Origin of the sequence: Pseudomonas viridiflava, from assembly GCF_900602065.1 — a bacterium.
In the GTDB taxonomy this organism is placed as follows: domain Bacteria; phylum Pseudomonadota; class Gammaproteobacteria; order Pseudomonadales; family Pseudomonadaceae; genus Aquipseudomonas.
In genome coordinates this window covers 113,943-171,613 of sequence record NZ_UWFN01000181.1, presented here as the reverse complement: position 1 = coordinate 171,613, position 57,671 = coordinate 113,943, and the positions used below count along the sequence as shown (strand labels likewise).

Below are 57,671 nucleotides of genomic sequence, written 5' to 3'. Positions count from 1 at the left end.
GTTCCAGCCGTTGCGGCGCAGTTCGGCGATCAGGCTGATCGCCAGCAAATCGTTGGAGCAGACCAGCGCGCTGGGCCGATGGGGGCCGCGCAGCAAAGGCTCGATAGCGGCGAAATCGGCCTGGGTATGCGCAGGCATTTCAATCACCGGCAGGCTGTCCAGACCTTGCTCTGCCATGGCGTCGCAATAACCGGCGTAACGCAAACGGGCGCGGTCCGATTGCAAGGCAGGACCGGCCACCATGCCGATGCGGCGATGCCCGGAGTCGAGCAAGTAGCGCGTCGCCAGCGCCATACCCGCGCGGTTATCCACAGACACAGCGCTGTAATCAGGATTGCCCGGTTGGTGATAGGCCAGCACGAACGGCGTGTCTTCGCTGACCAGGCTTTGCAGGACCCGATTGCTCTCGGCGTCGGTTACGGTCAGCACCAGCCCATCGACGCGCTGACGCAGCAACTCTTCAACAACGGCGCTTTCCCGTTCGCTGCTGTAATCGGTCGTCGCCAACAGCAGGTTGTAGCCCTTCAAGCGCGCAGCACGTTCCATGGCCTGGAACTGTTCGGCGAAGACCGGGTTAAGCAGGTTGGGCACGATCACACCAATCAGATTGGTGGTTTGCAGACGCAGCTGACGCCCTAGGCGATTGGGCCGAAAACCCAACTCGCGGGCGGCAGCAAACACCTGATCGCGAGTAGTCGGGCGCACGACGTCAGGGGACGCAAAAGCCCGTGCGGCAGTTGCCCGCGAAACGCCTGCCAGTCGTGCAACTTCTTTCAAATCACTCACGTTCGCTCGCCTTGAGATCGATCTCATTGGCGGCGACATTAACGATTCAATATTTCGTTACAGCTAACAGGTGATGACAGTTTGGTTGCAGTGCGCAACTTTGCGGCGAAGCTAAAGCCCCATGCCCTGCCCGTCTGCGCTACCATCACGGGCCGACGCGGCAGCCTGCTGCGCGCAGGAGTTAGCATGGCCCACCCGTTCGCAACACTTACGCCAGACCTGGTCCTTGATGCCGTTGAAAGCATCGGGTTTCTCAGTGACGCCCGCATCCTTGCGCTCAACAGCTACGAGAACCGCGTTTACCAGGTCGGCATCGAAGACGGCCAGCCGTTGATCGCCAAGTTCTACCGACCGCAGCGCTGGACCAACGAAGCCATCCTTGAAGAACACAGCTTCACCTTCGAACTGGCGAACGTCGATATCCCGGTCGTCGCCCCCATGGTGCATAACGGGCAGACGCTGTTCGAACACGCAGGGTTTCGCTTCACCCTGTTCCCCCGTCGCGGCGGCCGTGCGCCAGAGCCGGGCAATCTTGATCAGTTGTATCGTCTTGGGCAGTTGCTCGGGCGTATCCATGCGGTGGGGGCGACCAAGCCTTTCGAGCATCGCGAAGCGCTGGCCGTGCAGAACTTCGGTCAGGCCTCGCTGGATTTCCTGCTGCAGAACGACTGCATACCGCGCAGCTTGCTGCCTGCTTACGAGTCAGTGGCGAAGGATCTGCTCAAGCGCGTTGAAGATGCTTACGCGGCCACGCCGCATCGGAACATCCGCATGCACGGTGACTGTCACCCCGGCAACATGATGGCGCGCGACGAGATGTTCCACATCGTCGACCTCGACGACTGCCGCATGGGCCCGGCTGTACAGGACATCTGGATGATGTTGGCCGGTGATCGCCAGGAATGCCTCGGGCAGTTGTCGGAGTTGATGGACGGCTATAACGAATTCCATGACTTCAACCCACGTGAACTGGCCCTGATAGAACCGCTGCGCGCCTTGCGCCTGATGCATTACAGCGCCTGGCTGGCCCGCCGCTGGGACGACCCGGCATTCCCGCACAGCTTTCCGTGGTTTGGCACCGAACGTTATTGGGGGGATCAGATCCTGGCCTTGCGTGAGCAGCTATCGGCGCTTAACGAGGAGCCGCTGAAGTTGTTTTGAATGAATGTTCGCTCTGCGCTGTCTCGCTGCAAACAACCGGCCTGTAGGAGCGAGCTTGCTCGCGATTGCGGCAGCACAGGCGATATCTTCATCGATTGACAGACCGAATCGCGAGCAAGCTCGCTCCTACAGGTCCTGTGTTTTCTGCGCGACAGCGCGGCGTCGAAGCTCCTACAAATGAAAGAAAACAAGAATCCACAACCTGCCAACAGGACCCACCATGCCAGCCGTCAACCCGCAACGCGGGTACATTCTCGGGCTCAGTGCCTACACCATCTGGGGTTTGTTTCCGCTTTACTTCAAAGCCATCGCCGACGTTCCATCGGTAGAAATCATCGTCCATCGTGTGCTGTGGTCGGCGTTGTTCGGCTCACTGTTATTGATGTTCTGGAAACACCCCGGCTGGTGGCGTGAACTGCGCGACAATCCCCAGCGCCTGGCGGTACTGGCTTTTAGCGGCTCGATGATCGCCATCAACTGGCTGGTGTATGTATGGGCGGTGAATAACGAACGCATGGTTGAGGCCAGCCTGGGCTACTACATCAACCCACTGGTCAACGTACTGCTGGGGATGCTGGTACTGGGCGAACGACTGCGGCGTTTGCAATGGATCGCTGTCGGTCTGGCTGCGACGGGTGTGGCGCAGCAACTCTGGCAAGTCGGCAGCCTGCCATGGGTGTCGCTGGTGATTGCCGGTACTTTTGCGGTGTACGGCATTGTCCGCAAGAAAGCCCCTGTCGCCGCCCTGCCCGGCCTGGTGGTGGAAACCTGGATACTGGTGCCTATCGCCGTGGGCTGGCTGCTACTCAATCCAGCCGCCTACACGTCACAAGCGGAATTCTGGACCACCAGCGAAGCACTCTGGCTCGCCGCCGCAGGCCCGGTGACGATCTTGCCACTGGTTGCCTTCAACGCCGCAGCCCGCCATCTGCCCTACACCACGCTGGGCTTCCTGCAATACATCGGCCCGACATTGGTGCTGGCGCTGGCAGTGCTGGTCTTCAAGGAACACCTTGCGCCAAGCACCATCGTGACCTTCGCATTCATCTGGGCGGGGCTTGCGATTTACAGCGTGGACGCGTGGATAACTTCACGGCGCAGGGCTTGATCATTTATTGATCAATAGTTTGCAGGCCTTGAGCCACATGGCCTGCAAACGGTTCTCCCAAGGTTATCCACAGGCAGGCTTATGGATAAAGTGGATAACCTTCCCCTGTAGGAGCTGCCGAAGGCTGCGATGCGGTTTCCATGACACACCGCGATCGCAGCCTTCGGCAGCTCCTACAAAAACGGTAGCGTCTAGAGATCCGTGCGCAACACCAGGTCCACCATCAGGTCATCCGCCAAGGTTTCCAATGCCTGTTGCAGGTCATCCAGTGCCAGCAACTCAGGTACACCCAGCACCGCTTCGGCTTGAAACAACAACTCGCTGCTCATCGGGGCAGGTTTGACTTCAGTGACCAGCCTTTCAACGTTGACGCTCTGTTCTGAAAGCAATCGAGTGATGTCGCGCACGATGCCAGGCCGGTCGTTGCCTACCAGCTCCATACCAATGTGTTTCCACGCGCCAGGAACTTCGATGGCGGTTTCGGCGAACAGCACGCGTATGCCTCGACTGGATAACTCAACCAATGCGCTTTTCAATTCTTCGTGAGAGTCCGCAGGCACGCTGAGCCGCAGGATACCGGCGAACTGACCTGCCAGATGGGACATGCGACTCTCCAGCCAGTTACCGCCGTGGTCAGCGATGCATTTGGCGATAGCTTCAACCTGGCCCGGCTTGTCGGGGGCAAATACCGTGATAACGAGATGATCCACTGCTGACTCCTTATGGTCTTGAATCCGCGCCAGCCCGAAGGGCCGCGACAACGAAACCAGTATAGGCAAGGCTGCCTGTCACGCACCGGCATGGCAGCGCTGCCATTTTGTGTACGATTTCCATTTTTATCTGGAACAATCGGCAATATCCTTGAGAACATCTTGATCCTGATGATGACTGGCCATGAAATTTCAGTCGCGAAGTGACATATTCAGTCTCGTTTCCACCCGGCGATACCATCATGTAGTATCCCGCCTCGCGCACTACATGATGTTGACCCTAACAACAGAGCGCCCCCTCCGGGCGTAAAAAGCTGAGCAGAGTGAGGCAAGTGCAATGACTGAACACGTTCAAGTCGGTGGCCTGCAGGTCGCCAAAGTCCTGTATGACTTCGTGAATAACGAGGCGCTTCCCGGGACCGGTCTTGATGTTGCTGGCTTCTGGATGGGCGCAGACCAGCTGATCAATGAGCTGGCCCCTAAAAACAAGGCACTGCTCGCTAAACGTGATGACTTGCAGGCGCAGATCGACGCTTGGCACCAGTCTCATGCCGGACAGGCCCACGACGCCTCGGCTTATAAAGCTTTCCTTGAGCAAATCGGTTATCTGCTGCCAGAAGTGGCGGACTTCCAGATCACGACGCAAAACGTCGATGAAGAAATCGCTCGCATGGCTGGCCCACAGTTGGTGGTGCCGGTGATGAATGCCCGCTTCGCCCTCAATGCCTCGAACGCCCGCTGGGGCTCGCTGTATGACGCGCTCTATGGCACCGATGCCATCAGCGAAGCCGACGGCGCAGAGAAAGGCAAAGGCTACAACAAGGTTCGCGGTGACAAGGTGATCGCCTTCGCCCGCGCCTTCCTAGACGAAGCCGCGCCACTGGCCGCTGGCTCCCATGTCGACTCCACCGGTTACAAGCTGATCGACGGCAAGCTGGTGATCAGTCTCAAAGGCGGCAGCAATACCGGCCTGCAGGACGACGCGCAGTTGATCGGTTATCAAGGTGACGCATCAGCACCGACCGCCGTGTTGCTCAAGCACAATGGCCTGCATTTCGAGATTCAGATCGACGCCTCCAGCCCGATTGGCCAGACCGATCAGGCCGGGGTTAAAGACGTGCTGATGGAAGCCGCCCTGACCACCATCATGGACTGCGAAGATTCCATCGCCGCCGTTGATGCCGACGACAAGGTCGTGGTGTACCGCAACTGGCTGGGCCTGATGAAAGGCGATCTCGCCGAACAGGTCTCCAAAGGCGGCGAAACCTTCACCCGCACCATGAACGGTGATCGTCACTACACCGCGCCCAACGGCGGCGACGTGAAGCTGCACGGTCGCTCGCTGCTGTTCATCCGCAACGTGGGTCACTTGATGACCATCGACGCGATCCTCGACAAGAACGGCCAGGAAGTACCGGAAGGTATTCTGGATGGTCTGCTGACCAGCCTTGCGGCGATCCACAGCCTCAATGGCAACACTACACGCAGCAACAGCCGCACGCGCTCGGTCTACATCGTCAAACCTAAGATGCATGGCCCGGAAGAAGCGGCGTTCACCAACGAATTGTTTGGTCGTGTCGAAGACGTTCTGCGTCTGCCACGCAACACCCTCAAAGTCGGGATCATGGACGAGGAACGCCGTACCACGGTCAACCTCAAGGCCTGCATCCAAGCGGCCAGCGAGCGCGTGGTGTTCATCAACACGGGCTTCCTCGACCGCACCGGCGATGAAATCCACACCTCCATGGAAGCGGGTCCGGTGGTGCGCAAAGCGCAGATGAAAGCCGAGAAGTGGATCAGTGCCTACGAGAACTGGAACGTAGACATTGGCCTGAGCTGCGGTCTAAAAGGGCGCGCGCAAATCGGTAAGGGCATGTGGGCCATGCCGGACCTGATGGCGGCGATGCTCGAACAGAAAATCGCGCATCCACTGGCCGGTGCCAATACGGCCTGGGTTCCATCGCCGACGGCCGCTGCGCTGCATGCGCTGCACTATCACAAGGTCGATGTGTTCGCCCGTCAAGCTGAACTGGCCAAGCGCACTCGCGCTTCGGTGGATGACATTCTGACCATCCCGTTGGCGCCCAACACCAACTGGACTGCTGAAGAAATCCAGAACGAACTGGATAACAATTCGCAGGGCATCCTCGGTTACGTGGTGCGCTGGATTGATCAGGGCGTGGGCTGCTCGAAAGTGCCGGACATCAACGACATTGGCCTGATGGAAGACCGCGCCACGCTGCGTATCTCCAGCCAGCACATCGCCAACTGGCTGCGCCACGGCGTGGTCAACGAGACGCAGGTAATGGACAGTCTCAAGCGCATGGCACCAGTCGTTGACCGGCAGAATGCGGGGGATTCGCTGTACCGTCCGCTGGCACCGGATTTCGACAGCAACATCGCGTTCCAGGCGGCGGTTGAACTGGTGATCGAAGGGACCAAACAACCTAACGGTTACACCGAGCCGGTCTTGCACCGTCGGCGTCGTGAGTTCAAGGCGAAGAACGGGTTGTAGGTAACAGATTGGCTGCGGGATTTTTTTCCGCGGCCAGATTGACTCTGTGCTCCTGACACTGCGCTATCGCCTGGCAAACAAGTGACTTGTAGGAGCTGCCGAAGGCTGCGATGGCGGTGCGTCAGGATAAACGCTTCGCAGCCTTCGGCAGCTCCTACAGAGAGGCTTGGCAACCCTCACTCCACCCCCAACTCCTTCTTCACCAGTTTCACCAGATGCTTGGTGTTGATGGGCTTGAGCAGGAAGTCCAGAACGCTCAGGTGCATGGCGTCGATGGCGTCGCGCACATTGGCGTCGCCGGAAACAATGATGATCGGCAGCGAAGCACGCTCGGAATCGCGGACCTGACGAATCAGATCCAGACCGTTGCAGGGCGCCATGCGCAAGTCGGTTATCAACAGGGCGATGCTGTCCCGGGTGCGTATCAACTCCATGGCGCTGTTACCGCCCGCGGCCGTCAAGCAACTGATGTCATTGAGGCTGAGGATCTCGGCCAGCAGTTCACGTGCGTCCCGATCATCGTCCACGATCAGCACCCGTTGCTCCGAGCTGGACGGCGGCGCGAGCATCACTTCATTCAGAGCTTCGCGCTCTTCATCGCTCAAAATATCGTAATCCAGCATACCCGCCTCATTCCCTTGCACTGACTGACAAAAACACCGGGCTTTACCCGGAGATATCTCTGTGCTTTTGCAGGCGTCCTTGCACTTACCCGAACGCCGTCCAAGGCATCGTACAACTATGTACAGGTGCTTTTTACACCATGACGGGAATAGTCAGAAATCTTTTTATTGCCGTAAGACTTACGTCCAATGGGCACTACCCCTCAAGCGGTCGACCATAGCTGTCAATAAAAACAAAGCGGTGCAGGTCATGAGTAGAGCCGATGCATTCACCCAGGCCGGGAAAACAGCGGTGTTGCAGAACATTCACGGCACCATGCAGTTCCTGCAGAAATTCCCGCCATTCGACCATATGGAGAACGCACATCTGGCGTACCTGGTCGAACAATGCCAACTGCGTTTTTACGCCGCCGATGAAAGCATCATCAAGCCTGGCGATGGGCCAGTAGAGCATTTCTACATCGTCAAACAAGGACGAGTGGTCGGCGAGCGTCCGCACACAGCAAAAGGTGGAACGGAAACCACTTTTGAAATCACTACCGGTGAATGCTTCCCGCTGGCTGCGCTACTCGGTGAACGGGCGACACGCACCGAGCATTTGGCAGCCGAAGATACCTTCTGCCTGCAACTGAACAAGCAGGCGTTCATCAAGCTGTTCGCGTTATCCACAACCTTCCGCGACTTCGCCCTGCGGGGTGTCAGCAGCCTGCTCGATCAGGTCAATCAGCAAGTCCAGCAACGAGCGGTGGAAACCCTTGGCACTCAGTACTCACTGAACACCCGGTTGGGTGAATTGGCCATGCGCCATCCGGTGATGTGTACGCCGGATACGCCGATGCGTGAGGCGGTGAAGATGATGCACGAGCAGCAAGTCGGCAGCATCGTGATCATCGATCAGCATCAGGCGCCACTGGGCATCTTCACCTTGCGCGACCTGCGCGAGGCCGTCGCCGATATCAGCGTGGATTTCAGCCAGCCGATTCAGAGCCGCATGATTCAAGCGCCCTTCCACCTCAGCCCCGACGCCAGCGCTTTTGATGCAGCGATCGCCATGACCGGCCGACACATCGCGCACGTCTGCCTGGTCCGGGACGGTCGCTTGTGCGGCGTAGTGTCCGAGCGGGATCTGTTCTCTCTGCAACGGGTCGATCTGGTTCATCTGGCGCGCACCATTCGCACAGCGCCACGCATCGACAGCCTGTGCAATTTGCGCGGCGATATCGTGCAACTGGTCGACCGCATGCTGGCTCATGGCGCGTCGTCGACCCAGATCACTCAGATCATCACCTTGCTCAACGACCACACCGTATGCCGTGTGATCGAGCTGACGCTGCAAGAGCGTGGCGACCCTGGCATACCCTTCAGTTGGCTATGTTTCGGCAGCGAGGGGCGTCGCGAGCAGACGCTGCATACCGATCAGGACAACGGCATCCTGTTCGATGCCAAGGACGCCGCTGAAGCTGAGCGTATTCGCGGTCTACTGCTGCCGATTGCCGAGCGCATCAACCAGAACCTGGCCCTGTGCGGATTCACGTTGTGCAAAGGCAACATCATGGCCAGCAACCCGCAGCTGTGCCTGTCCAGAGCTGAATGGTCCCGACGCTTTGCAGCGTTCATCCGCGACGCAACACCGGAAAACCTGCTCAACTCCAGCATCTATTTTGACCTGCGTGTAGTGTGGGGCGAAGAAAGCGGCGGCGAGCAATTGCGCCAACAGATCCTCGACCAGGTTGCCGACAACCGTCTGTTCCAGCGCATGCTGGCAGAGAATGCGTTAAGGCAGCGCCCGCCCGTGGGACGCTTCAAGGACTTCGTATTAGCCCGCAAAGGCAGCGACAAGGACACCCTGGACCTCAAGACTCAAGGCCTGACACCCTTCGTCGATGGCGCGCGCGTGCTGGCGTTGGCCAATGGCATTGGCGTCAACAACACCCTGGAGCGCCTGCGCCAGTTGGTTGCTCGCGAAGTCATCGACGCTCAGGACGGCGCCGCCTATGAAGAGGCCTACCACTTCATTCAACAAACGCGCATGCAGCAGCACCAACTGCAAAGCAGGCAGAACCTGCCTTGGTCCAATCGTATCGACCCAGACACCCTCAACCATCTGGACCGGCGGATTCTGCGTGAATCATTGCGCCAGGCCCAGCGCCTGCAAACCAGTCTGACGCTGCGTTATCAACTATGAGTCTGTTATCCGGCTTGAACCTGTTCCAATGGCTACGTCCCCGGCCACCAAAACCGACGCTGGAAAAGCGCGATCAACAGCGTCTGGCGAACCTTGCGCCAGCAGCATCACTGAGTGAGGATCCGTTGCGCCAGCAACGCTGGGTCGTGGTCGATCTGGAAACCAGCGGCCTGAACATGAACCGCGATCAGGTGCTATCCATTGGTGCCGTCGTCATCGAGGACGGGGCCATTGACCTGAGTCAGCAGTTCGAACGAACGCTGCTGTGCCCCAACCATAAAGTCAGCCCCGCCGTGTTGATTCACGGCCTTGCACCCAGCGCGATTGCGGCGGGCAGCGAACCCGTACAGGCCCTGTTGGATTTCATAGAGTTTGTCGGCGAAAGCCCGCTGCTGGCGTTCCATGCGCCGTTTGACCAACACATGCTGAGTCGGGCACTGAAAGACAACCTGGACTACCGGCTTGAGCATCACTTTCTCGATGTAGCTGAAATCGCGCCGATGCTTTTTCCACAGGCTGGTTTCCGTAAAGCCGGGCTCGATGACTGGACACAGTTCTTCGGGCTGCATGCAGAAGAACGCCACCACGCCAGCGCCGATGCATTGGTGACAGCAGAGCTGGCGCTGATCCTGTTCAGCCACGCCCGTCGCCAGGAGATCGACAGCCCCGCCCGCCTCGACCAGAGCCTGAGCCAATGGCGTCGACGGCAACAGAGTCATTCGTTTTAATACCCGCTCCGAAGGGCTTAGGTGATCCGTTGGAGCGTGGCTTGCCCGCGAATGCAGGCGCCCCGGTTTATCAGGTCTACCGTGTCATCGTTCTTCGCGGGCAAGCCTCGCTCCAACAGGGTATCGCGTGGTACCAAATATAAAACTTGTGCACATAGGCTGTTAGCGGCTCTGTGGATAACATGTTCGCTTATCCCTGAGCCCTATACAAACCGGGGCCTCCAACCAGCCGATCAAAAAACAACCAGCATAAGCTACGGTTTTTATTGGTTTTTCATTGTGGATAAAGCATCCACTAAGCAACTCGCTCATCCACAACTACCCACAAAGTCTGTTGGCGCTTCTGTGGACAAGTTGTTTGCTTACCTCTGCAGGCCATGTATATAGAGGCCTGCAAGCAAACGATCAAAAAACGATCAATTACTACAAAAAAGCTGGAATCCCCTTCTGTCAACCTTGAAAGACGAGGCTTTCAGGAGTTTTCCACAGACCACAGGCGATCTCTCCAGAGTTGCCCCCAAAGTCTGTTGGCGCATCTGTGGATAAGGTGTTTGTGTTCGGCTACAGGCCTTATATTACGTGGCCCACAAGGAAATGATCAATTATTGATCAATAGCCACAAAAAACTGCCATTCTGAATAAGTCACGGTTTTTATTGGTTTTTTACCGGGTGAACAATCGACTTCCCCACAATTGCTGTGGGTGGCCTTGTGGATAAGATGTTTGCTGAAGCTGAAGATGTACAGCTGGCTTGCTCAGGAGGGGATTTGATCAAATTTCGAGCTAAAGTTACCCGTGGGAGCGAATTCATTCGCGAAGAGGGCGGTACATCCGACGAATCAACTGCGCCTGGCAGATCTTCGCGAATGAATTCGCTCCCACAGGCATTTCACCGCTACTAATTAAGCAGCGGGCATCACTCGTGATTAACCGCCACGCCCTTCAGGTAAGGCGCGGGCTCGGCGCCCATGTTTTCGAGCATGCGGGCGCTGTACCAGTCGATGAAGTTGACCACACCGAACTCATAGGTCTTGGAGTATGGACCTGGCTGGTAGGCGTCAGAGTTGATCCCGCGCTGGTTCTCTTCAGCCAGCCGGCGATCCTGATCGTTGGTCGCGTCCCAGACTTCGCGCAAGCGAGCAACGTCGTAGTCCACGCCCTCAACGGCATCCTTGTGTACCAGCCATTTGGTGGTAACCATGGTTTCCTGGGCGCTGATCGGCCACACGGTAAACACGATGATGTGGTCGCCCATGCAGTGGTTCCAGGAGTGCGGCAGGTGCAGGATGCGCATCGAGCCCAGATCCGGGTTGGTAATCCGGCCCATGAGTTTCTTGCTGCCCTGCTTGCCGTCCATGGTCATGGACACGGTGCCTTTGAGCAGCGGCATGCGCACAATACGGTTACGCAAGCCGAAGCTGGCGTGGGCATAAGGAATCTTTTCAGCGTCCCAGGCCGCAGCAGATTCGGCGACATGATCCTTGAACGACTGCGTGGCACGTGGATCGGTGACGTCATCCCATTCCAGCAAGGTGTTGAGCAGTTCCGGATGTGAGCCGCTGCAGTGGTAGCACTCGCGGTTGTTTTCCAGCACCAGTTTCCAGTTGGCCTTTTCCATCAAGGTGGTTTGCACCGCCACCTTGGTGTTTTCCATGTCGTACGGTTCCATGTAGTGCTTGAGGGTCTGCAGGAACTCGTCGATGGCGGGCGGGTTTTCCGCGAGGCTGATGAAGATATAGCCGCCCGCGGTTTTCACGTTGATGGGCTTGAGGCTGAAGTTCTTCATGTCGAAGTCATCGCCCATTTCGCTGCCCGCATATAACAAGCGACCATCAAGCTCGTAGGTCCACTGGTGGTAAGGGCAAACCAGTTTGGCGACTTTGCCCTTCTCCTTGGTGCACAGACGCGATCCCCGATGGCGGCAGACGTTGAAGAAGGCATTGACCGCGCCATCCGGACCGCGCACCACAACCACCGGGTTCTTGCCGATCTGCAGCGTCAGGTAGTTACCCTTGGCCGGAATCTCGGCGGTCATACCTGCGATCAGCCACTCTTTGTGGAAGATCTCCTGCATGTCGATTTCAAACAACCGCTCATCACTGTAGAAAGGCTGCGGCAGCGAATAGGTGCGCTCGCGGTTCTGCAGCATTTCGGCAGTGGCCTTACGTGCCGGTTCCAGCGGATCGCCCAAGCTCAAGGTTGCGGTGACGTCCATCTTTTGAAGTCCTCATGACCATACGGTTTATGGTCGGCGAATGTGGCTAATACGGTTCTTTGTGGCGGTTGGCACGCAAGACGACGGTTGTTTTGCCGTTCATGCTTTTTGATCAACATTTAGTGACGAGTGTGGAGTTCGGAGCAGACATGACCTTATCCATGGGCGACATGGCCGAATCCGTTTCCGACGCGCTAATGCAGGTAGTCAGGGGCTGGTCGCGATAAGTACGCCGATGTCGCTGGCAGGTAAGTGGGTGTCCTGCGCCTTACGCAGAATTCGCATCATGAGGCCGGACGTCGGCCGTTGGAGATTCAGCATGTCCCAAAGCTTCCTGAGCCCGGTAAATACCCAGACATGGGCCAATGGCCGACACCTGGTGCGCGTCGTCAAGGTGATCCAGGAAACCTGGGATGTGCGCACCTTCTGCTTCATGGCCGACCAGCCGATCATGTTCTTCTTCAAACCCGGCCAGTTCGTGACTCTGGAGCTTGAAATCGAAGGCGTGCCGGTGATGCGCTCGTACACTATTTCCAGTTCGCCTTCGGTGCCTTACAGCTTCTCGGTGACCATCAAGCGCGTACCCGGCGGCAAGGTCTCCAACTACCTGCATGACACGCTGCATGAAGGTCAGGAGCTGGCGGTGCATGGACCCGTCGGGCTGTTCAATGCCATTGACTACCCGAACCCGAAAATTCTCTACCTGAGTGGCGGGGTCGGGATTACGCCGGTGATGTCCATGGCGCGCTGGTTCTACGACACCAACGCCAACGTCGACATGGTGTTCGTACACAGCGCCCGCTCACCCAAAGACATCATTTATCACCGCGAGCTGGAACACATGGCGTCGCGGATCGACAACTTCAGCCTGCACCTGATCTGCGAGAAGCACGGTCTGGGCGAACCCTGGGCCGGTTATCGCGGCTATCTGAATCAGAAGATGCTTGAGCTGATGGTGCCGGACTTCATGGAGCGCGAGGTGTTCTGCTGCGGGCCGACACCGTACATGACGGCCGTCAAACGCCTGCTGGAAGCCAACGGTTTCAACATGGCGCAATACCATGAAGAATCGTTCGGTGCGACGCCTCCCGAAGCGCGTGCCGATGCCGTGGAACAAGCCGAAATCGCCGCCGAAGCGCCTGAAGTGGACGCCTCGGATCTGCATCAGGTGGAATTCACCGACACCGGCAAGAGCATCCGCGTGGCACCGGGCGAAACCGTCCACGCCGCCGCCGCCAAGCTCGGCCTGATGATCCCCAAAGCCTGCGGCATGGGCATCTGCGGGACCTGCAAGGTGATGAAACTCAGCGGCGAAGTGGAAATGGAGCACAACGGCGGGATCACCGAAGAAGACGAAGCCGAAGGCTACATCCTGTCGTGCTGCAGCATTCCGAAGGGGGATGTGCGGATCGAGTATTAATCGCCTGAGCGGCTAATACTGAGCGCATCCGCCGCTACCCTGCATCCCCTTGTAGGAGTGAACTTGTTCGCGAATCGTCGGTGCGGGCAGCCGATGAGTCGGCTATTGAATCGCCTCGCCAACAAGTTGGCTCCTACAAAGAGCGAGTATCGCGCTTACAAAATAAAGCGCGAAACCATGCTACTGAAGACATCAGACCCACTGCCGGAGGTCCAGCTATCTCACCCTATACACTCGTATACGTGAAACATTGACTCGCTCACCACTAGTATCGCTGACCGCATAATAGTGGACCGTAGATCTGCCCCCATCCGCAATGAACTCCTCAAAATAGGACATGGGAACGTTAAACGTCACGGGAACCGCGCCAATAAAAACTTTGGTCTCAGAGTAGTGACTATATTTACCATCGTAACGCGTTGTAATTCTGTCACCCGTCTTGATACCGGGATAGTCAACAAGAAGGGATGCGCCCTCAGCAGGAAGATCCGCGACCACGATATATTCAGAATCAGGTTCCCCGACAGCCTCCCGAATAGTTGGCATTGTCAGCGGTTCTGGAACTGAATCAGTCACGGCATAATCCACAGCCTTGGAAAGGCCGATAATAGTGTCGTCATCCCCATAAAGAAAGTATTGAAAAGACACATACCGCTTTCTACTGAAATACGCCCTAGGAACACTGAAGACCAATGAAATCGCTCTATCTGGAACTATTTTGACATCATCATAATTAGGTGGAACAAGGCCCCAAGCCTGAACTTTATCACCTGCTTTCATGCCTTCATATTCAACTACCAGTGTGACACCCTCCGGTTTGATCTCGCCAAATTTTATGGTGCCTTGACGATCAATCAACTCTGCCTCTTTGATGAAAGGTGTTTTCAATTTATCAGGCCGCTTCATACTCATGACAGGTCCCTCTTCACGTGACCCCCATCAGGGGGATTGGAGCTTAGCCGTAAAACTGTTACTGCCGGCACGCTTCAATTTTATGAGATAGGGTAACGCACGTCACTGTCATAAATAACAGGTCAAACAACTCAGGCCACTCAATAAAACATCCTAAAAGCTTATAACTTTCAGACTGTTAAAGTTAATCATTCACTTTTTGCTATTTAGATTATTACAAGACGGTCTAATACAAGCATTCAGCAGCCGCTGAATAAATAGCTTCGGAGGGCGAGTGGTGAGATTCCGACTTATCTGAGGTGAACGATAACTCGGTGCATATCTGTGTATAGCGTCGCCCTTATCGCGGGCAAGCACCGCTCCCACATTGAATTTGACTTCATCAGGAGAGCGGTGCAGTCCTTACAAACTAAACCGCGAAACCATGCTGTTCAGGTCAACCGCCAGACGCGTCAACTCACCACTCGCAGCGCTGGTTTGCGCCGCGCCGTCGGAAGACTGGGCCGACAGGTCGCGGATGTTGACCAGGTTGCGGTCCACTTCACGAGCGACCTGGGCCTGCTCTTCTGCGGCGCTGGCGATGACCAGGTTGCGCTCGTTGATTTCCACGACGGCGGTGTTGATGGTGTCCAGCGCCAGGCCCGCGCCTTTGGCGATGTTCAGGGTCGACTCAGCACGCTCGGTGCTGTTGCGCATCGAGCTGACAGCCTGTTCGGTGCCACCTTGAATACTGCCGATCATGCGTTCGATTTCACTGGTCGACTGCTGAGTGCGATGCGCCAGCGCACGCACTTCGTCAGCCACCACAGCAAAGCCACGGCCTGCTTCACCCGCACGCGCAGCTTCAATGGCGGCGTTAAGGGCCAGCAGGTTGGTCTGATCGGCCAGACCGCGAATCACATCCAGCACCTTGCCGATGTCACGGGACTCCTCAGCCAGATTACCGATCAGGTCCGCAGTGCTTTGCACATCACCGCTCATGCGCTCGATGGCATTAACGGTTTCCTGAACCAGATCACGACCGTCACCCGCCGATGCAGTGGCGTTTTTCGAGGCTTCGGAAGTGCTGACCGCGTTACGCGCCACTTCTTCTACGGCGCTGGTCATCTCGTTGACAGCAGTGGCGGCTTGTTCAATTTCGTTGTTCTGTTTGGAGAGCCCACGAGCGCTCTCGTCGGTGACCGCGTTAAGCTCTTCAGCAGCAGAAGCCAACTGAGTGGCGGAACCGGAAATACGGGTCAATGTGTCGCGCAGCTTTTCCTGCATTTTCTGCATGGCAGCCAGCAAACGACCGGCTTCGTCGGTGCCGTCGACTTTGATGGGACGAGTCAGATTGCCTTCGGCAATGGTCTCTGCCGCTTCAAGCGCCGACGCGATTGGACGGGTGATGCTATTGGTCAGCAGCCAGGCGAACAACATGGTCAGGACCGTGGCGATGATCAGCAGGCCGACGACCAGATTGAACGCTGATGAGTACTCCTCAGCAGCAGCGTGGTTGGTGACGGTCAATTGCCTGGTGTTGAGCTCGGCCAGTCTGGCCAGGACCACATTCATTTTGTCTGAGTTGGATGCTGACTCCGCATTGAGCAGCCTGGCCATCTCATCGACCTTGCCTGCACGGCTCAAGGCGATGACGCGCGCTTCGATTTGGCGGTACTCGCCCAACAACTGCACAAACTCGTTGTAGGCTGCCTTCTCTTCCGGGGACTCGATCAGTTTTTCATAGACCGCTTGGGCTTCGCTGATCTGCTTGTTGCGCGCGGCAAACAGTTCAATGGTCTTGTCCTGAACATCCTGTTCGCGATTGGTCAGCAAACGATAGGATAAAACCCGCATGCGAATACCCGCCACGGTCAGGCCGTTAAGGCTCTGAATACTGGGTACGCTGTTTTGCGCAACCTGATCGCCTGCTGCGCGGATCTTGCTCATTTGCATCAGCGCAAATACACCAAGGATCAGCATCAGGGTGCCAATCAAGGCAAATCCGAGGAACGCGCGCGGCGCGATATTCATTGTTCGTAATGACATGTTTGTTTCCAGAAGAGGAGGAGCATTCCCTGCGAAAAGGAGATTTGAAACGCTTGCAATTCCATGCCTATCGGTCGGCAAGCCAAAGTCTTGAGGTGAGCGATATCAAATCGATACGTGGCAGAAAGTCGCAGCCTTTTTAAAATGCGGCAGAGGGCCATGTAAGTCATTGAAAGGCAACGTTTACGGGACTTAGCCCTGAAAACTCGGCAATTTCTAAGCTCGCATATTTCTTCGTTCGTCACGGACTGACGAGCAGCAGGAACCAGATCGGCAAATCACAGTCAACTGGGCCTGTTTATGCACTTGCCTTCAGGGAGGACGCCAGCGCGCCAAAACGCCGTTATTTAAGCGGCTTAACTGGTATGCGCAGTGACTTTTCTTTAAGGTGTGCGCCCGTTGAAATTTGCTTGAGAAATCAAAATGTTGGAAGCATCCCTTAGCCAGTTGGAACAACTTGTCACTGACCTGGTGCAACAGAACCAGCAGTTGCAGAACACGAACACTCAGCTCAGCGCAGAGCTGGCCCAAGCCAAGGATGACAACGACAGTTTGCAACTGAGTCTGATGGAGCAGGAAGAGAAACAAGGCGCCACCGCAGCGCGCATTCAAGCGCTTGTTGATCGCGCCACCAGCGCAAGCGCAGTCAGCGCATGAGCACTGACAGGAACGGGGTGACAGTCGTTTCGATTCTCGGCAACGACTACTCGATCAAGGCTCCTGCTGGTGAAGAGCAGACCTTGCAGCAGGCCACCGCATTGCTCCGTGCATCGCTGGCCGATACCAAGCGCAAATACCCGACGCTGATCGGCGACCGCTTGCTGGTACTGGCCGCCTTGAACCTGTGCTCGCAGCAAATCGAACTCAAGCAGCAGCACCAACTGGAACTAGACCGCTGCCGGGAGCAGGTCGATGCAACGGTGGATGCGATTTCCAGGACGATTGCACAGAACTGACCACCGCCCTCTTCTGATTGGAATGGGGCTAATTTGTGGCCGATTCTATGTTTCCCTGCTAGCTCAACTCCCTGTGGGAGCGAATTTATTCGCGAAGGGGCCAGTACATCCACAGCCTTTGTATCCACCGAAAGGCCGTCTTCCCGAATGAATTCGGTCCCACAGGTCTCATTCCAAGAGGGCTTCTGCGTTACGCCCCCATCACCAAGCGGATATCCGCCGCCAGCTCGCGCACGCGGTCTTCCTCGGTGTCCCACGAGCACATGAAGCGTGCACCGCCGTTGCCGATGAAGGTATAGAAGCGCCAGCCTTTAGCCGTCAGTGCCGCGATGGCTGGTTCTGACAATTGCAGGAACACGCCATTGGCCTGCACCGGGAACATCAGCTCAACACCCGGGATGTCCTGAACCAGCGAGGCCAGCAATTGCGCGCAATGGTTGGCATGACGAGCATGCTTGAGCCAGGCATCGCCTTCCAGCAGGCCGACCCACGGCGCCGAAAGGAAGCGCATTTTCGACGCCAGTTGCCCGGCCTGTTTGCAGCGATAGTCGAAGTCTTCGGCCAGCTTGTGGTTGAAGAACAGAATCGCCTCCCCCACCGCCATGCCATTCTTGGTGCCACCAAAGCACAGCACGTCGACACCGGACTTCCAGGTCAGCTCAGCCGGTGAACAGTCCAGAAAGGCACAGGCATTGGAGAAACGCGCGCCGTCCATGTGCAGGTTCAGATTGAGCTCTTTACAGGTCGCGCTGATCGCCTTGAGTTCGTCTGGCTGGTAAACACTGCCGACTTCGGTGGCTTGGGTCAGGGTCACGACCCGAGGTTTCGGGTAGTGAATATCCTGACGTTTGAGCGCTACTTCGCGGATGGATTCCGGCGTGAGCTTGCCCTGCTCGCTGCGTGCGGTCAGCAGCTTGGAGCCGTTGGAGAAGAACTCCGGAGCGCCACACTCGTCAGTTTCGACGTGGGCCGTCTCCGAACAGATAACGCTGTGATAGCTCTGGCACAGCGACGATAGCGCCAGCGAGTTGGCAGCCGTACCGTTGAAAGCGAAAAAAACTTCGCAGTCAGTTTCAAATAATTTACGGAATTGATCCGAGGCGCGCGCGGTCCATTCGTCATCGCCATAAGCGCGCTGATGGCCGTGGTTAGCCTGTTCCATCGCAGCCCAGGCTTCAGGACAAATGCCCGAATAGTTATCACTGGCAAACTGCTGGCTTTTATCGGTCATGGCCGAATCCTTGTCATTGATTATGCTGCGCACTGTAGCGAAGATCGCAGGGTTTGGTCATTAGCTGCCTTGTTGCAGATTTGCTTTGGTAGGAGCGCGCTTGCCCGCGATGGCGTCAGGTCAGCCGACAAAGATATTGATTGACCTGACGCCATCGCGGGCAAGCGCGCTCCTACAGGGCAGGTATTAAAACTGCCCCGTGGCGAAGAAACCCCAAAACGCTGGAGAGATATGGATCTGTCGAACCCGCCTTACCTGCCCGGACGCGACAAGGCGCTGGACCTGCTCAAGTGGCTGGCGATGCTGGCCATGGTACTCGACCACTTGCGCTATGTCGGCTGGTCGATAGACCTGCTGTATGTACCTGGCCGCTTGGCCTTCCCCTGGTTCTGCCTGGCGATTGCGGCCAATCTGGGACGCAAATCCGCGCTGTTTCCTGACCCCAAAGTGCAGTGGCGTTATCTGGGATGGATGCTCTTGTTTGCTGTACTGGCCGAACTCCCCTATCGGCTGTACATGGCGGAAGACGCCCACACGCTGAACGTATTGCCGACGCTGGTGCTCGGTTTGCTAATCGCCCAGGGCTGGCGGCACCGCCTGCCGGTTACGCGGGTAATGGCGCTTGGTTCGCTGCTGATCGCCGCTATATTCCACAAATATCTGATGTTCGGTTTCTTTGGCACGCTGCTGCCGCTGGCGCTCCTGCTTGTGCTACATCGGCCGCTCTGGTTCGCCTTGTTGCCGGGCGTGATTTGCGTGGCGAGCAATGCCTGGCCGCAGATGTTTGCTGGGGCCGCTTGGGGTGATCCGATCTCCATTGGCTCACTGGTTGCCTGCCTGATTGCGCCCATGCTGGGGCTGGCATTGCTGCGTCGCCGCCTGACATTCCCGGTCAAGCCGATGCGGCGCTGGGCATACGCGATCTATCCCGCGCACTTTCTGGTGCTGTTGGGGTTGCGGGAGTTGTTGGTCACTTAACGATAGCGGACTTTACCGCCGGTGAAGCTTTGTTCATGCTCCTCAATTTAAGGGTGGCATGGGTCTCGATCTCAAGAATGCCTGCGGCCCGTTCAAGCATTTGTCAGCAGAGCTTCTGTAGCATGTAAGCTGGCTGACGATCAGCAATATGATTAATCTTCATTCCGTATCAGTCGCACACTTAACTCGCTATAAAACCAGGACCGCTTTCGTTAGTCCGTGCGAGGCATTCGCGGAAAGTTTAGAGGCGGATAAGTCTAAGACAAATAAGAGATGACCGGCGGGCAGCAGCACTACTGAGCAAGCAGCACTGCTGCCACCTAATGTTCAAGGTGTTGAAAGAGGATATCTTACATTTAACCTATACATCGTGGAGCCTCCAGCGCCTTTCACCACGCTCTTTTGCGACAGTATTGCCGCTTTCTCCATTATCTGTAAAAATATTTCATCTCCAGTGTTTAGAGCTGCAAACTCAAAGTCCTCCATTTCGGTAGAAACAGTGGAACCCGGCGCTTTCACCGCCACATATATAAGTGCCATGACGCATCTCCTTACGCATTAATATAATCAATCAACTTCTTCGCTACCTAATTAAGCTAACCCTGCTAACTCTGCTCGTCTACTGTAAGAAATGACAGGTTTAACTACCGTTTGTCGCTAAAGTTTCACCACTGAGTGTTGTCGCATGTTTAAGCCGATGATCACGTGCGCTGCCTCTGGCCTCGCTGCTGGTACTGGAGCGCCCGTGGTGGATGGTGGTCCTGCCCGGTCAGGTATGTGTCGCGGGTAACGCCTGGCCGCAAATGTTCGCCGGGGCGGCGTAGGGTGATACGATCTCCATCGGCTCAATGCTCGCCTGCCTGTTAGCACCCATGCTCGGGCTGGCCTTGTTGCGCCGTCGTTTGAACTTCCCTGTCAAACCGATGCGGCGTTGGGCCTATGCGATTTATCCCGCGCATTTTCTGGTGCTGTTGGGATTGCGGGAGTTGCTAGCGACCTGAACAACACCGCCATCCTTGTGGGACCGAATTCATTCGGGAAGAAGGCATTGAATCAGATACAAATATTGTGAATGTACCGGCCCATTCCCGAATGAATTCGGTCCCACAGGTTTGCCCCACAAATAACCTGTCGCCTGAAAAATCCCTGTAGACAAAACGCCACTGGCGCCCTTATCTTCTGCGCTGGCCACCGCAGTGGCCAACGTCGCTCGGACGGTTCCGGGCGCTTACGTATCTGAGGCCTCCATGGCAGACTTACCTTCGCCGCGCCGTTTTGCGCGCATCGATCGACTCCCCCCGTACGTCTTCAATATCACTGCCGAGCTGAAAATGGCCGCTCGCCGTCGTGGTGAAGACATCATCGACTTGAGTATGGGCAACCCCGACGGGCCAACCCCACCGCATATCGTCGAGAAACTCGTTACCGTTGCCCAACGTGAAGACACTCACGGCTACTCGACTTCGCGTGGCATTCCGCGTCTGCGTCGGGCGATTTCCAACTGGTACAAAAAACGCTACGACGTCGATATCGACCCGGAGCAGGAAGCCATCGTCACCATCGGCTCGAAGGAAGGTCTGGCGCACTTGATGCTCGCCACCCTCGATCAGGGCGACACGGTGTTGGTGCCCAATCCGAGCTATCCGATTCATATCTACGGCGCGGTGATTGCTGGCGCTCAAGTACGATCAGTGCCGCTGATTCCCGGTGTGGACTTCTTCGCTGAGCTGGAAAAGGCCATCCGTGGTTCGATCCCCAAACCAAAGATGATGATCCTCGGCTTCCCGTCCAACCCAACCGCGCAATGCGTGGAGCTGGACTTCTTCGAGCGCGTGGTGGCTCTCGCCAAGCAATACGACGTGCTGGTGGTTCACGATCTGGCCTACGCCGATATCGTTTACGACGGCTGGAAAGCCCCGTCGATCATGCAGGTGCCGGGCGCCAAAGACATCGCGGTCGAGTTTTTCACCCTGTCCAAAAGCTACAACATGGCGGGCTGGCGGATCGGCTTCATGGTCGGCAATCCGGAACTGGTCAACGCGCTGGCACGAATCAAGAGCTACCACGACTACGGCACGTTCACTCCGTTGCAGGTCGCGGCCATCGCGGCACTGGAAGGCGATCAGCAATGCGTGCTGGATATCGCCGAGCAATACCGTCAGCGCCGCAACGTGCTGGTCAAGGGCCTGCATGAACTGGGCTGGATGGTGGAGAATCCAAAAGCATCCATGTACGTCTGGGCCAAGATTCCACCTGCCTACGCGCATCTGGGCTCATTGGAGTTCGCTAAAAAGCTGCTGGCTGAAGCCAAGGTCTGCGTGTCACCAGGCGTCGGTTTTGGCGAATACGGCGACGACCATGTGCGCTTCGCGCTGATCGAAAACCAGGACCGGATTCGTCAGGCTGTGCGTGGCATTCGCGGGATGTTCCGGGTGGATGGGCAGTTGCCCGGCAAAGCCGTGGTCTGATTGCGACATTAGCGGAAAAAAATCCCCCGGCATCCCCGGGGGATTTTTGTTTGTGAACAGCGGCTCTGTAGGAGCGCAGCTTGCTCGCGATCGGCTGCGAAGCAGTCGTAAATCAGTATCCACATTTATCCTGACACACCGCAACCAGCCGATTTGTGACCGCTTCGCGGTCAATCGCGAGCAAGCTACGCTCCTACAGATTCAAGCCCTTATCACTCTATTTACTCTTCCCCAGGATGCCATGTCGTAAACGCGCCTTTGCGTGGCGTGCGCAGGCATTTGGCGTCTTTGGTCCGGCCCTAGTATCGCTGTCAAAGGGCCCGGCTTAGATGCTGCGGCTCTACCGATAAGTCAGGCGCTACGCCGCCGCTGGGAGAACCGCGATGTTCAGCAAGAACGACCAAATCCAAGGCTATGACGATGCACTGCTGGCCGCGATGAATGCCGAAGAGCAGCGTCAGGAAGATCACATCGAGCTGATCGCCTCGGAGAACTACACCAGCCAGCGCGTGATGGAAGCCCAGGGCAGCGGCCTGACCAATAAATACGCCGAAGGCTATCCGGGCAAGCGCTATTACGGCGGTTGCGAGCATGTGGATAAAGTTGAAGTGCTCGCTATCGAGCGCGCCAAGCAATTATTCGGCGCTGATTACGCCAACGTCCAGCCACACTCCGGCAGTTCGGCGAACGCCGCGGTTTATCTGGCATTGCTGCAAGCAGGCGACACCGTGCTGGGCATGAGTCTGGCACACGGTGGTCACTTGACCCACGGCGCCAAAGTCAGCTTCTCCGGCAAGCTCTACAACGCGGTGCAGTACGGCATCGACACCACTACCGGACTGATCGATTACGACGAAGTCGAGCGCATTGCCGTTGAATCGCAGCCAAAAATGATCATCGCCGGTTTCTCGGCCTATTCGAAAACCCTCGACTTCCCGCGCTTCCGGGCCATCGCTGACAAGGTCGGCGCTTACCTGTTTGTCGACATGGCTCACGTTGCCGGGCTGGTCGCGGCCGGTCTGTACCCGAACCCGCTGCCGTACGCAGACGTGGTAACCACCACCACTCACAAAACCCTGCGCGGCCCGCGTGGTGGTTTGATCCTGGCCAAGGCCAACGAAGAGATCGAGAAGAAGCTCAATTCGGCGGTATTCCCCGGTGGCCAGGGCGGTCCGTTGATGCACGTGATCGCCGCCAAGGCCGTGTGCTTCAAGGAAGCCATGGAGCCGGAGTTCAAGGCGTATCAACAGCAAGTGATCGATAACGCCCAAGCCATGGCGCAAGTGTTCATCGACCGTGGCTACGACGTGGTCTCCGGTGGCACCGATAACCATTTGTTCCTGGTCAGCCTGATCCGTCAGGGCCTGACCGGCAAAGACGCCGACGCCGCGTTGGGTCGTGCGCACATCACCGTCAACAAGAACTCGGTTCCCAACGACCCGCAATCGCCATTCGTGACCTCGGGTCTGCGTATCGGCACCCCGGCCGTCACCACCCGCGGTTTCAAAGTCACCCAATGCATCACGCTGGCCGGCTGGATCTGCGACATTCTCGACAACCTCGGTGATGCCGACGTCGAAGCTAATGTCGCCAGCCAGGTTGCAGCCCTGTGTTCCGATTTCCCGGTTTATAGCTGAGTCAGGAGTAGTTATTCATGCAGCATTACTCAGGCTTCGGCCTTCTCAAACACTCCCTCAGCCACCACGAAAACTGGCAGCGCATGTGGCGCACGCCGACCCCGAAAAAAGTCTACGACGTGGTTATTGTCGGCGGCGGCGGGCATGGTCTGGCGACGGCTTATTATCTGGCCAAAGAGCACGGCATCACTAATGTGGCCGTGGTCGAGAAAGGCTGGTTGGGCGGCGGCAACACAGCGCGTAACACGACCATCGTGCGCTCCAACTACCTGTGGGATGAATCGGCGCATCTGTACGAACACGCGATGAAACTGTGGGAAGGCCTGTCTCAGGACCTGAACTACAACGTGATGTTTTCCCAGCGCGGCGTGTACAACCTGTGCCACACACTGCAGGACATGCGTGACTCCGAGCGCCGGGTCAGCGCCAACCGCCTCAACGGCGTGGACGGCGAACTGCTCAATGGCAAACAGGTGGCGGACGAAATCCCGTACCTGGATTGCTCGAAAAACACCCGCTACCCCATCATTGGCGCCACTGTGCAACGGCGTGGCGGCGTGGCCCGTCACGATGCCGTGGCGTGGGGTTTCGCCCGTGCCGCTGACGCCTTGGGCGTTGACCTGATCCAGCAGACCGAAGTGACCGGCTTCCGCAAAGAAAACGGCGTGTGCATCGGCGTAGAAACCAACAAAGGTTTCATCGGTGCCAAGCGCGTCGGTGTAGTCACGGCCGGTAACTCCGGGCACATGGCAAAACTGGCCGGCTTCCGTCTGCCGATCGAATCCCACCCGCTGCAAGCGTTGGTGTCCGAGCCGATCAAGCCGATTATCGACAGCGTGATCATGTCCAACGCGGTACACGGCTACATCAGCCAGTCCGACAAGGGTGACCTGGTGATCGGTGCCGGTATCGACGGCTGGGTTGGCTACGGTCAGCGCGGTTCGTACCCGGTGATCGAACACACGATTCAGGCCATCGTCGAGATGTTCCCGGTGTTGTCCCGCGTGCGCATGAACCGTCAGTGGGGCGGCATCGTCGACACCACCCCGGACGCCTGCCCGATCATTTCCAAAACTCCGGTCCCGAACATGTTCTTTAACTGCGGTTGGGGCACTGGCGGCTTCAAGGCCACGCCGGGTTCGGGCAACGTCTTCGCGGCAAGTCTGGCCAAAGGCGAAATGCATCCGTTGGCCAAACCTTTCTCCATCGACCGTTTCCATAACGGTGCGTTGATCGATGAACACGGCGCAGCGGCTGTCGCCCACTAAGAGGAGCAATAACTATGTTGCATATCTTCTGCCCTCACTGTGGCGAACTGCGCTCTGAAGAGGAATTCCACGCTTCAGGTCAGGCCCACATCCCGCGTCCACTGGACCCGGCGGCCTGCACCGACGAGCAATGGGGCGACTACATGTTCTTCCGCGATAACCCGCGCGGGCTGCATCACGAACTGTGGATCCATGCCGCTGGCTGCCGTCAGTACTTCAACGCGACCCGCGACACCGTGACTTACGAAATTCTCGAAACCTACCCGATTGGCACAAAACCGCAGTTCAAAAACCCTGCGTTTGAGAAGACAGCCAGCGGCGAGGGAGACCAGGTATGAGCCAGACCAACCGACTGCCCAACGGCGGCCGCATCGACCGCAGCAAAGTCCTCAACTTCAACTTCAACGGTCAGACCTATCAGGGCTTTGAGGGCGACACGCTCGCCGCAGCTCTGCTGGCCAATGGCGTGGACATCATCGGTCGCAGCTTCAAATATTCTCGCCCTCGCGGCATCTTCGCGGCAGGTTCTGAAGAGCCGAACGCGGTACTGCAGATTGGCGCTACCGAAGCCACGCAGATCCCGAACGTACGCGCCACGCAACAGGCGCTGTATTCGGGCCTCGTCGCGACCAGCACCAACGGCTGGCCGAGCGTGAACAATGACGTGATGGGGATACTCGGCAAAGTCGGCGGCAAGCTGATGCCGCCGGGTTTCTACTACAAAACCTTCATGTATCCGCAATCGTTCTGGATGACTTACGAGAAGTACATTCGTAAGGCTGCTGGCCTTGGTCGCTCGCCGACCGAAAACGATCCGGATTCCTACGACGCCATGAACCAGCACTGCGACGTGCTGATCGTTGGCGGTGGTCCGGCGGGTCTGGCTGCAGCACTGGCTTCGGCCCGCAGCGGTGCCCGAGTCATTCTCGCCGACGAACAGGAAGAGTTCGGCGGCAGCTTGCTGGACAGCCGCGAAAGCCTTGATGGCAAACCGGCTGCTGAATGGGTCGCCACCGTTATTGCCGAGCTGAAAGGCTTGAAGAATGTGGTCTTGCTGCCACGCGCTACGGTCAACGGCTATCACGACCATAACTTCCTGACCATTCATGAGCGGCTGACCGACCACCTCGGTGATCGTGCGCCTATCGGTCAGGTACGTCAGCGCATGCATCGGGTTCGCGCCAAACGTGTCGTGCTGGCCACCGGGACTCACGAACGTCCGCTGGTTTACGGCAACAACGACGTGCCGGGCAACATGCTGGCCGGTGCGGTTTCCACGTATGTACGTCGTTATGGCGTAGCGCCGGGCAAGAAACTGGTGCTGTCCACCAACAACGATCACGCTTACCGCGTCGCGCTGGATTGGCTCGATGCCAGTCTGCAAGTGGTGGCGATTGCAGATGCTCGTCACAACCCACGCGGCGCGCTGGTTGAAGAGGCTCGCGCCAAAGGCATTCGGATTCTGACCGGCAGCGCCGTGATCGAAGCGCGAGGCAGCAAGCACGTCACCGCCGCTCGTGTGGCGGCCATTGATGTGAGAGCGCATCGAGTAACCAGTCCCGGCGAATGGCTCGAATGCGATCTGGTCGCCAGCTCCGGTGGCTACAGCCCTATAGTTCACCTGGCGTCACACCTGGGCGGCAAGCCGGTCTGGCGTGAAGACATCCTCGGTTTCGTACCGGGCGAAGCGCCGCAAAAACGCGTTTGCGTCGGCGGCGTAAATGGCGTCTATGCATTGGGCGACACGCTTGCAGATGGTTTCGAAGGTGGCGTGCGCGCCGCCAGCGAAGCCGGTTTCAAAGTGGTCGAAGGCGTTCTGCCAAAAGCCCTGAGCCGCGCTGAAGAGCCGACCCTGGCACTGTTCCAGGTGCCGCATGACAAACCTACAGCCCGTGCGCCGAAGCAATTTGTCGACCTGCAAAACGACGTCACCGCTGCCGCCATCGAACTGGCGACCCGCGAAGGCTTCGAGTCGGTGGAACACGTCAAACGCTACACCGCGCTGGGCTTCGGTACCGATCAGGGCAAGCTGGGTAACGTCAACGGCCTGGCCATCGCAGCACGCTCGCTGAACGTTTCCATCCCGGAAATGGGCACTACCATGTTCCGCCCGAACTACACGCCCGTGACCTTCGGCGCGGTAGCCGGTCGTCACTGTGGGCACATCTTCGAGCCGGTACGTTTCACCGCCCTGCACGCCTGGCACCTGAAGAACGGTGCCGAGTTCGAAGACGTCGGTCAGTGGAAACGTCCGTGGTACTTCCCGAAAGCCGGTGAAGACATCCATGCTGCCGTGGCTCGCGAATGCAAAGCCGTGCGTGAAAGCGTCGGCCTGCTGGACGCTTCGACACTCGGCAAGATCGACATTCAGGGCCCGGATGCACGTGAGTTCCTCAACCGCATCTACACCAACGCCTGGACCAAGCTCGACGTGGGCAAGGCGCGCTATGGCCTGATGTGCAAGGAAGACGGCATGGTCTTCGACGACGGGGTTACCGCCTGTGTCGCCGACAACCACTTCATCATGACCACCACAACAGGCGGCGCGGCGCGCGTGCTGCAATGGCTGGAGATCTACCAGCAGACTGAATGGCCTGATCTGAAGGTGTACTTCACTTCCGTGACCGACCACTACGCAACCCTGACCTTGTCTGGCCCGAACAGCCGCAAGCTGCTCAGCGAAGTGACCGACATCGATCTGGACCGTGAGGCGTTCCCGTTCATGACCTGGAAAGAAGGTCTGGTCGGCGGCGTTCCGGCACGGGTGTTCCGCATCTCGTTCACCGGTGAACTGTCTTACGAGGTCAACATCCAGGCTGACTACGCCATGGGCGTGCTGGAAAAGATCATCGAAGCCGGCAAGCAGTACAACCTCACGCCATACGGCACTGAGACCATGCACGTACTGCGCGCCGAGAAGGGTTTCATCATCGTCGGCCAGGACACTGACGGCTCGATGACTCCGGACGACCTGAACATGGGTTGGTGTGTTGGCCGCACCAAACCGTTCTCGTGGATCGGTCAGCGCGGCATGAACCGTGAAGACTGCGTGCGTGAACAACGTAAACAGCTGGTCGGCCTCAAGCCGGTTGATCCAACCAAATGGCTGCCAGAAGGCGCACAACTGGTGTTCGACCCGAAACAGTCGATCCCGATGACCATGGTCGGTCACGTGACCTCCAGCTACGCGGCCAACTCGTTGGGTTATTCGTTCGCGATGGGTGTGGTCAAGGGCGGCTTGAAACGCATGGGCGAGCGGGTGTTCTCACCGCAGGCCGATGGCAGCGTGATCGAGGCCGAAATTGTGTCCTCGGTGTTTTTCGATCCGAAGGGTGAGCAGCAGAACGTTTGATGGGCCGCGCCCTATGTAGGAGTGAGCTTGCTCGCGATCGGCTGCGAAGCAGTCGTGAAAATGGTGCATCCACCATCGTATAAAAGTCGTCCCGACTTTATCGCGAGCAAGCTCACTCCTACAGGGGTCCAGTTCACCGCTACAACAGAATTCAGAACAGGTGCTCTATGACCACAGCCAACGTTTACCAGCAGCGGCCAACGACCGGCGAGAAAGCCGAGTCACCGCTGTTTCACGCCGACCTCAATAGCCTGGTCGGTAAAGGTCGCGCCAACCCTGGCGTGACTTTGCGCGAGAAAAAATTACTCGGTCACCTGACCATTCGCGGCGATGCTCACGATCCTGCTTTTGCCGCAGGTGTCCACAAGGCCCTGGGCATGGAACTGCCTGGCGCGCTGGCGCTGGTGATCAGTGGTGACAGCTCGATTCAGTGGCTCGGCCCGGATGAATGGCTGCTGATCGTGCCAAGCGGCGAAGAGTTTGCCGTGGAACAGAAGCTGCGCGCTGAACTGACCGGCCTGCACATTGCTATCGTCAATGTCAGCGGGGGGCAATCGATTCTTGAACTGAGCGGCCCGAAAGTCCGCGAAGTGCTGATGAAGTCCACCAGCTACGACGTGCATCCGGACAACTTCCCGGTGGGTAAAGCCGTCGGCACCGTGTTCGCCAAGTCTCAACTGGTAATTCGCCGCACGGGCGAGGAAACCTGGGAGTTGCTGATCCGCCGTAGCTTCTCGGATTACTGGTGGATGTGGTTGCAGGATGCGAGTGCCGAGTATGGCCTGACCGTTCAGGCTTGAACCCCCTGCCACTCCCTGTAGGAGCGCGCTTGCCCGCGATAAAGTCGGAACGACTTTCAGACAATGGTGCATTCACCATTTTCACGACTGCTTCGCAGCCGATCGCGGGCAAGCGCGCTCCTACAGATCAAAAAACACCAGGAGTTAATGAATGAGCCGCGCCCCCGACACATGGATTCTGACCGCCGACTGCCCAAGCGTGCTGGGCACGGTGGACGCGGTGACCCGCTATTTGTTCGAGCAGGGCTGCTACGTCACCGAGCACCACTCTTTTGATGACCGGCTTTCCGGCCGCTTCTTCATTCGTGTGGAGTTTCGCCAACCCGACGGCTTCGACGAACAAGGTTTCCGTGCCGGCCTGACGGAGCGTGGTGAAGCGTTCGGCATGATCTTCGAGCTGACCGCGCCGAACTACCGGCCAAAAGTCGTGATCATGGTTTCCAAAGCTGATCACTGCCTGAATGACCTGCTCTACCGCCAACGCATCAACCAACTGTCCATGGACGTGGTCGCGGTGGTGTCCAACCATCCGGATCTGGAGTCGCTGGCGCGCTGGCATGAAATTCCGTACTACCATTTCCCCCTGGACCCCAACGACAAGCCCGCTCAGGAAAGCAAAGTCTGGCAGGTGATCGAAGAGTCAGGTGCCGAGCTGGTGATTCTTGCCCGCTACATGCAGGTTCTATCGCCGGATCTATGCCGCAAGCTGGACGGCAAGGCGATCAACATTCACCACTCGCTGCTGCCGGGTTTCAAAGGCGCCAAGCCGTACCATCAGGCCTACAACAAAGGCGTGAAACTGGTGGGCGCCACCGCGCATTACATCAACAACGATCTGGACGAAGGTCCGATCATTGCCCAAGGGGTAGAAGTGGTCGATCACAGTCATTACCCCGAAGACCTGATCGCCAAAGGCCGCGACATCGAAGGCCTGACGCTGGCAAGGGCGGTGGGTTATCACATTGAGCGGCGTGTGTTTCTGAACGCCAACAGGACGGTGGTCCTGTAAACGACGCATCCCCCCCCTGTGGGAGCGAATTCCTTCGCGAATGCGGTCGTACAAACGACGAATCTCTATCGGATGTACCGGCCTCTTCGCGAAGGAATTCGCTCCCACAGGGGCTGTATACAACGATCCAAAGCAAACACCCCAGAGCAATCCCTGCGTTGCTTGTAACACCCAACAAAAGCAGCGCATTTCTCCGCGACATAACAACAAAATCGAGGTGAAAGAATGTCTGACAATCGTGGTGTGGTGTATCTCGGCGCTGGCAAGGTCGAAGTACAGAAAATCGACTATCCCAAAATGCAGGACCCGCGTGGGCGCAAGATCGAACACGGCGTCATTCTGCGCGTGGTTTCCACCAATATCTGTGGCTCGGATCAACACATGGTTCGCGGCCGCACCACTGCGCAAACCGGTCTGGTACTGGGCCATGAAATCACCGGCGAAGTGATCGAAAAAGGCACTGGCGTCGAGAATCTGAAAATCGGCGATCTGGTATCAGTGCCCTTCAACGTCGCGTGCGGGTTGTGCCGATCCTGCAAAGAGCAACACACCGGCGTGTGCCTGACCGTCAATCCGGCTCGCCCGGGCGGTGCCTACGGTTACGTCGACATGGGCGACTGGACCGGTGGCCAGGCGGAATACGTGCTGGTGCCGTATGCCGACTTCAACCTGCTCAAGCTGCCGGACCGCGACCGGGCCATGGAAAAAATCCGTGACCTGACCTGCCTCTCGGACATCCTGCCCACCGGTTATCACGGCGCAGTCACAGCCGGTGTAGGCCCGGGCAGTACCGTGTACATCGCTGGCGCTGGCCCGGTCGGTCTGGCCGCTGCGGCATCAGCTCGTCTGCTGGGCGCGGCAGTTGTCATCATTGGTGACGTAAACCCTGCTCGCCTGGTTCATGCCAAGGCTCAGGGTTTTGAAATTGCCGACCTGTCCCTCGATACCCCGCTGCACGAGCAAATCGCCGCACTGTTGGGTGAGCCTGAAGTGGACTGCGCCGTTGATGCGGTAGGCTTCGAAGCGCGTGGCCATGGTCATGCGGGTGTGCAGCATGAGGCACCGGCAACCGTACTCAACTCGTTGATGGGCGTGGTCCGTGTAGCGGGCAAGATCGGTATTCCCGGGCTTTACGTTACGGAAGATCCGGGTGCCGTCGACGCTGCAGCGAAAATGGGCAGCCTGAGCATTCGCTTCGGTCTGGGCTGGGCCAAATCCCACAGCTTCCACACCGGCCAGACGCCGGTCATGAAATACAACCGCCAGTTAATGCAGGCCATCATGTGGGATCGCATCAAAATCGCTGACATCGTTGGCGTCGAAGTCATCAGCCTCGACGACGCGCCACGTGGTTATGGCGAGTTCGATGCGGGTGTGCCGAAGAAGTTTGTGATTGATCCGCATAAGTTGTTCAGCGCGGCGTAGGGCCAACCCCGCCCCTGTGGGAGCGAATTCATTCGCGAATGCGGTGTGTCAGATCTGGATATATTTCCGGGCTGCCCCCTTCGCGAATGAATTCGCTCCCACATATCGTCTTTCAAACCAGATATCTGCGCATTTACTCACCAGACAAGCGCAAGGAACATTGCCAACCCATTTAAGGTCAAACACGTGTTTCTACCGGCTGCTGCCGGATTTTTCGTTTGAGGGGTTTGTTGCAATGAAGATTTCACGCGGTGTAGCACTGGCAACCTTGATGGCCATTGCGGCTGGCCCGGTGTTCGCTTTCAATCTGAATGACGCGGCCAATGCCGTTTCCAACGCGACCAGTGGCAATCAGAAAGCCACCGCAGCGCCTGAAGCTGCGGGCCTGCTCAATCTATTGGGCTCAAATTTAAACGTCACTCCCGAGCAAGCCGTCGGTGGTACCGGCGCATTGTTGGGTCTGGCAAAGAACAAACTCGCCGGCAACGATTACAGCCAATTGAGCAAATCGGTGCCTGGCCTCGATCAACTCACTGGCAATAGTGCTTTGAGCAGTCTTGGCAGCCTCAACGGTTTAGGCAGTGTGTTGGGCAACTCGGGCAACAGCGCTGAAAGCTCGGTGCTGAACAGCGCGTTGGGCAACGTACAAAGCATGGGTGATGTGAACAAGGCGTTCAGCGCTTTGGGCATGGACAGCTCAATGGTCAGCCAGTTTGTGCCGCTGATTCTGCAATACCTGGGTCAACAAGGTGCCGGCGGTTCGGCACTGCAAAGCCTGGGCAGCGTATGGGGCGCAGGCAGCTGATTCAGCGCTGATCCTTCAATCCTGGGACGCATCGCTGCGCAAGGTGGCGATGCGTGCGTTCTTTTCCTGCCACAACTGATTGACCCAGCCCTGCACCTTCTCGCGAAACAGCGGATCATTTTCGTAGTCGCCCTGCCACAGCGCAGGATCAAGCTCACGAGTCTGGATGTCGATGATCACCCGAGGCACGTCACCACACAGCAAGTTCCAGAACCCCGGTATGCGCTCGCCCGGATAGACCACCGTCACGTCCAGGATCGCATCCAGCTTTTCGCCCATGGCCGCCAGCACAAACGCCACACCGCCCGCCTTCGGCTTCAGCAGGTGTGAGTAGGGCGAGCTTTGTTCTGCATGCTTGGCAGCCGTGAAGCGCGTCCCTTCCAGGTAGTTGACCACGGTCACCGGCTGATTTTTATACAGCTCACAGGCCTGACGGGTGATCTCAAGGTCATGACCTTTAAGCTCAGGGTTCTTGGCCAGGAAAGCCTTGGTGTAGCGCTTCATGAACGGGTAATCCAGTGCCCACCAGGCCAGGCCCAGCAGTGGCACCCAAATCAGCTCTTTCTTCAGGAAGAACTTGAAAAACGGTGTGCGCCGATTTAGCGCCTGAATCAGCGCCGGAATGTCTACCCATGACTGGTGGTTGCTGATGACCAGATAAGAAGTGTCGCTGCGCAGGCCTTCGTCGCCACGGATTTCCCACTGGGTTGGAATGCACAGCGAGAAGATCAGCTTGTCGACTTCAGCCCAGGTTTCAGCAATCCATACCACCGCTTGCGAGCAGCTCTCGCGTAACTGACCGCTGAACGTCAGCTTGAGCAGGCCGAAGATCAGTAACGGCCCGATCATGACCAGCGTGTTAAGCAACAGCAGCAGGGTGACAAAACAGCCAGTGAGCAGGCGACGCATACGGATCTCTGGAGGACTACAAGGGCCGCCATGATAAAGAGCAACAGCGCCTGCGCCAAATCCGCTTGTCGCGGACAAATGTTTCACAAGGTTACGGATAAGCTCTGGCCTGCGAACGATGTGTGATCGCGATGTCTAAAATCGCGAATGAATATCCTGTAGGAGCTGCCGAAGGCTGCGAAACTATTTACCTGACAAACCGATTCGCAGCCTTCGGCAGCTCCTACAGAACCGCGTAACCCAAAAAAGGTACCCACCCAGTGAAATCAACTCTGGCGCTATTGTCCCTGTTGGCATTGCCTGTCATGGCTGCCGAGCCGACGCTGTATGGCCGTTACGAAAACATCAAGGTCGCGGAAATCGGTGAAACTTTCAAAGCCAAGATGGACACCGGGGCGTTGACCGCCTCGCTGTCGGCCAAGGATATCGAGTTGTTTACCCGCGATGGCGACGACTGGGTACGTTTCCGCCTCGCCACCAAAGGTGCCAGCAACAAGGTGTATGAACACAAGGTTGCGCGGATCAGCAAGATCAAGAGCCGTGCCGAGGGTGACGACGAGGATGAAGATCTCGATCCAACCAAACGCCCCGTGGTCGATCTGGAGTTGTGCCTGGGCAACGTGAAACGCACCGTCGAGGTGAACCTGGTAGACCGCAGCCACTTCAACTACCCGCTGCTGATCGGTGCCAAGGCCTTGCGTGAGTTCGGCGCAGCGGTGAACCCGGCGCGGCGTTATACGGCGGACAAGCCGGATTGCTGATCACCACGGTATGACGCGACCTCCTGTAGGAGTCGCCCGGTGTCCCTGACACCACGCTGTCGCGCAGCAAACATGAGAACTGTAGGAGTGAGCTTGCTCGCGATTTCGGTCTATCAGTCGGTGAATATATTGCCTGTGCTGACGTAATCGCGAGCAAGCTCACTCCTACAGAGTTCCGCGTTTGCTGTGCGAAGACGGCGCAGCTCCCACAGATATATTCCAGCCTCAACAAAAAACGGCGCCCTTGCGGGGCGCCGTTTTTGTTTACCCGCCTTGAATCAGGCGTGAACCAACGCTGGCGCTGGTTCGCGTACCACCGGCTGCAAAGGCAGCAACGGTGCATGCGGATCAGCCGCGACAGACTCGCGCCATGCCGCCAGCCATTCAGGGTGGTTCTCGCTCCAGACTTGCTCATGCAAGCGGCCCAATGCAACCGGATCGCTTAGCAGCATCAGGCGGTCATGGTTGCTGAGCTTCTCAGGCCCGACTGCCAGTGCGTGGCGAACACGCTCCATCCGTACGAACTCGATGGGCTCGGCGATCCGGTGACGCGAGGTCGCCAGGGCGCAGGCCAGCGCGTTCTGCTGCGGATCAACCACGGCGCGGATGAAGCCTTGCTTCAGCGCGTGCCAACGGTTCTCGTGGGTGTACAGATCAGTCGAGACCAGTTCTTGCGGCGGCGTGTGCTCTTCCGGAATCAGGAAGAACTTCTCGTCGCGAGCCTTGAGACCCAGACCGGTACGGCTGGAAATCACCGAAACCGGAATCGACAACATCAACGAACCGACGATTGGCGCCAGCCACCAGAGGAAGCTTGGGTTCAACCAGGCGACCAGCAGAGCCCAGCACGCACCCAACAAGGTTTGCGGGCCATGACGCTTGACCGCTTCAAGCCAGGGCGTGGAGTCGTCGTCACGTTGTGGCGAGTTCCAGGTCGCAGCCCAGCCCAGGAACGCAGCCAGTACGAAACGGGTGTGGAACAGCATGCGCACCGGAGCCAGCAGCACCGAAAACAGCATTTCCATCAGCATCGACAGGGTGACTTTGATCTTGCCGCCATAACCCACTGCGCCCTTGGCCCAGATCAGAATGATGCTGAGCAGTTTAGGCAGGAACAGCAACACGATGGTCGTCGAGAACAGCGCAACGGCTTTTTCCGGGTGCCATTGTGGCCACAACGGATACAGCTGACGCGGTTCAAGGAAGTAGGTCGGCTCCATCAGCGTGTTCACTGCCAGCAAAGCCGTGGACAACACCAGGAAGAAGAACCACAACGGCGCCGACAGATAAGACATCACGCCCGTCAGGAACACCGCGCGGTGAACCGGGTGCATGCCTTTTACCAGGAACAGCCTGAAGTTCATCAGGTTGCCGTGGCACCAGCGACGGTCACGCTTGAGTTCGTCCAGCAGGTTTGGCGGAAGCTCTTCGTAGCTGCCCGGCAAATCGTAGGCAATCCACACGCCCCAGCCAGCACGACGCATCAGCGCAGCTTCAACGAAGTCGTGAGACAGAATCGCACCGGCAAAAGCCCCCTTACCCGGCAACGGCGCCAAGGCGCAGTGCTCGATAAACGGCTTCATCCGGATGATCGCGTTGTGGCCCCAGTAGTGGGATTCACCCAACTGCCAGAAGTGCAGACCCGCGGTGAACAATGGACCGTATACGCGAGTAGCAAACTGCTGCATGCGCGCATAAAGGGTGTCCATGCCCGAAGCGCGTGGCGCGGTCTGGATGATACCGGCGTCTGGCGTGGCTTCCATCAAGCGCACCAGACTGGTCAGGCATTCGCCGCTCATGACGCTGTCAGCGTCGAGCACGACCATGTAACGGTAATCACCGCCCCAACGACGGCAGAAGTCGTCGAGGTTGCCGCTTTTACGTTTTACGCGACGGCGACGACGGCGATAGAAGATCTTGCCGAAGCCTTTGGTTTCGCGACAGACATCCAGCCAGGCCTGTTGCTCGGCCACGCAAATGTCAGTTTCGTTACTGTCACTGAGGACGAAGAAATCGAAACGATCCAGATCACCGGTAGCCGCAACCGACTCGAAAGTCGCTCGCAAGCCAGCGAATACACGGGGTACGTCTTCGTTGCAGATCGGCATGACCAACGCGGTACGAGCGCCCTTTTCAATCGGCTCATTACCTGCACTGGCACCCGAGATACGGTATTTATCACGGCCGGTCAGCAATTCCAGGAAGCCCATCAAGGCGGTCCAGAAACCTGCCGAAACCCAGCAGAAAAGAATACCGAACAGCAACAGAATGCTGGTCTGCAAGGCATAGGGCAGAACCTGCCACATGGTCTGTACGAAGGTCTGGTGGGTGATTTCGTCCAGCGAAACCAGCGACCAGCCCTGATACGGCAGAATGCCTTTCATGTACCAGCCAGCCACGATGGTCTGGCCGAGCATGAGGATCAACAGGATGTAACGACGAATCGAACCCACGGTGCGCCAGCGCGCCTTGGGCAGATCGCGTTCAACTTTAGGCTCGACCGGGTTACTGCGGCCCGTCAGACGACGCCACATGCGAACCAGGATATTGGTCCGCCATGGTTCCGGCACAACCTTGGTGCGATTGATCGGCGGGGTAGCTTTCAGGCAAACCCGGCCATTCGCATCGAGGACGAGCATCTCGGCCTCTTCCAAAGCCTCGGCCGTGGTCAGCGTCAGGCGGCGACCCACCGAAGCCTGAGCGGCTTCGGCAGGGTCGTTGACTGGTTGAGCAGACAAACGCTCGTGCAGTTCGGCGAACGAGTTGCAGCCAGCCAGCTCGGCCCGCTGCTCATCGCTCATCGGAAGGTGCGCCAAGTACTCGCTGAGCGATACTGGCACCGGTACGGAATTACTCATCGGCTGGCAACTGGTAGCTCCAGGTCTCGGTCATGACTTGCAGCGTCTTGGCCGGTTCTGGATTGGTGGGCGCAGCCTCGGCTTCTGGCTGCTGGGTCTCTTTGCCGTCTTTGTCTTTCGCGACATCAGCCTTGGCTACGTCTGCTTTGGCAGCATCAGCTGGCTTGGCGGCGTCCGCTGGCTTGGATGCATCGGCTTTGGCATCTGCAGGCTTGGCTGCATCAGCCTTGGCTACGTCGGCTTTCGGATCTTTCGCGGCGTCTGCAGGGGCTTCTTTCTTCGGAGCCTCTTTAGGCGCTGCTTTTTTCTCGTCGCCGATGTGCGCTTTGGCAGCAACCAGTACCGCAGGTTCCTTGCCTGGCTCAGCCGGGATTTCACGCAGCAGGTAGGCCTGCATCTCGATCGGCTTGTTAGCGTCTTTGACCTTGACCCGCAGCGTCAGGCGATAGCCTTTGGTCACCGGGTTGTAGCGCAGGTTGTTTTCAACCAGCTCGGTATTGGTGTCGGTGGTGACCTGGCTGCGGATGGTCTTGTCTTCAGGCATCGAAGCGAGGATAGGACCCACGAAGTCCACCTGGAACGCAACGCTGCCGTCCAGCTGACGAATCAGGTTGGACTGACGAATGTCACCGGCGGAACGCAAGGTCTGCTTGACCCAACCCAGATCAGGCGAGTGAATGGCTTTCTCGTCCATGGTCCAGTGAATGCGGTAGTTGAAGTCAACTGGCTCGCCCGGTGCAGGCAGGGTGTCCGGCTTCCAGAACGCAACGATGTTGTCGTTGGTTTCATCGGCAGTCGGGATCTCTACCAGATCAACGGTACCTTTGCCCCAATCGCCTTTAGGCTCGATCCACGCGCTTGGGCGTTTGTCGTAGCGATCATCCAGGTCTTCATAGCTGCTGAAGTCACGACCACGTTGCAGCAGACCGAAACCACGCGGGTTCTCTACCGAGAAGCTGCTGACAGCCAGGTGTTTAGGGTTAGTCAATGGACGCCACAGCCATTGGCCATTGGCTGCCTGAATCGACAGACCGTTGGAGTCATGCAGCTCGCGGCGATAGTTCTGCACACGCGAAGGCTGGTTGGCACCGAACAGATACATACTGGTCAGCGGCGCAACACCGAGCTTGCTGACTTTGTCACGCAGGTACATGCGCGACTGGACGTCAACCAGGGTATTGGTGCCTGGACGCAGGGTCAGCTTGTAAGCACCGGTCGCGCGTGGGGAGTCAAGCAAAGCAAAGATCACCAGATGATTGTCATCGGTGCCCGGCTTCTCGATCCAGAACTCAGTGAAACGCGGGAACTCTTCGCCAGACGGCAGTGCGGTATCGATCGCCATGCCACGAGCCGACAGACCGTAAACCTGACCTTTACCGATCACGCGGAAGTAGCTCGCGCCCAGCATGGTCATGATTTCGTCTTGTTTGTCGTCTTTGTTGATCGGGTACAGCACTCGGAAACCGGCATAACCCAGTTTCTCGGTCGCCTTAGGGTCGAACTTAACGTCGCCAAAATCAAAGCGGCTTGAGTCGTACTTGATCTCTTCAACGGTAGTCGCGGTGACTTCGTTGATTTTGACCGGAGTGTCGAAGTGCATACCCTGGTGATAGAACGAGACTTTGAACGGCGTTCTGTCGCCAGCCCATTCGGCACGGTCTTCACGGAAACGGATTTTCTGATAGTCCGCGAACTTCATGTCACGGAACTCGGCAGGCAGATTGCTGCGCGGGGCTTCGTACTTCTTATCGGCCAGTTCTTTCGCTCTGCTCGCGACGTCATCAAGACTAAACGCCCACAGTTGAGTGGCACTGAACAGTGAGATCAGGGCTGAACTTGCCAATAGCGCGCTACGCAACCGCTTGCCAGGTGTCTTTACCGCATTACAGGGACTAACAATCACGAGCAACCCTCGCCGAAAACAGATGAAGAAACCAACGGCCAGCTATCAATTGCCGGGTTGGCGAGCATTGTTCCGACTCCGAAAGAACCTAATGATTCCCCAAACGGTGTCGGACCAGCTTCTGACCTTGCCAAACGGTGCCACAAACGCGGATACCCGGACGGCGCGATTATCTAGTAGCGCGCGCCACAACGCACCATCTCAGGTGAAGTATTTATTGCTATACAGCCTAATAAATCCGGGGAAAGTACGCCAAACCAGCAGTTTAGCCTTCCAGCAAAAAAGTCACCGGGCCATCATTCACCAAATGAACTTGCATGTCTGCACCAAATTGGCCCGATTCAACCACTGAATGCGAGCTTTTTGCCTGCTTCAGTAAATAGTCGAACAACTCGGCACCCAAGGCCGGCGGGGCAGCTTTGGAGAAGCTCGGCCGCATGCCACTTTTGGTATCGGCTGCCAAGGTGAACTGCGAAACCAGTAGCAAACCGCCTGCGACATCCCGCAAGGAAAGGTTCATCTTGCCATCAGCATCGCTGAACACCCGGTAGTTAAGCAGCTTATGTAGCAGCTTGTCGGCACTGGCCTGAGTGTCTTGAGGCTCGACGCCCACCAGGACCATCAGACCTTGGTCGATAGAACCTACGATCTGCCCGTCAACTTCGACGCGTGCGCTGCTGACGCGTTGTAGCAAGCCTTTCATGTATCAAATTCCCTCGCTCACTGTTGGAGCGAGGCTTGCCCGCGAATCAGTCGACACGGTATCTCAGATAGATCGCGCAATCGTTATTCGCGGGCAAGCCTCGCTCCAACAAACAGCTTCAAGCCTCTTCAGGCGGCAAATCCAGCAAACGGGCGGCAACCTGTGCGGCGGCGCGGACCAGCGCGTCGGTGATGCCCGGCTCCGAGGCAGCATGCCCGGCGTCACGAATCACCTGCAACTCGCTGTTTGGCCAGGCCTGGTGCAATTCCCAGGCATTATCCAGCGGGCAGATGACGTCATAACGACCGTGCACGATGATGCCCGGCAAATGAGCAATCTTGGGCATGTCGCGAATCAGCTGATTCTCTTCCAGGAACGAGTTATTGGTGAAGTAGTGGCATTCAATGCGCGCGATGGACAGCGCACGCTGAGGCTCGGAGAAGCGGTCGACCACTTGCGGATTGGGCCGCAGCGTAGCTGCACGGCCTTCCCAGGTAGACCAGGCTTTGGCGGCATGCATCTGGGCAATCTGGTCGTTGCCGGTCAGGCGCTTATGGAACGCGCTCAGCAGATCACCGCGCTCATCCAGCGGAATCGGGGCCACATAATCCTGCCAGTAATCCGGGAACATGCGACTGGCACCAGCCTGATAGAACCATTCGATCTCTTGCGGACGCGCCAGAAAGATACCGCGCAGGATCAACGCATGGACACGATCCGGATGAGTCTGGGCATAGGCCAGCGACAAGGTCGAACCCCACGAGCCACCAAACAGCACCCATTTATCGATGCCCAGATGCTCGCGAATCCGCTCCAGGTCGGCGACCAGATCCCAGGTGGTGTTGTTCTCAAGGCTCGCATGCGGCGTCGAGCGACCGCAGCCGCGCTGGTCGAACGTAATGATGCGGTACAGATTGGGATCGAAATAACGACGGCTTTGCGCATCGCAACCCGCGCCGGGGCCGCCATGAATGAATACCACCGGCAGACCTTCCGGTGATCCGCTTTCATCGACATATAGAACATGCGGCGCCTCCACAGCCAGATCGTGCCGGGCGTAGGGTTTGATCTGCGGATACAAGGTCTGCATAGGTGCTCCGTGAGTGCGATTCGGGGTCTTCTATTATTTTGCCGCTGGCCATCATAAACCCGAAACGAGGAATGTTCATGCTGTCGCTCACAGCTCGTGTCGAGAGTGGAACGATCAATGCAAGCGGTTTGCCAATTGCCCAAAAGGGCGAACCAGAGCGACATGAGCCTGTCGAACCGACGGACGTGTCGTGGTTAATTCAGGAATTTGCAGGAAAAATTTGCAGACACGCCCTACAGTCAAAGAAATCCCATCCTTCATTCGTCTGACTACTTGAGGTCGTATCGATGTCTCAGGAACCACTTGTTCGTGACGCTGAAGTGGCCGCATTTCGCGCCGCTGTTCTCGCCAAACTCACCTATGCGGTGGGTAAGGACCCTGACCATGCGTTTGAGCATGACTGGTTCGAAGCCGTAGCCCTCGCTGCTCGCGACCACATGGTCGAGCATTGGATGGACCACACCCGGCAGATTTATCGCAAGGTCCAGAAACGGGTGTATTACCTGTCGCTGGAATTCCTTATCGGCCGTTTGCTGTACGACAGCCTGAGTAACCTCGGCCTGTTGGAAGTCGCCCGAGAGGCAATGACTGAACTGGGCGTCGATATTGAACGCATCAAGTTGCTGGAGCCCGACGCGGCGCTGGGTAACGGCGGTCTTGGTCGTCTGGCAGCCTGTTTCATGGAAAGCATGTCGACGCTCGGCATCGCTGGCCATGGTTACGGCATCCGTTACGAGCACGGCTTGTTCCGCCAGGCCATCGTCGACGGCTGGCAGCAGGAACAAACCGAGAACTGGCTGGACTTCGGTAACCCGTGGGAATTCGAGCGGCCAGAAGTGGTGTACCCGGTCGGTTTCGGCGGCAGTGTCGACACCCTGACCAATGAGGACGGTGAACAGCGTCAGGTCTGGCGTCCATCTGAAACCGTCCGTGCCATTGCTTACGACACGCCAGTAGTGGGATGGCGCGGTAAAAGCGTGAACACCCTGCGTCTGTGGCGTGCCCGCGCAGTAGGCGATTTGCACCTGGAGCGCTTTAACGCCGGTGACCACTTTGGTGCAGTGGCCGAGGTGGTGCGCGCAGAAAGTATCTCGCGTGTGCTTTACCCGAACGATGCCACCGAGGCCGGTCAGGAATTACGTCTGCGTCAGGAGTATTTCTTCGTCTCTGCATCGCTGCAGGATTTGCTGCGTCGCCATCTGAACATGCACGCGACACTGATGGATCTGCCGGAACACGCGGCTATCCAGATGAACGACACGCACCCGTCCATTGCCGTGGCCGAGCTGATGCGTCAGTTGATCGACAACCATGGCATCGCGTGGGACGCCGCGTGGAAGATCACCGTGGGCACCCTCGCCTACACCAACCACACCTTGCTCCCCGAGGCGCTGGAAACCTGGTCGGTCGGCCTGATGGAGCGCATGTTGCCGCGCCACATGCAGATCATCTACATCATCAACGCTCAGCACATCGACACCCTGCGCGCCAAAGGCATTCACGATTTCGACGTGCTGCGTGCTGTGTCCCTGATCGAGGAAGAAAATGGTCGCCGCGTGCGCATGGGCAACCTGGCGTTCCTCGGCTCCCACAGCATCAACGGCGTATCGGCGCTGCACACCCAGTTGATGCGCAAGACGGTTTTTGCCGAACTGCACAAGCTGTATCCAGACCGAATCAACAACAAAACCAACGGCATTACCTTCCGCCGCTGGCTGTTCCAGTCCAACCCCAAGCTCACGCAAATGCTCACCGAGTCGCTGGGCGACGACGTGCTGGACAGTGCAGAAACGCGCCTGATCGAACTGGAGCCGTTCGCTGACAAGAGCTCTTTCCGTAAGCAATTTGCGGATCAGCGCCTGCACAGCAAGCGTGCGCTGGCGGCGATCATCAAGGAGCGTCTGGGGATCGTGGTCAATCCGGCAGCGATGTTCGACGTACAGGTCAAACGGATTCACGAATACAAACGTCAATTGTTGAACCTGTTTCACACCGTTGCCCTGTATCAGGCTATCCGCGCTCAACCGGGCACCGATTGGGTGCCGCGCGTGAAAATCTTCGCAGGCAAGGCCGCAGCCAGCTATCACTCGGCCAAGCTGATCATCAAGCTGACGAATGATATTGCTCGCACCGTTAACAGCGACCCTACCGTACGTGGCTTGCTCAAAGTCGTATTCCTGCCTAACTACAACGTCAGCCTGGCGGAAAGCATTATTCCGGCAGCCGACTTGTCGGAGCAGATTTCTACTGCCGGGCTGGAAGCGTCAGGCACCAGCAACATGAAATTCGGCCTCAACGGCGCGCTGACCATCGGCACGCTGGACGGCGCCAACGTGGAGATGAGCGAGCAAGTGGGCCTGGAGCACATGTTCATTTTTGGCATGACCGCTCAGGAAGTCGAAGCCCACAAGCAAGTCGGCGACTTCAGCGCTTACGCTGAGGCCGCAGCATCGGGTCGGCTCAACGATGTCCTGCAAGCCATTCGTGGCGGCGTATTTTCACCGGATGACCCTAACCGCTATGCCGGCCTGATCGATCAACTGCTGGCCTATGACCGCTTTCTGGTCTGCGCCGACTTTGATTCTTACTGGGATGCCCAGGCCAGGGTCGAAGCGCACTGGCATGACTCGAAAGAGTGGTGGCGCTCTGCGGTACTCAATACGGCGCGCATGGGCTGGTTCTCGTCAGACAGGACGATCCGGGAATACGCGGGGGATATCTGGAACGCGCTGGATTGATGGCGTGAATTGACTGTTGGAGCGAGGCTTGCCCGCGAAGGACGATAAAGCAGTCTGCCTGCTGTATCGCGTTGACTGATTCGCGGGCAAGCCTCGCTCCAACGGTGGATCGCATCCCACCCCGCGACCATTCGTTTCAGCCACCGTTTCAGCATTTTCCGGCTACGCTTTGCCAACGCGTGAACTCAATGGGTGATAACCCAGTCTTATGGGCAGTATTACGTCTCGACTCGCGCTAAACTGCGCGGGTTTTTTATTCCCCCTATTCGGAGCTATCCATGTCCCGCGTTACCCTGAGTCGCTATTTGATTGAGCAGACCCGCAGCAACAACACTCCTGCCGATCTGCGCTTCCTGATCGAAGTGGTGGCGCGAGCGTGCAAGGAAATCAGCCACGCCGTTTCCAAAGGCGCGCTGGGCGGTGTGCTCGGCAGCATGGGCACTGAAAACGTTCAGGGCGAAGTGCAGAAGAAGCTCGACGTGATCTCCAACGAAATCCTGCTCGAAGCCAACGAATGGGGTGGTCACCTGGCTGGCATGGCGTCCGAAGAAATGGACAACGCCTACCAGATCCCGGGCAAATACCCTAAAGGTGCGTACCTGCTGGTTTTCGACCCACTGGACGGTTCGTCGAACATCGACATCAACGCTCCGGTCGGCACTATCTTCTCCGTACTGCGTTGCCCGAACGAATACCTGAGCCAGAACGAGCCTTTGAATGAAAAGGCCTTCCTGCAGCCAGGTACTCAGCAAGTCGCCGCCGGTTATGCCATCTACGGTCCACAGACCATGCTGGTGCTGACCCTGGGCGACGGCGTCAAAGGCTTCACCCTGGACCGTGAAATGGGCAGCTTCGTACTGACCCACGAAGACATCAAGATCCCGACCTCTACTCAGGAATTCGCGATCAACATGTCCAACCAGCGTCACTGGGAAGCTCCGGTTCAACGCTACGTTGACGAATTGCTGGCGGGCGAAGACGGTCCGTTGAAAAAGAACTACAACATGCGCTGGGTTGCTGCGATGGTCGGCGACGTGCATCGCATCCTGACCCGCGGTGGTCTGTTCATGTACCCACGTGACAGCCGTGAGCCTTCCAAGCCGGGCAAATTGCGCCTGATGTACGAAGCCAACCCGATGTCGTTCCTGGTTGAGCAAGCTGGCGGCGCGTCCACTGACGGTCATCAGCGCATCCTCGACATTCAACCGGACGGCCTGCACCAGCGTGTTGCGGTGTTCCTAGGCTCGAAAGAAGAAGTTGAGCGCGCGACCTCGTACCACAAGGCCTGACCGCTATGACTGCCCCTTGGCTCTCTCTGCTGGAATGGTGGTTCGGCTCTGCCGAGTCGCCCTCCGAAGCAGCGAAAGCCAAGGGCAAGTTGTGGTTCGGCAAGGATCAGGCTCAGGACACCGAAGCGCAGACGCGTTTTGGTGATCTGGTCGAATCCGCGCTTTCAGAAGGCTTGAAAGAGTGGACTGAAAGTCCTGAAGGCTGGCTGGCGTTGGTGCTGCTGCTCGACCAACTGCCACGAATGATCTATCGCGACACGCCCAAAGCCTATGCTGGTGACCTGCGAGCGCAGGCATTGGTGACACACGGCCTGAAACTCGGCCGCGACCAGCATCTGGATCCGCTGCAACGCACCTTCATCTACCTGGTGCTGGAGCACTGCGAAAACATCGACGCGCAAAATGACGCCGTCGCCCGCTTCAAAGAACTCCTCCCCCTGCTCCCCTCCACTGACCGCGAATACTTCAACAGCAGCCTCGATTACGCCGAGCGTCACCGTGACGTCATCGCCCGCTTTGGCCGCTTTCCGCATCGCAACGAAATCCTCGGTCGTGTTTCAACTCGCGAAGAAATCGATTTCCTGAAAGAGCCTGGCTCCAGTTTTTAGGGTCAATGCCCCTGTAGGAGCTGCCGAAGGCTGCGAAATACATTATTTCTGAGACGACGCCTTCGCAGCCTTCGGCAGCTCCTACAAAGGCATCACAGCACTGGATTTATTCCCCGACGGAACCAGATCGCCATTTTCTCTTCTAAGCTCACGGTATTACGCCAGCATCCGTGCCCACTCGACCGTTTGCTGCGGCGTTGCCCTTTCCGTTCAGGAGCTTCATCCATGTCTCTGCGCTCTCTAGCGTTGTTGTCGTTTCTCGTATTGCTGACCGCATGCAGCAAGGTTAATCAGGAAAATTACTCGAAGCTGTCCGCCGGTATGCCCAAGGCTGAAGTTGAGCGCCTGCTGGGCAGCCCGACTGAATGCTCCGGCGCGCTGGGCATGTCCAGTTGCACGTGGGGTGATCAAAAGAGTTTTATCAGCGTGCAGTACGCCGCTGACAAGGTCGTACTTTTCTCGGGTCAAGGTTTGAAATAAGAAATGATCAAATTACTCGTGCGTTTTGGTCTGGTAGTAATGGCCAGCTTTCTCGCAATCGGTTTTGCGCACTCTGCTGAAAACCTTGAGCCAAGAACCGTTGGCACTGTTGACCTCAAGCAATATCAGGGCACCTGGTACGAAATCGCCCGACTGCCAATGTTCTTCCAGCGCAACTGCGCGCAATCCGAAGCGCATTACTCCCTCAAGGAAGATGGCAACGTTGGCGTAACCAACCGCTGCCGGACCCTCGAAGGTGAGTGGCAGGAAGCGACAGGTACAGCCACACCGCAAGTGCCGGGCAAGACCGACAAGTTGTGGGTGGAGTTTGATAACTGGTTTTCGCGCTTGATCCCCGGCGTCGCCAAAGGTGACTACTGGGTGCTGTATATCGGCGACGGCTACAAGACCGCTGTTGTGGGCAACCCGGATCGCAAGTACCTGTGGCTTCTGTCGCGCACGCCGACGATTTCCAAAGAGGTGAAAGAACACTTGCTCAGCCAGGCCCAGCAACAGGGTTATGACACCACCAAGCTGGTTTGGCGGGTTGAGGACTCGAAGATCGGGAAGTAGACGCACGTCATAAACAAGCCCCTGTGGGAGCGGTGCTTGCCCGCGATTTAGACACCTCGGTGTATCAGGTACATCGGGTAATCGTTCATCGCGGGCAAGCACCGCTCCCACATAGGCCGCATTTCAATTCAGAGAAATGCGTTTTGTTTGGTAGAAGTGAAGAATATTTACCCCAACAACTCCCGCAGCACCTGCGCAAACTCCCGTTTGCTCTGCTCTTCCCCGGCGTGATGCCCTTCGCGTATCACCCACTTGCCGTTGACCATCACATCGCGGATCTGCCGATCACTGCCCGCAAACAGCCAACGGTTGAGAATCGCGTCACCCGATGCCGTGGCGATGTAAGGGGCATCGCCATCCAGTACCAGCCAATCGGCGCGACGCCCCACCTCTAACTGACCAATCGGCTGCCCCAAGGCCTGAGCACCACCGGCCAGCGCAGCATCAAACAGCGTCCTGCCGACCATGGGTTGATCACTGCGATACAGACGGTTGCGGCGCTGGTCTCGCAAGCGCTGACCGTATTCCAGCCAGCGCAACTCTTCGACGACGCTCAACGAGACATGGCTGTCTGAACCGATCCCCCAGCGTCCGCCTTGAGCGATGTAGTCCACCGCCGGAAAAATACCGTCGCCCAGATTCGCCTCGGTGGTCAGGCACAACCCCGCGACCGCCCCGCTTTGCGCCATGAGCGCCACTTCATCAGGCTGCACATGAGTGGCGTGCACCAGACACCAGCGGTCATCCACTGGAGCGTTTTCGTACAGCCATTGAACTGGCCGACGGCCGCTCCAGCTCAGGCAGTCATCGACTTCCTTTTGCTGTTCGGCGATATGAATATGCACCGGGCATTGCTGATCACTAGCGGCCAGCACAGTGCTGATCTGCTCAGGCGTTACCGCACGCAGCGAGTGAAAACACAGGCCCAGTTGCTGCGCTGGTTGCGCGCGCACTACGGGTTGCAAACGGGCTTGCAGATCAAGGTAGCTGCCGGTGCTGTGGATAAACCGCCGCTGACCTTCGTTCGGCGCTTGCCCGCCAAAACCGGAATGGCTGTAGAGCACTGGCAAAAGCGTCAGGCCGATTCCAGCAGAGCTTGCCGCCTGACTGATTTGCAGCGCCAGCTCTGCAGGATCCGCGTACGGCTTGCCGGTGGTGTCCTGATGGACGTAATGAAATTCGGCGACCGACGTAAAACCGCCTTTAAGCATCTCGATGTACAACTGACGGGCAATGACGCCCAATTGCTGCGGGCTGATCTGTCCAACCAGGCGGTACATCAAATCGCGCCAGGTCCAGAAACTGTCATTCGGATTGCCCGCCACTTCCGCCAGCCCGGCCATCGCCCGCTGGAACGCGTGCGAATGCAGATTCGGCATGCCTGGCAGCAATGGTCCTTTGAGCAACTCCGCACCTGAAGCATCAGCCTCCGTAGCGACATGAGTGATCACGCCAGCGGCGCTGACCTCAATGCGAACATTATTGGCCCAGCCGCTGGGCAACAATGCACGCTCGGCAAAGAAGGCGGACATGGCTTGGCATCCCTCGAAAAGTGATTTGTATATACATATACAGACGTTTGCACGCTCGGTAAACTCCGGCAAGCTTGCCGCCGAACAGGTTAATGGTTAGCGTGAACGCACGTTATTCAAGTCGATGCGCTGCAAGATCAGCGCCGACCCGCACTGAATCACCTTCGAAAAGGATTGCCCCAAGTGCCGACTCCGCCCGCCACTTCTCCATTGGCTGCCCAGATGGGCGACAGTCCGGCCCCGCTGTACGCCCGTGTGAAGCAGATGATTGCTCAGCAGATTCAGTGCGGTAACTGGCCGCCGCATCACCGCGTGCCGTCCGAAAGCGAGCTGGTAACCCAGTTGGGCTTCAGCCGTATGACCATCAACCGCGCCCTGCGTGAAATGACCGCCGAAGGCCTGTTAGTGCGCATGCAAGGCGTCGGCACTTTCGTCGCCGAACCCAAGAGCCAATCCGCGCTGTTTGAAGTTCATAACATTGCTGACGAAATTGCTGCTCGTGGTCATCGTCACACCTGCAAGGTCATCCTGCTGAAAGAAGAAGCTGCTGGCTCCGAACGAGCCCTCGCGCTGGACATGCGTGAAGGTCAGCGGGTTTTTCATTCGCTGATCGTGCATTTGGAAAACGATCTGCCGGTGCAAATCGAAGATCGTTATGTCAACGCCTTGGTCGCACCGGACTATCTGAGCCAGGATTTCACCCAGCAGACGCCTTACGCCTATCTCTCGCAAGTCGCGCCATTGACCGAGGGTGAGCATGTGGTCGAGGCGATCCTGGCTGAACCCGATGAATGCAAACTGTTGCAGATCAGCCCCGGCGAGCCTTGCCTGTTGATCCGCCGTCGCACGTGGTCCGGCCGCCAGCCAGTGACCGCCGCGCGCCTGATCCACCCCGGTTCCCGTCATCGCCTGGAAGGACGTTTCAGCAAATGAGCCAACTGACTGTTTTACGCGCCGCTGACTACCCGAGCATGCCCTGGAAAAACGGCGGCGGCAGCACGGAAGAAGTGACCCGCGATGCGGGCGAAGGACTGGAAGGTTTCGGCTGGCGTCTGTCGATTGCCGATATCGAGCAGTCCGGCGGCTTTTCCCTGTTTCCGGGCTATCAACGTATCATTACCGTACTGCAAGGCGTGGGCATGACGCTGGATATCGACGGCAAAACGACCGAGCCACTGTTGCCGGGTGATCCCTTCGCATTCAGCGGCGACAGCCAGGTCAGTTGCACATTGCTCGACGGCGCGATTCGAGACTTCAACCTGATCTACTCGCCGGACCGCTATCGCGTCAGCCTGCAGTGGGTGGACGTGCTCAAACCTCAGCGGCTGTTCAGTTCAGCGTCTACCCTGTTGCTGTTCAGCGCGGCAGAACAGATGGCCGCGAACCTGGCCGAGCATCCGCCACAACTGCTGGAAAAGCATGACTGCCTGCAACTGGAGAATGAATCTGGCGCGCTGCTGGAGGTTGTGCTGTATGCCCCCCGTGCGAGCCGCTGCTGCTTGATTGAGCTAACCAAAATCCAGAACACGTGAAACTTACTGACAGACCACGCACCTGTGGGAGCGAATTCATTCGCGAAGAGGCCAGCGCTTCACCGAAACATTTCGGTCGACTGCAAACTAGCTTTCGCGAATGAATTCGCTCCCACAGAAGCTCGTTCCACGCCATTTACAACGTTTCCCCAAGGACGCTCCCACCGCCAATGACTGCCTATAACAACAAAAAAGAAACCCCAAGAGCCATCGCCATTCTTGCCAGCTTCCTGGCCTCCGAATCGGCCGGTGGGATTGTGTTGATGGGTGCAGCACTGGCTGCCTTGATCGTCGCCAACTCCGGCCTGTCCGCTGGCTATTTCGCGGCACTGCACAGCGTGTGGCTGGGGCTGTCTGTAGAGTTGTGGATCAACGACGGACTGATGGCGATCTTCTTCCTGATGGTCGGCCTGGAAATCAAACGTGAAGTCCTCGCCGGCGGGCTGGCCACCTGGGGTCAACGCGCCCTGCCCGGCTTCGCAGCGGCCGGCGGCATGCTGGTGCCAGCGCTGATCTACATCGCAGTCAACTGGGGGAACCAGGAAACCATGAGCGGCTGGGCGATCCCCGCTGCTACCGACATTGCATTCGCGCTGGGCGTGCTGTCACTGCTGGGTAAACGCGTGCCGACTTCCCTGAAAGTCTTTCTCGCCGCGCTGGCAATTCTCGACGATCTGGGCGCCGTCACCATCATCGCCTTCTTCTACAGCAGCGGCCTGAACATGCCGATGCTGCTGGCCTCATTCGCCACACTCGCCGTTCTGATCGTAATGAATCGCCTGCGCGTGCGTCGCCTGTTGCCGTACTTGCTGCTGGGTGCGGCTCTGTGGTTCTTCGTTCTGCAATCGGGCGTTCACGCGACCTTGGCCGGTGTCGCTCTGGCGCTGTGCATTCCTTTGGGCAAACCTGAAGAAGAGTCCCGCTCGCCACTGCTGTTCCTCGAAGAGAAGCTGCATTACTGGGTCGCGTTCGCCATCGTGCCCATCTTCGGCTTTGCCAATGCCGGTGTGTCGCTGTCGGGGATCTCTCTGCAAAACCTGATTGATCCTGTACCGCTGGGCGTCGCGCTGGGCTTGTTCTTTGGCAAGCAGATCGGCGTGTTCCTCGCCGCAGTACTGGCTATCCGCTCCGGCTTAGCCTCGTTGCCGGAGGGCAGTAACTGGGTGCAGCTGTATGGCGTAGCGATCCTTTGTGGCATCGGTTTCACCATGAGTCTGTTCATCGGCAACCTCGCATTCCCCGGTTCGGCACACCTGATCGACGAAGTAAAAGTCGGCGTATTGATGGGCTCGGGGCTTGCTGCAATCGCAGGCGTCATTCTGTTGCGCAGCCGAATCAGCAAGGGCTGAAAATTTATTTTCAAATCGCTGCATCCAGATGGGTTTCTCGCGGGTAGTACAGATAAGCAGCCGGTTTGGCTGTTAAGCGAAAACCCAAAACTGGAGATGTCTGCATGAACGCAAAACGCTTGCTCTGCCTGACTGGTGCTGCACTGGCTTTCACTTGCCTGGCGCCCTCTGCCTTCGCTCAAAGCAACCTGCCGGAAACCGTGCGGGTTCCAGATGGCTTCAAAGTCAGCATGGAAACCACCGGTGTCGGCGAAATCACTTACGAGTGCCGCGCCAAAGCCAATGCTGCCGAAGGCATGGAATGGGCATTCGTGGGTCCTAAAGCCGTGCTCAATGATCGCAGCGGCAAGCAAGTCGGCACTTACTACGGCCCGCCTGCTACCTGGGAAGCCAAAGACGGTTCGAAAGTGACCGGTACTCAGCTCGCCGTGGCCCCATCCAGCGCTGGCAACCTGCCGTATCAGTTGGTCAAAGCCAACCCGGCTGACGGCAAAGGCGCAATGACCGGCGTTGCTTACATTCAGCGCACCGCGCTCAAAGGCGGCGTGGCGCCAGCCAAAGCCTGTGCCGAGAGCAATAAAGGCGCGAAAGAAATCGTTAAATACCAGGCCGACTATATCTTCTGGTCTGCCAAGTAATTAGCGCGAGCCTGCGCAGGAACTGGTCTATGCTCCTGCGCGGGTGCTCCGATTCAAATCGGGGTAGAAGTACTCTGTAAACGGCGTATTGAATTGTCCTCCCACGAATCCCTGTTTGATTACGAAGCTGCACTGGATGCCTGCGCCCGAGGCGAACGGCAGGCGCTTGAGCGGCTGTATGCTCAGGAAAGCCCTCGTCTGCTCGGTGTTGCGCAACGCCTGGTGCATGACAGCGCATTGGCGCAGGACATCGTGCACGACGCTTTTATCAAGGTCTGGACCGGGGCGGCAAGCTTCGACAAGACCCGGGGTTCGGCCCGTGGCTGGATATTCAGCATCACCCGAAATCTGGCGTTGAACGCCATTCGCAACAATGCCCGTGAGGTGCAGAGCGAAGATGAAGACGAGCACGGTGAAGCCCAGGCAACCCTGGAAGGCTGGAACGAAACGGTGGACAGTTTTGACTGGCGGGTGAATCCGGGGCGGATCGACTTCTGTCTGGAGCAGCTTGAACCGGTGCGTCGCAACTGCGTGTTCCACGCGTACGTGGACGGCTATTCACATCAAGAGATTGCGCAAAAAATCGGCGCGCCGCTGGGCACTGTCAAAGCCTGGATCAAGCGCAGCCTGAATGCATTACGGGAGTGCATCGGATGAGCAACAGCTCGGGCACTGAACCCCAAAAACCGCTGAACGAGTTGGCGGGCGAATATGTGCTGGGCACCTTGTCTGCCCAGCAACGCATGGAAGTAGAGCGTCGGCTGCCCAACGAACCCGCCTTGCGGGCTGCGGTCGACGCCTGGGAAGAACGTCTGCTACCGCTGACAAACATGGTTGAACCGCAAAGTCCGCCAGCGCATCTGTGGGCGCGCATCGAGCGCAGCCTGGATGATCTGCTTGCGCCGCAGAAAACCATCAAGCGTGATGTGCAGAGCTGGTGGAACAACCTGTCGATCTGGCGTGGTCTGGCCGGTGCCGGGCTGGCGGCGTCATTGGTGCTGGGCATGACGCTGCTCACCCAGTCCCGCTCAACACCGTCGCCGTCCTATCTGGTGGTGCTGGTCGCGCCGCAGGACAAAGCACCGGGCTGGGTGATTCAGACCAGCAACTCCACAGACATCCAGCTCATCCCCCTGAGCGTTACCGAAGTCCCCGCCGACAAGGCGCTGGAGTTCTGGACCAAGGGTGATGACTGGCAAGGCCCGGTGTCTCTAGGGCTGGTCAAGCCAGGGCAGACCCTGCAAGTGCCACTGGATAAACTGCCGCCGTTGCAGCCTAACCAGCTGTTCGAGCTAACGCTGGAACAGGCCACCGGCTCGCCGATTGGCAAACCTACCGGGCCGATACAGTTCATCGGGCGCGCGGTGAAGGTCATCTGACCCAAATCGCGCACCAATTTGTTACCGAGCGCCCCAATACGAAGCGAGTCGTAACGGATTCCGTCGGCTTGGTCTTCGGGCTTCTTCCTGATCGCTGATCCTTCTGGGCTACTGTCACGGCACCTCGTCAACCCGCTTCCGCACTCGCGCTCTTCCGCCTTCTGGACATGAATATAACCTTCTGAATTCAAAGATTTTTCTGTAGGAGCAAGCTTGCTCGCGATCACGTCAGATCAGTTGCTAAAACATCGACTGACACGACGCTATCGCGAGCAAGCTCGCTCCTACAGGGTCGTGTTATCAGCGGCATTACGATGGATTTCAAGAGTTGGTATTTCAATTGCATATGCTTGTACATACAAGTAAAGCCAAGTGCATTGAACTGATCGCTGAGGACTTCTTTCGTGACCGAGAATAACCAACACTGGACCCGCTACCGTGACGTCGAAGTTCGCGCTGCTCGCGGTACCACCCTGACCGCCAAGAGCTGGATGACCGAAGCGCCGTTGCGCATGCTGATGAACAACCTTGACCCGGAAGTGGCCGAGAACCCGAAAGAACTGGTGGTGTACGGTGGCATCGGTCGCGCAGCGCGCAACTGGGAGTGCTACGACAAGATCGTCGAAAGCCTGACCAACCTGAATGATGACGAAACCCTGCTGGTTCAGTCCGGCAAACCGGTCGGCGTGTTCAAGACTCACAGCAACGCGCCTCGCGTGTTGATCGCCAACTCCAACCTGGTGCCGCATTGGGCGAGTTGGGAGCACTTCAACGAACTGGATGCCAAGGGCCTGGCCATGTACGGCCAGATGACTGCAGGCAGCTGGATCTACATCGGCAGCCAAGGCATCGTCCAAGGCACTTACGAAACCTTCGTCGAAGCCGGTCGTCAGCATTACAACGGCAGCCTCAAAGGCAAGTGGGTATTGACCGCAGGCCTGGGCGGCATGGGTGGCGCACAACCACTGGCTGCCGGTATGGCCGGGGCCAGCTCGCTGAACATCGAATGCCAGCAAAGCCGCATCGATTTCCGCCTCAAGACACGTTACGTCGATGAACAGGCTACCGATCTCGACGACGCCCTGGCGCGCATTGCCAAATACACCGCCGAAGGCAAAGCAATCTCTATCGCCTTGTGCGGCAACGCCGCAGAAATTCTGCCGGAAATGGTTCGTCGCGGTGTACGCCCGGACATGGTCACCGACCAGACCAGCGCCCACGACCCACTCAACGGTTACCTGCCAAAGGGCTGGACCTGGGACGAATACCGCGCTCGCTCTTTGACCGAACCGGCAGCAGTGGTCAAAGCCGCCAAGCAGTCCATGGCTGAACACGTCGAGGCGATGCTGGCCTTCCAGAAGATGGGGATTCCGACGTTCGACTACGGCAACAACATTCGTCAGATGGCCAAGGAAGAAGGCGTAGCCAATGCGTTCGACTTCCCGGGTTTTGTCCCGGCCTACATTCGTCCGTTGTTCTGCCGTGGCGTAGGGCCTTTCCGCTGGGCCGCGCTGTCGGGCGATCCGGAAGACATCTACAAGACCGACGCCAAGGTCAAAGAGCTGATCCCGGACGATGCGCACCTGCACAACTGGCTGAACATGGCCCGCGAGCGCATTGCCTTTCAGGGCTTGCCAGCACGTATCTGCTGGGTTGGCCTGGGTCAGCGCGCCAAACTCGGCCTGGCGTTCAACGAAATGGTCCGCAGCGGTGAGTTGTCGGCACCAGTTGTGATCGGTCGTGATCATCTGGACTCCGGCTCGGTCTCCAGCCCGAACCGTGAGACAGAATCCATGCAGGATGGCTCCGATGCCGTATCCGACTGGCCACTGCTCAACGCCTTGCTCAATACCGCCAGCGGCGCGACCTGGGTTTCGCTGCACCACGGCGGAGGTGTCGGTATGGGCTTCTCGCAGCATTCGGGCATGGTGATCGTGTGTGACGGTAAAGACGAAGCAGCCGAGCGCATCGCCCGCGTCCTGCACAACGACCCGGCCACGGGCGTGATGCGCCATGCGGATGCGGGTTATCAGATCGCGATCGATTGCGCGAATGAGAAGGGCTTGAACCTGCCGATGGTGGGGAATTAAGGCTAGGGTGTGCCAACGATGCAATTGAATTGAAATGCATTTCTGTGGGAGCGAATTCATTCGCGAAAGCGGTGTGTCAGGCGACGATACCTTTTTCAGGTAGGGCCTCTTCGCGAATGAATTCGCTCCCACAGGATCTGCATTCAGTGTCCGAGCGCGCAGTGTTAGTGAACTGACCACCCCAAAGGACCGTCAAGTGTCCTGCAATCAGGCTTCTGGCCTTTTGATCTGGAAACTGCCACATCCATTCGCGAGGAGCGTCACGCAATGAAAACCAAGAAGGCTCTGCTGTCCACGTTGATTTCACTGGGTTTGCTCACCGGCGCTGGCGCGAGTCAGGCAGCGGGTTGGTGTGAATCCGGCAAGCCGGTGAAGTTCGCCGGTCTCAACTGGGAAAGCGCAATGTTGCTGACCGACGTGTTGCAGGTAGTCCTGAACAAGGGTTATGGCTGTGAAGTCGACAGCCTGCCGGGCAATTCCATCACCATGGAAAATGCCCTGAGCACCAACGATATTCAGGTGTTTGCCGAAGAGTGGGTCGGTCGCAGCGAAGTGTGGAACAAGGCTGAGAAAGCCGGGAAAGTCGTCGGTGTCGGCAGCCCGGTCAAAGGTGCCGTCGAAGGCTGGTACGTGCCACGCTATGTGATCGAAGGTGATGCCAAGCGCAAGCTGGAAGCCAAGGCTCCGGACCTGAAGTCCATCAGCGATCTGGCCAAATACTCGACGCTGTTCAAGGATGCTGAAGAACCTGCCAAAGGCCGTTTCTACAACTGCCCGGCTGGCTGGACCTGCGAGCTGGAAAACAGCGAAATGCTGAAAAGCTACGGCCTGGAAGACAAGTACACCAATTTCCGCCCAGGCACTGGCCCGGCGCTGGATGCGGCGATTTTGTCCAGCTACAAACGTGGCGAGCCGATCCTGGCTTACTACTGGTCGCCGACGCCTTTGATGGGTCAAGTAGACATGGTGCGCCTGGAAGAGAAGGATGGCGTTAACAAGACCATCGAGATCAAGGTCGGCCTGTCCAAGACCTTCCACGAGCAGGCGCCTGAGTTGGTGTCGGTCATGGAAAAGGTCAACATCCCGATCGATCTGCTCAACCAGAACCTGGCCCGCATGACCAAAGACCGTATCGAATCGCCGAAACTGGCGAAGATCTTCCTCAAGGAACACCCTGAAGTCTGGCATGCCTGGGTGAGTGAAGAAGCGGCTAAAAAGGTGGATGCTTCGTTGTAACGCAATCCCCTGTAGGAGCTGCCGAAGGCTGCGAAGCGATGTACCTGATGCACCGTCTTCGCAGCCTTCGGCAGCTCCTACAGAATTGAATTCCAGTTCAGAGAGCACCTTATGTTCCCCGAAAGCTTCACATTCTCCATCGCCAATCTGGTCAACGACTGGGTTGATGCGCTGGTGACCAATTACGGCGATGTGTTCCGACAGATCTCCGACACGCTGCTGTGGGCCATCGTCAACCTGGAAGGCCTGCTGCGCATGGCGCCGTGGTGGTTGATGCTGGCAATCGTCGGCGGCATCGCCTGGCACGCCACGCGCAAGATTACGACCACTGCCGTCATTGTCGGCCTGCTGTTCCTCGTGGGCGCAGTCGGGCTGTGGGACAAGCTGATGCAGACCCTGGCGCTGATGCTGGTCGCCACGCTGATTTCGGTGATCATCGGCATCCCGTTGGGCATTCTTTCGGCGCGCAGCAATCGCCTGCGTTCGGTGCTGATGCCCTTGCTGGACATCATGCAAACCATGCCCAGCTTCGTTTACCTGATCCCGGTATTGATGCTGTTCGGCCTGGGCAAGGTCCCGGCGATTTTTGCCACGGTTATCTACGCCGCGCCGCCGCTGATTCGCCTTACCGATCTGGGCATTCGCCAAGTGGACGGCGAAGTCATGGAAGCGATCAATGCGTTCGGTGCAAACCGTTGGCAGCAATTGTTCGGCGTGCAACTGCCGCTGGCGCTGCCGAGCATCATGGCCGGGATCAACCAGACCACGATGATGGCCCTGTCGATGGTGGTTATCGCCTCGATGATCGGCGCTCGCGGCCTTGGCGAAGACGTGTTGGTGGGCATTCAGACCCTGAACGTCGGACGCGGACTGGAAGCCGGGCTGGCTATCGTGATTCTCGCAGTGGTCATCGACCGCATCACCCAGGCATACGGCCGACCACGGCATGAGGCGAACAAATGACTACCGAGCAGCCCAACAAAATCGTAGTCCGCAACGTGTTCAAGATTTTCGGCAACCGTCCTAAAGACGCGCTGGAAATGGTCAGGCAGAACAACAGCAAGGATGACGTGCTGGCAAAAACCGGCTGCGTGGTCGGCGTGAATGACCTGTCGCTGTCCATCGGCAGCGGTGAAATCTTCGTGATCATGGGCCTGTCCGGCTCGGGCAAGTCTACGCTGGTGCGCCACTTCAACCGGCTGATCGACCCCACCAGCGGTGAAATCCTGGTCGATGGCGAAGACATCCTGCAGTACGACATGGAAGCCTTGCGCCAATTTCGTCGCAAGAAAATCAGCATGGTGTTCCAGAGCTTTGGCCTGCTGCCGCACAAGACCGTGCAGGACAATGTCGCCTACGGCCTGAAAGTACGTGGTGAGAGCAAAGAGTACTGCATCGAACGCGCCCGGCACTGGATCAGTACCGTGGGCCTGCAGGGCTACGAAAACAAATACCCGCATCAGCTTTCCGGCGGCATGCGTCAACGGGTGGGGCTGGCACGCGCATTGGCGGCAGACACTGACATCATCCTGATGGACGAAGCATTCAGCGCGCTCGATCCGTTGATTCGCGCGGAAATGCAGGACCAGTTACTGGAGCTGCAAAGCAGCCTGAAGAAGACCATCGTGTTCATCACCCATGACCTCGACGAAGCCGTGCGCATCGGTAATCGCATTGCGATTC

Annotated in this window: 48 protein-coding genes and 2 pseudogenes (2 of these 50 cut by a window edge); 35 read left to right on the top strand and 15 right to left on the bottom strand. The window is 57.7% G+C overall.

Annotated features, from left to right (window positions below):
- On the bottom strand, positions 1–786 hold the 5' portion of the coding sequence (locus EE949_RS09890) for a LacI family DNA-binding transcriptional regulator (protein WP_122664106.1). The gene continues 234 nt to the left of window position 1, outside the view; 786 of the gene's 1,020 nt are visible here — the first part of the coding sequence; the start codon lies at positions 784–786; its stop codon lies beyond the left edge, outside the window.
- A gap of 186 nt (positions 787–972) precedes the next feature.
- Between EE949_RS09890 and EE949_RS09885 the strand changes: the two genes are divergently transcribed.
- Positions 973–1,947 carry a serine/threonine protein kinase gene (locus tag EE949_RS09885; protein WP_122664105.1) on the top strand — a complete coding sequence of 325 codons (975 nt, stop codon included), beginning with the start codon at positions 973–975 and terminating at the stop codon, positions 1,945–1,947.
- A gap of 220 nt (positions 1,948–2,167) precedes the next feature.
- A complete protein-coding gene (gene rarD, locus EE949_RS09880; protein ID WP_122664104.1) occupies positions 2,168–3,055 on the top strand; it encodes an EamA family transporter RarD in 888 nt (295 codons plus the stop codon).
- A gap of 191 nt (positions 3,056–3,246) precedes the next feature.
- On the opposite strand, the gene EE949_RS09875 is transcribed toward rarD, so the two are convergent.
- Positions 3,247–3,765 (bottom strand): glycine cleavage system protein R, encoded by a 519-nt coding sequence (locus EE949_RS09875; protein WP_122664103.1) that lies wholly within the window; start codon positions 3,763–3,765, stop codon positions 3,247–3,249.
- A gap of 337 nt (positions 3,766–4,102) precedes the next feature.
- Here EE949_RS09875 and EE949_RS09870 point away from each other — a divergent pair, with 337 nt between their 5' ends.
- Positions 4,103–6,280: a malate synthase G gene (locus EE949_RS09870; RefSeq protein WP_122664102.1), complete on the top strand. Its 2,178-nt coding sequence runs from the start codon at positions 4,103–4,105 to the stop codon at positions 6,278–6,280.
- 176 nt (positions 6,281–6,456) lie between these two features.
- Here the strand turns inward: EE949_RS09870 and EE949_RS09865 are convergent, their stop codons facing one another.
- Entirely contained in the window at positions 6,457–6,903 is a 447-nt protein-coding gene (locus EE949_RS09865) for a response regulator (protein ID WP_162874639.1), read from the bottom strand.
- A 250-nt stretch (positions 6,904–7,153) separates the two neighbouring features.
- Here EE949_RS09865 and EE949_RS09860 point away from each other — a divergent pair, with 250 nt between their 5' ends.
- The gene (locus EE949_RS09860; protein WP_122664101.1) at positions 7,154–9,088 is read left to right on the top strand and encodes a putative nucleotidyltransferase substrate binding domain-containing protein; all 1,935 of its coding nucleotides are present in this window, start codon (positions 7,154–7,156) and stop codon (positions 9,086–9,088) included.
- 14 nt (positions 9,089–9,102) lie between these two features.
- Entirely contained in the window at positions 9,103–9,816 is a 714-nt protein-coding gene (locus EE949_RS09855) for a 3'-5' exonuclease (RefSeq protein ID WP_122664222.1), read from the top strand.
- Between the two features lie 916 nt (positions 9,817–10,732).
- Here the strand turns inward: EE949_RS09855 and gbcA are convergent.
- Positions 10,733–12,031, bottom strand: coding sequence for a glycine-betaine demethylase subunit GbcA (gene gbcA / locus EE949_RS09850; protein ID WP_122664100.1), 1,299 nt, complete (start codon positions 12,029–12,031; stop codon positions 10,733–10,735).
- A gap of 319 nt (positions 12,032–12,350) precedes the next feature.
- Between gbcA and gbcB the strand changes: the two genes are divergently transcribed.
- Positions 12,351–13,451, top strand: a complete 1,101-nt coding sequence (gbcB, locus tag EE949_RS09840) for a glycine-betaine demethylase subunit GbcB (protein WP_122664099.1) — start codon at positions 12,351–12,353, stop codon at positions 13,449–13,451.
- Between the two features lie 216 nt (positions 13,452–13,667).
- Here the strand turns inward: gbcB and EE949_RS09835 are convergent, their stop codons facing one another.
- From EE949_RS09835 to EE949_RS30215, 3 genes and pseudogenes are all read right to left on the bottom strand, one after another.
- Positions 13,668–14,363: a hypothetical protein gene (locus EE949_RS09835; protein ID WP_122664098.1), complete on the bottom strand. Its 696-nt coding sequence runs from the start codon at positions 14,361–14,363 to the stop codon at positions 13,668–13,670.
- A 402-nt stretch (positions 14,364–14,765) separates the two neighbouring features.
- Entirely contained in the window at positions 14,766–15,629 is an 864-nt protein-coding gene (locus EE949_RS30220; protein ID WP_430735973.1) for a methyl-accepting chemotaxis protein, read from the bottom strand.
- Positions 15,621–16,376, bottom strand: a pseudogene (locus tag EE949_RS30215) (MCP four helix bundle domain-containing protein); the annotation flags it as partial. The pseudogene EE949_RS30215 and the gene EE949_RS30220, both read right to left, overlap by 9 nt.
- A gap of 438 nt (positions 16,377–16,814) precedes the next feature.
- Between EE949_RS30215 and EE949_RS09825 the strand changes: the two are divergent.
- Positions 16,815–17,048 (top strand): hypothetical protein, encoded by a 234-nt coding sequence (locus EE949_RS09825; protein WP_122664096.1) that lies wholly within the window; start codon positions 16,815–16,817, stop codon positions 17,046–17,048.
- A complete protein-coding gene (locus tag EE949_RS09820; protein ID WP_122664095.1) occupies positions 17,045–17,347 on the top strand; it encodes a cell division protein ZapA in 303 nt (100 codons plus the stop codon). Before EE949_RS09825 ends, EE949_RS09820 begins: the two co-directional genes overlap by 4 nt.
- Before the next feature lie 190 nt (positions 17,348–17,537).
- Here EE949_RS09820 and EE949_RS09815 read toward each other — a convergent pair whose 3' ends face one another.
- Positions 17,538–18,578 (bottom strand): low specificity L-threonine aldolase, encoded by a 1,041-nt coding sequence (locus tag EE949_RS09815; protein ID WP_122664094.1) that lies wholly within the window; start codon positions 18,576–18,578, stop codon positions 17,538–17,540.
- 231 nt (positions 18,579–18,809) lie between these two features.
- On the opposite strand from EE949_RS09815, the gene EE949_RS09810 reads away from it, so the two are divergent.
- Complete coding sequence (locus EE949_RS09810; RefSeq protein WP_122664093.1) at positions 18,810–19,556, top strand: TraX family protein; 747 nt, start codon at positions 18,810–18,812, stop codon at positions 19,554–19,556.
- Positions 19,557–19,883: 327 nt separating this feature from the next.
- Here the strand turns inward: EE949_RS09810 and EE949_RS09805 are convergent, their stop codons facing one another.
- Positions 19,884–20,096 (bottom strand): hypothetical protein, encoded by a 213-nt coding sequence (locus EE949_RS09805; protein ID WP_122664092.1) that lies wholly within the window; start codon positions 20,094–20,096, stop codon positions 19,884–19,886.
- Positions 20,097–20,266: 170 nt separating this feature from the next.
- Here EE949_RS09805 and EE949_RS09800 point away from each other — a divergent pair.
- From EE949_RS09800 to EE949_RS09755, 10 genes and pseudogenes are all read left to right on the top strand, one after another.
- Positions 20,267–20,557, top strand: a pseudogene (locus EE949_RS09800) (TraX family protein); the annotation flags it as partial.
- Between the two features lie 246 nt (positions 20,558–20,803).
- The gene (gene alaC / locus EE949_RS09795; RefSeq protein WP_122664091.1) at positions 20,804–22,024 is read left to right on the top strand and encodes an alanine transaminase; all 1,221 of its coding nucleotides are present in this window, start codon (positions 20,804–20,806) and stop codon (positions 22,022–22,024) included.
- Between the two features lie 383 nt (positions 22,025–22,407).
- Positions 22,408–23,661: a serine hydroxymethyltransferase gene (glyA, locus tag EE949_RS09790; RefSeq protein WP_122664090.1), complete on the top strand. Its 1,254-nt coding sequence runs from the start codon at positions 22,408–22,410 to the stop codon at positions 23,659–23,661.
- A 17-nt stretch (positions 23,662–23,678) separates the two neighbouring features.
- On the top strand, positions 23,679–24,929 hold the full coding sequence (locus tag EE949_RS09785) for a sarcosine oxidase subunit beta family protein (RefSeq protein ID WP_032628141.1): 1,251 nt from the start codon (positions 23,679–23,681) through the stop codon (positions 24,927–24,929).
- A gap of 14 nt (positions 24,930–24,943) precedes the next feature.
- Positions 24,944–25,267, top strand: a complete 324-nt coding sequence (locus tag EE949_RS09780) for a sarcosine oxidase subunit delta (protein WP_122664089.1) — start codon at positions 24,944–24,946, stop codon at positions 25,265–25,267.
- Entirely contained in the window at positions 25,264–28,281 is a 3,018-nt protein-coding gene (locus EE949_RS09775) for a sarcosine oxidase subunit alpha (protein WP_122664088.1), read from the top strand. Before EE949_RS09780 ends, EE949_RS09775 begins: the two co-directional genes overlap by 4 nt.
- Positions 28,282–28,448: 167 nt before the next feature.
- The gene (locus EE949_RS09770; RefSeq protein WP_122664087.1) at positions 28,449–29,081 is read left to right on the top strand and encodes a sarcosine oxidase subunit gamma; all 633 of its coding nucleotides are present in this window, start codon (positions 28,449–28,451) and stop codon (positions 29,079–29,081) included.
- 151 nt (positions 29,082–29,232) lie between these two features.
- Positions 29,233–30,090 carry a formyltetrahydrofolate deformylase gene (purU, locus tag EE949_RS09765; protein ID WP_122664086.1) on the top strand — a complete coding sequence of 286 codons (858 nt, stop codon included), beginning with the start codon at positions 29,233–29,235 and terminating at the stop codon, positions 30,088–30,090.
- A gap of 225 nt (positions 30,091–30,315) precedes the next feature.
- Positions 30,316–31,515, top strand: coding sequence for a formaldehyde dehydrogenase, glutathione-independent (gene fdhA / locus EE949_RS09760; protein WP_087265971.1), 1,200 nt, complete (start codon positions 30,316–30,318; stop codon positions 31,513–31,515).
- Between the two features lie 235 nt (positions 31,516–31,750).
- Positions 31,751–32,320 (top strand): DUF2780 domain-containing protein, encoded by a 570-nt coding sequence (locus EE949_RS09755; protein ID WP_122664085.1) that lies wholly within the window; start codon positions 31,751–31,753, stop codon positions 32,318–32,320.
- A gap of 15 nt (positions 32,321–32,335) precedes the next feature.
- Here EE949_RS09755 and EE949_RS09750 read toward each other — a convergent pair whose 3' ends face one another.
- The gene (locus EE949_RS09750; RefSeq protein WP_122664084.1) at positions 32,336–33,229 is read right to left on the bottom strand and encodes an acyltransferase; all 894 of its coding nucleotides are present in this window, start codon (positions 33,227–33,229) and stop codon (positions 32,336–32,338) included.
- 260 nt (positions 33,230–33,489) lie between these two features.
- Between EE949_RS09750 and EE949_RS09745 the strand changes: the two genes are divergently transcribed.
- Positions 33,490–33,990, top strand: a complete 501-nt coding sequence (locus EE949_RS09745) for an ATP-dependent zinc protease family protein (protein WP_122664083.1) — start codon at positions 33,490–33,492, stop codon at positions 33,988–33,990.
- Between the two features lie 278 nt (positions 33,991–34,268).
- Here the strand turns inward: EE949_RS09745 and mdoH are convergent, their stop codons facing one another.
- The 4 genes from mdoH to pip form a co-directional block, all read right to left on the bottom strand.
- Complete coding sequence (gene mdoH, locus EE949_RS09740) at positions 34,269–36,848, bottom strand: glucans biosynthesis glucosyltransferase MdoH (protein WP_122664082.1); 2,580 nt, start codon at positions 36,846–36,848, stop codon at positions 34,269–34,271.
- Positions 36,841–38,757: a glucan biosynthesis protein G gene (locus EE949_RS09735; protein ID WP_205505133.1), complete on the bottom strand. Its 1,917-nt coding sequence runs from the start codon at positions 38,755–38,757 to the stop codon at positions 36,841–36,843. The genes mdoH and EE949_RS09735 overlap by 8 nt, the downstream gene beginning before the upstream one ends.
- A 259-nt stretch (positions 38,758–39,016) precedes the next feature.
- Positions 39,017–39,454, bottom strand: coding sequence for a D-aminoacyl-tRNA deacylase (gene dtd / locus EE949_RS09730; protein WP_122664080.1), 438 nt, complete (start codon positions 39,452–39,454; stop codon positions 39,017–39,019).
- 118 nt (positions 39,455–39,572) lie between these two features.
- Entirely contained in the window at positions 39,573–40,544 is a 972-nt protein-coding gene (gene pip, locus EE949_RS09725; protein ID WP_122664079.1) for a prolyl aminopeptidase, read from the bottom strand.
- Positions 40,545–40,831: 287 nt separating this feature from the next.
- On the opposite strand from pip, the gene EE949_RS09720 reads away from it, so the two are divergent.
- The 5 genes from EE949_RS09720 to EE949_RS09700 all read left to right on the top strand — a co-directional run bounded on the left by EE949_RS09720 (position 40,832) and on the right by EE949_RS09700 (position 46,232).
- A complete protein-coding gene (locus tag EE949_RS09720) occupies positions 40,832–43,282 on the top strand; it encodes a glycogen/starch/alpha-glucan phosphorylase (protein WP_122664078.1) in 2,451 nt (816 codons plus the stop codon).
- 278 nt (positions 43,283–43,560) lie between these two features.
- The gene (locus tag EE949_RS09715) at positions 43,561–44,571 is read left to right on the top strand and encodes a class 1 fructose-bisphosphatase (protein ID WP_027902274.1); all 1,011 of its coding nucleotides are present in this window, start codon (positions 43,561–43,563) and stop codon (positions 44,569–44,571) included.
- Between the two features lie 5 nt (positions 44,572–44,576).
- The gene (locus EE949_RS09710) at positions 44,577–45,179 is read left to right on the top strand and encodes a DUF924 family protein (protein WP_122664077.1); all 603 of its coding nucleotides are present in this window, start codon (positions 44,577–44,579) and stop codon (positions 45,177–45,179) included.
- Between the two features lie 225 nt (positions 45,180–45,404).
- Entirely contained in the window at positions 45,405–45,659 is a 255-nt protein-coding gene (locus EE949_RS09705) for a hypothetical protein (protein WP_087265949.1), read from the top strand.
- 3 nt (positions 45,660–45,662) lie between these two features.
- A complete protein-coding gene (locus EE949_RS09700; RefSeq protein ID WP_122664076.1) occupies positions 45,663–46,232 on the top strand; it encodes a lipocalin family protein in 570 nt (189 codons plus the stop codon).
- A 167-nt stretch (positions 46,233–46,399) separates the two neighbouring features.
- On the opposite strand, the gene EE949_RS09695 is transcribed toward EE949_RS09700, so the two are convergent.
- Complete coding sequence (locus EE949_RS09695) at positions 46,400–47,764, bottom strand: formimidoylglutamate deiminase (protein ID WP_122664075.1); 1,365 nt, start codon at positions 47,762–47,764, stop codon at positions 46,400–46,402.
- Between the two features lie 222 nt (positions 47,765–47,986).
- Between EE949_RS09695 and hutC the strand changes: the two genes are divergently transcribed.
- From hutC to EE949_RS09645, 10 genes are all read left to right on the top strand, one after another.
- On the top strand, positions 47,987–48,697 hold the full coding sequence (gene hutC, locus EE949_RS09690; protein ID WP_205505138.1) for a histidine utilization repressor: 711 nt from the start codon (positions 47,987–47,989) through the stop codon (positions 48,695–48,697).
- On the top strand, positions 48,694–49,296 hold the full coding sequence (locus EE949_RS09685; RefSeq protein ID WP_122664073.1) for a HutD/Ves family protein: 603 nt from the start codon (positions 48,694–48,696) through the stop codon (positions 49,294–49,296). Before hutC ends, EE949_RS09685 begins: the two co-directional genes overlap by 4 nt.
- A gap of 170 nt (positions 49,297–49,466) precedes the next feature.
- Positions 49,467–50,645, top strand: coding sequence for a Na+/H+ antiporter NhaA (gene nhaA, locus EE949_RS09680; protein WP_122664072.1), 1,179 nt, complete (start codon positions 49,467–49,469; stop codon positions 50,643–50,645).
- A 104-nt stretch (positions 50,646–50,749) separates the two neighbouring features.
- Complete coding sequence (locus EE949_RS09675; RefSeq protein ID WP_122664071.1) at positions 50,750–51,283, top strand: DUF3455 domain-containing protein; 534 nt, start codon at positions 50,750–50,752, stop codon at positions 51,281–51,283.
- Between the two features lie 93 nt (positions 51,284–51,376).
- Entirely contained in the window at positions 51,377–51,940 is a 564-nt protein-coding gene (locus EE949_RS09670; RefSeq protein WP_122664070.1) for a sigma-70 family RNA polymerase sigma factor, read from the top strand.
- The gene (locus EE949_RS09665; RefSeq protein ID WP_122664069.1) at positions 51,937–52,662 is read left to right on the top strand and encodes an anti-sigma factor; all 726 of its coding nucleotides are present in this window, start codon (positions 51,937–51,939) and stop codon (positions 52,660–52,662) included. Before EE949_RS09670 ends, EE949_RS09665 begins: the two co-directional genes overlap by 4 nt.
- 404 nt (positions 52,663–53,066) lie before the next feature.
- Positions 53,067–54,752 (top strand): urocanate hydratase, encoded by a 1,686-nt coding sequence (gene hutU, locus EE949_RS09660; RefSeq protein ID WP_122664068.1) that lies wholly within the window; start codon positions 53,067–53,069, stop codon positions 54,750–54,752.
- 267 nt (positions 54,753–55,019) lie between these two features.
- Complete coding sequence (locus EE949_RS09655; RefSeq protein WP_122664067.1) at positions 55,020–55,988, top strand: ABC transporter substrate-binding protein; 969 nt, start codon at positions 55,020–55,022, stop codon at positions 55,986–55,988.
- 111 nt (positions 55,989–56,099) lie between these two features.
- A complete protein-coding gene (locus EE949_RS09650; protein ID WP_027898503.1) occupies positions 56,100–56,951 on the top strand; it encodes an ABC transporter permease in 852 nt (283 codons plus the stop codon).
- Positions 56,948–57,671, top strand: the 5' portion of a protein-coding gene (locus tag EE949_RS09645) for a quaternary amine ABC transporter ATP-binding protein (protein WP_122664066.1). It continues 107 nt past the right edge of the window; only the first 724 of its 831 coding nucleotides appear in the window; the start codon lies at positions 56,948–56,950; its stop codon lies beyond the right edge, outside the window. Before EE949_RS09650 ends, EE949_RS09645 begins: the two co-directional genes overlap by 4 nt.

Excerpts from the sequence above, each read along its gene's own strand:
- EE949_RS09685 (WP_122664073.1), top strand. The coding sequence starts at position 48,694 with ATGAGCCAACTGACTGTTTTACGCGCCGCTGACTACCCGAGCATGCCC.
- glyA (WP_122664090.1), top strand. The coding sequence starts at position 22,408 with ATGTTCAGCAAGAACGACCAAATCCAAGGCTATGACGATGCACTGCTG.
- EE949_RS09675 (WP_122664071.1), top strand. The coding sequence starts at position 50,750 with ATGAACGCAAAACGCTTGCTCTGCCTGACTGGTGCTGCACTGGCTTTC.
- EE949_RS09665 (WP_122664069.1), top strand. The coding sequence starts at position 51,937 with ATGAGCAACAGCTCGGGCACTGAACCCCAAAAACCGCTGAACGAGTTG.
- EE949_RS09785 (WP_032628141.1), top strand. The coding sequence starts at position 23,679 with ATGCAGCATTACTCAGGCTTCGGCCTTCTCAAACACTCCCTCAGCCAC.
- EE949_RS09710 (WP_122664077.1), top strand. The coding sequence starts at position 44,577 with ATGACTGCCCCTTGGCTCTCTCTGCTGGAATGGTGGTTCGGCTCTGCC.
- pip (WP_122664079.1), bottom strand. The coding sequence starts at position 40,544 with ATGCAGACCTTGTATCCGCAGATCAAACCCTACGCCCGGCACGATCTG.
- gbcB (WP_122664099.1), top strand. The coding sequence starts at position 12,351 with ATGTCCCAAAGCTTCCTGAGCCCGGTAAATACCCAGACATGGGCCAAT.
- EE949_RS09820 (WP_122664095.1), top strand. The coding sequence starts at position 17,045 with ATGAGCACTGACAGGAACGGGGTGACAGTCGTTTCGATTCTCGGCAAC.
- EE949_RS09870 (WP_122664102.1), top strand. The coding sequence starts at position 4,103 with ATGACTGAACACGTTCAAGTCGGTGGCCTGCAGGTCGCCAAAGTCCTG.
- mdoH (WP_122664082.1), bottom strand. The coding sequence starts at position 36,848 with ATGAGTAATTCCGTACCGGTGCCAGTATCGCTCAGCGAGTACTTGGCG.
- EE949_RS09750 (WP_122664084.1), bottom strand. The coding sequence starts at position 33,229 with ATGCGTCGCCTGCTCACTGGCTGTTTTGTCACCCTGCTGCTGTTGCTT.
- gbcA (WP_122664100.1), bottom strand. The coding sequence starts at position 12,031 with ATGGACGTCACCGCAACCTTGAGCTTGGGCGATCCGCTGGAACCGGCA.
- EE949_RS09720 (WP_122664078.1), top strand. The coding sequence starts at position 40,832 with ATGTCTCAGGAACCACTTGTTCGTGACGCTGAAGTGGCCGCATTTCGC.
- dtd (WP_122664080.1), bottom strand. The coding sequence starts at position 39,454 with ATGAAAGGCTTGCTACAACGCGTCAGCAGCGCACGCGTCGAAGTTGAC.
- hutC (WP_205505138.1), top strand. The coding sequence starts at position 47,987 with ATGGGCGACAGTCCGGCCCCGCTGTACGCCCGTGTGAAGCAGATGATT.
- EE949_RS09700 (WP_122664076.1), top strand. The coding sequence starts at position 45,663 with ATGATCAAATTACTCGTGCGTTTTGGTCTGGTAGTAATGGCCAGCTTT.
- EE949_RS09865 (WP_162874639.1), bottom strand. The coding sequence starts at position 6,903 with ATGCTGGATTACGATATTTTGAGCGATGAAGAGCGCGAAGCTCTGAAT.
- EE949_RS09860 (WP_122664101.1), top strand. The coding sequence starts at position 7,154 with ATGAGTAGAGCCGATGCATTCACCCAGGCCGGGAAAACAGCGGTGTTG.
- EE949_RS09780 (WP_122664089.1), top strand. The coding sequence starts at position 24,944 with ATGTTGCATATCTTCTGCCCTCACTGTGGCGAACTGCGCTCTGAAGAG.
- EE949_RS09810 (WP_122664093.1), top strand. The coding sequence starts at position 18,810 with ATGGATCTGTCGAACCCGCCTTACCTGCCCGGACGCGACAAGGCGCTG.
- nhaA (WP_122664072.1), top strand. The coding sequence starts at position 49,467 with ATGACTGCCTATAACAACAAAAAAGAAACCCCAAGAGCCATCGCCATT.
- fdhA (WP_087265971.1), top strand. The coding sequence starts at position 30,316 with ATGTCTGACAATCGTGGTGTGGTGTATCTCGGCGCTGGCAAGGTCGAA.
- EE949_RS30220 (WP_430735973.1), bottom strand. The coding sequence starts at position 15,629 with ATGCAGGAAAAGCTGCGCGACACATTGACCCGTATTTCCGGTTCCGCC.
- EE949_RS09770 (WP_122664087.1), top strand. The coding sequence starts at position 28,449 with ATGACCACAGCCAACGTTTACCAGCAGCGGCCAACGACCGGCGAGAAA.
- EE949_RS09805 (WP_122664092.1), bottom strand. The coding sequence starts at position 20,096 with ATGGCACTTATATATGTGGCGGTGAAAGCGCCGGGTTCCACTGTTTCT.
- EE949_RS09885 (WP_122664105.1), top strand. The coding sequence starts at position 973 with ATGGCCCACCCGTTCGCAACACTTACGCCAGACCTGGTCCTTGATGCC.
- EE949_RS09815 (WP_122664094.1), bottom strand. The coding sequence starts at position 18,578 with ATGACCGATAAAAGCCAGCAGTTTGCCAGTGATAACTATTCGGGCATT.
- purU (WP_122664086.1), top strand. The coding sequence starts at position 29,233 with ATGAGCCGCGCCCCCGACACATGGATTCTGACCGCCGACTGCCCAAGC.
- EE949_RS09775 (WP_122664088.1), top strand. The coding sequence starts at position 25,264 with ATGAGCCAGACCAACCGACTGCCCAACGGCGGCCGCATCGACCGCAGC.
- EE949_RS09825 (WP_122664096.1), top strand. The coding sequence starts at position 16,815 with ATGTTGGAAGCATCCCTTAGCCAGTTGGAACAACTTGTCACTGACCTG.
- EE949_RS09835 (WP_122664098.1), bottom strand. The coding sequence starts at position 14,363 with ATGAGTATGAAGCGGCCTGATAAATTGAAAACACCTTTCATCAAAGAG.
- EE949_RS09755 (WP_122664085.1), top strand. The coding sequence starts at position 31,751 with ATGAAGATTTCACGCGGTGTAGCACTGGCAACCTTGATGGCCATTGCG.
- EE949_RS09655 (WP_122664067.1), top strand. The coding sequence starts at position 55,020 with ATGAAAACCAAGAAGGCTCTGCTGTCCACGTTGATTTCACTGGGTTTG.
- EE949_RS09650 (WP_027898503.1), top strand. The coding sequence starts at position 56,100 with ATGTTCCCCGAAAGCTTCACATTCTCCATCGCCAATCTGGTCAACGAC.
- alaC (WP_122664091.1), top strand. The coding sequence starts at position 20,804 with ATGGCAGACTTACCTTCGCCGCGCCGTTTTGCGCGCATCGATCGACTC.
- EE949_RS09715 (WP_027902274.1), top strand. The coding sequence starts at position 43,561 with ATGTCCCGCGTTACCCTGAGTCGCTATTTGATTGAGCAGACCCGCAGC.
- EE949_RS09705 (WP_087265949.1), top strand. The coding sequence starts at position 45,405 with ATGTCTCTGCGCTCTCTAGCGTTGTTGTCGTTTCTCGTATTGCTGACC.
- EE949_RS09695 (WP_122664075.1), bottom strand. The coding sequence starts at position 47,764 with ATGTCCGCCTTCTTTGCCGAGCGTGCATTGTTGCCCAGCGGCTGGGCC.
- rarD (WP_122664104.1), top strand. The coding sequence starts at position 2,168 with ATGCCAGCCGTCAACCCGCAACGCGGGTACATTCTCGGGCTCAGTGCC.